General features: G+C 38.6%; 66 protein-coding genes (1 of these 66 running past the window's edge). 30 read left to right on the forward strand and 36 right to left on the reverse strand.

All coding sequences use genetic code 11. From position 1 onward, the window contains the following. Positions 1-260: 260 nt before the first annotated feature. The 8 genes from J8281_RS16230 to J8281_RS16265 form a co-directional block, all read right to left on the reverse strand. On the reverse strand, positions 261-761 hold the full coding sequence (locus J8281_RS16230) for a DUF4138 domain-containing protein (RefSeq protein ID WP_210198790.1): 501 nt from the start codon (positions 759-761) through the stop codon (positions 261-263). After that, positions 653-1,591: a LuxR family transcriptional regulator gene (locus tag J8281_RS16235; RefSeq protein ID WP_210198706.1), complete on the reverse strand. Its 939-nt coding sequence runs from the start codon at positions 1,589-1,591 to the stop codon at positions 653-655. The genes J8281_RS16230 and J8281_RS16235 overlap by 109 nt, the downstream gene beginning before the upstream one ends. Before the next feature lie 11 nt (positions 1,592-1,602). Then, positions 1,603-2,088 (reverse strand): asparaginase domain-containing protein, encoded by a 486-nt coding sequence (locus J8281_RS16240; RefSeq protein WP_210198707.1) that lies wholly within the window; start codon positions 2,086-2,088, stop codon positions 1,603-1,605. 360 nt (positions 2,089-2,448) lie between these two features. Beyond that, positions 2,449-2,946 carry a cupin domain-containing protein gene (locus J8281_RS16245; protein WP_210198708.1) on the reverse strand — a complete coding sequence of 166 codons (498 nt, stop codon included), beginning with the start codon at positions 2,944-2,946 and terminating at the stop codon, positions 2,449-2,451. Positions 2,947-3,098: 152 nt separating this feature from the next. Beyond that, positions 3,099-3,503: a DUF4267 domain-containing protein gene (locus tag J8281_RS16250; RefSeq protein WP_210198709.1), complete on the reverse strand. Its 405-nt coding sequence runs from the start codon at positions 3,501-3,503 to the stop codon at positions 3,099-3,101. Between the two features lie 70 nt (positions 3,504-3,573). Further along, entirely contained in the window at positions 3,574-4,152 is a 579-nt protein-coding gene (locus J8281_RS16255) for a Crp/Fnr family transcriptional regulator (RefSeq protein WP_210198710.1), read from the reverse strand. Between the two features lie 513 nt (positions 4,153-4,665). Beyond that, positions 4,666-4,842, reverse strand: coding sequence for a transposase (locus J8281_RS20000; protein WP_210198711.1), 177 nt, complete (start codon positions 4,840-4,842; stop codon positions 4,666-4,668). After that, entirely contained in the window at positions 4,772-4,924 is a 153-nt protein-coding gene (locus tag J8281_RS16265) for a hypothetical protein (RefSeq protein ID WP_210198794.1), read from the reverse strand. The genes J8281_RS20000 and J8281_RS16265 overlap by 71 nt, the downstream gene beginning before the upstream one ends. 119 nt (positions 4,925-5,043) lie before the next feature. On the opposite strand from J8281_RS16265, the gene J8281_RS16270 reads away from it, so the two are divergent. Together J8281_RS16270 and J8281_RS16275 are read left to right on the forward strand one after the other, a co-directional pair. Next, positions 5,044-5,619, forward strand: coding sequence for a Crp/Fnr family transcriptional regulator (locus J8281_RS16270; protein WP_210198712.1), 576 nt, complete (start codon positions 5,044-5,046; stop codon positions 5,617-5,619). Positions 5,620-5,695: 76 nt separating this feature from the next. Next, positions 5,696-6,394: a hypothetical protein gene (locus tag J8281_RS16275; protein WP_210198713.1), complete on the forward strand. Its 699-nt coding sequence runs from the start codon at positions 5,696-5,698 to the stop codon at positions 6,392-6,394. Between the two features lie 146 nt (positions 6,395-6,540). Here the strand turns inward: J8281_RS16275 and J8281_RS16280 are convergent, their stop codons facing one another. The 28 genes from J8281_RS16280 to J8281_RS16415 all read right to left on the reverse strand — a co-directional run bounded on the left by J8281_RS16280 (position 6,541) and on the right by J8281_RS16415 (position 36,089). Further along, positions 6,541-6,846, reverse strand: a complete 306-nt coding sequence (locus J8281_RS16280) for a hypothetical protein (RefSeq protein WP_210198714.1) — start codon at positions 6,844-6,846, stop codon at positions 6,541-6,543. Positions 6,847-7,679: 833 nt separating this feature from the next. Further along, positions 7,680-8,342 (reverse strand): hypothetical protein, encoded by a 663-nt coding sequence (locus tag J8281_RS16285; protein ID WP_210198715.1) that lies wholly within the window; start codon positions 8,340-8,342, stop codon positions 7,680-7,682. A gap of 103 nt (positions 8,343-8,445) precedes the next feature. Then, entirely contained in the window at positions 8,446-8,724 is a 279-nt protein-coding gene (locus J8281_RS16290) for a hypothetical protein (protein WP_210198716.1), read from the reverse strand. Between the two features lie 223 nt (positions 8,725-8,947). Beyond that, a complete protein-coding gene (locus J8281_RS16295; RefSeq protein ID WP_210198717.1) occupies positions 8,948-10,258 on the reverse strand; it encodes a beta-propeller fold lactonase family protein in 1,311 nt (436 codons plus the stop codon). Between the two features lie 13 nt (positions 10,259-10,271). Further along, on the reverse strand, positions 10,272-10,817 hold the full coding sequence (locus J8281_RS16300) for a hypothetical protein (protein ID WP_210198718.1): 546 nt from the start codon (positions 10,815-10,817) through the stop codon (positions 10,272-10,274). Between the two features lie 94 nt (positions 10,818-10,911). Then, the gene (locus J8281_RS16305) at positions 10,912-11,775 is read right to left on the reverse strand and encodes an AraC family transcriptional regulator (protein WP_210198719.1); all 864 of its coding nucleotides are present in this window, start codon (positions 11,773-11,775) and stop codon (positions 10,912-10,914) included. 105 nt (positions 11,776-11,880) lie between these two features. Then, a complete protein-coding gene (locus J8281_RS16310) occupies positions 11,881-12,387 on the reverse strand; it encodes a hypothetical protein (RefSeq protein ID WP_210198720.1) in 507 nt (168 codons plus the stop codon). 58 nt (positions 12,388-12,445) lie between these two features. After that, on the reverse strand, positions 12,446-12,997 hold the full coding sequence (locus tag J8281_RS16315; protein WP_210198721.1) for a hypothetical protein: 552 nt from the start codon (positions 12,995-12,997) through the stop codon (positions 12,446-12,448). A gap of 270 nt (positions 12,998-13,267) precedes the next feature. Then, on the reverse strand, positions 13,268-14,098 hold the full coding sequence (locus J8281_RS16320) for an aldo/keto reductase (protein WP_210198722.1): 831 nt from the start codon (positions 14,096-14,098) through the stop codon (positions 13,268-13,270). Between the two features lie 658 nt (positions 14,099-14,756). Continuing rightward, entirely contained in the window at positions 14,757-15,245 is a 489-nt protein-coding gene (locus J8281_RS16325) for a VOC family protein (protein WP_210198723.1), read from the reverse strand. Between the two features lie 139 nt (positions 15,246-15,384). Then, a complete protein-coding gene (locus J8281_RS16330; protein ID WP_210198724.1) occupies positions 15,385-16,869 on the reverse strand; it encodes an alginate export family protein in 1,485 nt (494 codons plus the stop codon). Positions 16,870-16,881: 12 nt separating this feature from the next. Beyond that, positions 16,882-17,646, reverse strand: coding sequence for an SDR family NAD(P)-dependent oxidoreductase (locus J8281_RS16335; protein WP_210198725.1), 765 nt, complete (start codon positions 17,644-17,646; stop codon positions 16,882-16,884). Positions 17,647-17,661: 15 nt separating this feature from the next. Beyond that, positions 17,662-19,893 carry a xanthine dehydrogenase family protein molybdopterin-binding subunit gene (locus tag J8281_RS16340; RefSeq protein WP_210198726.1) on the reverse strand — a complete coding sequence of 744 codons (2,232 nt, stop codon included), beginning with the start codon at positions 19,891-19,893 and terminating at the stop codon, positions 17,662-17,664. Continuing rightward, positions 19,877-20,884 carry a xanthine dehydrogenase family protein subunit M gene (locus tag J8281_RS16345; protein ID WP_210198727.1) on the reverse strand — a complete coding sequence of 336 codons (1,008 nt, stop codon included), beginning with the start codon at positions 20,882-20,884 and terminating at the stop codon, positions 19,877-19,879. The genes J8281_RS16340 and J8281_RS16345 overlap by 17 nt, the downstream gene beginning before the upstream one ends. Positions 20,885-20,892: 8 nt before the next feature. Continuing rightward, positions 20,893-21,504, reverse strand: coding sequence for a (2Fe-2S)-binding protein (locus J8281_RS16350; protein WP_210198728.1), 612 nt, complete (start codon positions 21,502-21,504; stop codon positions 20,893-20,895). Positions 21,505-21,731: 227 nt separating this feature from the next. After that, on the reverse strand, positions 21,732-22,358 hold the full coding sequence (locus J8281_RS16355) for an NADPH-dependent F420 reductase (protein WP_210198729.1): 627 nt from the start codon (positions 22,356-22,358) through the stop codon (positions 21,732-21,734). A 12-nt stretch (positions 22,359-22,370) separates the two neighbouring features. Then, complete coding sequence (locus tag J8281_RS16360) at positions 22,371-23,258, reverse strand: nuclear transport factor 2 family protein (RefSeq protein ID WP_210198730.1); 888 nt, start codon at positions 23,256-23,258, stop codon at positions 22,371-22,373. 38 nt (positions 23,259-23,296) lie between these two features. Then, a complete protein-coding gene (locus tag J8281_RS16365; protein ID WP_210198731.1) occupies positions 23,297-24,187 on the reverse strand; it encodes an NmrA family NAD(P)-binding protein in 891 nt (296 codons plus the stop codon). 34 nt (positions 24,188-24,221) lie between these two features. Continuing rightward, positions 24,222-25,013 (reverse strand): SDR family NAD(P)-dependent oxidoreductase, encoded by a 792-nt coding sequence (locus J8281_RS16370; RefSeq protein WP_210198732.1) that lies wholly within the window; start codon positions 25,011-25,013, stop codon positions 24,222-24,224. A 20-nt stretch (positions 25,014-25,033) separates the two neighbouring features. Then, positions 25,034-26,005, reverse strand: coding sequence for an NADPH:quinone oxidoreductase family protein (locus tag J8281_RS16375; RefSeq protein ID WP_210198733.1), 972 nt, complete (start codon positions 26,003-26,005; stop codon positions 25,034-25,036). Positions 26,006-26,426: 421 nt separating this feature from the next. Then, the gene (locus tag J8281_RS16380; protein WP_210198734.1) at positions 26,427-26,948 is read right to left on the reverse strand and encodes a nuclear transport factor 2 family protein; all 522 of its coding nucleotides are present in this window, start codon (positions 26,946-26,948) and stop codon (positions 26,427-26,429) included. Between the two features lie 18 nt (positions 26,949-26,966). Next, positions 26,967-27,815 (reverse strand): SDR family NAD(P)-dependent oxidoreductase, encoded by an 849-nt coding sequence (locus J8281_RS16385; protein WP_210198735.1) that lies wholly within the window; start codon positions 27,813-27,815, stop codon positions 26,967-26,969. Between the two features lie 10 nt (positions 27,816-27,825). Further along, entirely contained in the window at positions 27,826-28,872 is a 1,047-nt protein-coding gene (locus J8281_RS16390; protein ID WP_210198736.1) for an aldo/keto reductase, read from the reverse strand. 148 nt (positions 28,873-29,020) lie between these two features. Beyond that, the gene (locus J8281_RS16395; RefSeq protein ID WP_210198737.1) at positions 29,021-29,674 is read right to left on the reverse strand and encodes an SDR family NAD(P)-dependent oxidoreductase; all 654 of its coding nucleotides are present in this window, start codon (positions 29,672-29,674) and stop codon (positions 29,021-29,023) included. Between the two features lie 17 nt (positions 29,675-29,691). Then, a complete protein-coding gene (locus J8281_RS16400) occupies positions 29,692-30,114 on the reverse strand; it encodes an organic hydroperoxide resistance protein (RefSeq protein ID WP_210198738.1) in 423 nt (140 codons plus the stop codon). A 74-nt stretch (positions 30,115-30,188) separates the two neighbouring features. Beyond that, a complete protein-coding gene (locus J8281_RS16405) occupies positions 30,189-30,791 on the reverse strand; it encodes an NADPH-dependent F420 reductase (RefSeq protein ID WP_210198739.1) in 603 nt (200 codons plus the stop codon). A 4-nt stretch (positions 30,792-30,795) separates the two neighbouring features. After that, positions 30,796-32,175, reverse strand: coding sequence for a mercuric reductase (locus J8281_RS16410; protein WP_210198740.1), 1,380 nt, complete (start codon positions 32,173-32,175; stop codon positions 30,796-30,798). A gap of 170 nt (positions 32,176-32,345) precedes the next feature. After that, positions 32,346-36,089 carry a sigma 54-interacting transcriptional regulator gene (locus J8281_RS16415; protein ID WP_210198741.1) on the reverse strand — a complete coding sequence of 1,248 codons (3,744 nt, stop codon included), beginning with the start codon at positions 36,087-36,089 and terminating at the stop codon, positions 32,346-32,348. A 354-nt stretch (positions 36,090-36,443) separates the two neighbouring features. Between J8281_RS16415 and J8281_RS16420 the strand changes: the two genes are divergently transcribed. The 28 genes from J8281_RS16420 to J8281_RS16555 all read left to right on the forward strand — a co-directional run. After that, entirely contained in the window at positions 36,444-37,400 is a 957-nt protein-coding gene (locus tag J8281_RS16420) for an AraC family transcriptional regulator (protein ID WP_210198742.1), read from the forward strand. Between the two features lie 150 nt (positions 37,401-37,550). Next, on the forward strand, positions 37,551-37,922 hold the full coding sequence (locus J8281_RS16425) for an NAD(P)H-binding protein (RefSeq protein ID WP_210198743.1): 372 nt from the start codon (positions 37,551-37,553) through the stop codon (positions 37,920-37,922). Continuing rightward, on the forward strand, positions 37,891-38,190 hold the full coding sequence (locus J8281_RS16430) for an NAD(P)H-binding protein (RefSeq protein WP_210198744.1): 300 nt from the start codon (positions 37,891-37,893) through the stop codon (positions 38,188-38,190). Before J8281_RS16425 ends, J8281_RS16430 begins: the two co-directional genes overlap by 32 nt. Positions 38,191-38,214: 24 nt before the next feature. Continuing rightward, a complete protein-coding gene (locus tag J8281_RS16435; protein WP_210198745.1) occupies positions 38,215-40,437 on the forward strand; it encodes a xanthine dehydrogenase family protein molybdopterin-binding subunit in 2,223 nt (740 codons plus the stop codon). 1 nt (position 40,438) lies between these two features. Then, on the forward strand, positions 40,439-40,831 hold the full coding sequence (locus tag J8281_RS16440; protein ID WP_210198746.1) for a nuclear transport factor 2 family protein: 393 nt from the start codon (positions 40,439-40,441) through the stop codon (positions 40,829-40,831). A gap of 17 nt (positions 40,832-40,848) precedes the next feature. Then, on the forward strand, positions 40,849-41,520 hold the full coding sequence (locus tag J8281_RS16445) for a (2Fe-2S)-binding protein (RefSeq protein ID WP_210198747.1): 672 nt from the start codon (positions 40,849-40,851) through the stop codon (positions 41,518-41,520). A 10-nt stretch (positions 41,521-41,530) separates the two neighbouring features. After that, positions 41,531-42,523 carry a xanthine dehydrogenase family protein subunit M gene (locus tag J8281_RS16450; protein ID WP_210198748.1) on the forward strand — a complete coding sequence of 331 codons (993 nt, stop codon included), beginning with the start codon at positions 41,531-41,533 and terminating at the stop codon, positions 42,521-42,523. 14 nt (positions 42,524-42,537) lie between these two features. Further along, positions 42,538-43,239: a DUF2490 domain-containing protein gene (locus tag J8281_RS16455; RefSeq protein WP_210198749.1), complete on the forward strand. Its 702-nt coding sequence runs from the start codon at positions 42,538-42,540 to the stop codon at positions 43,237-43,239. Next, positions 43,239-44,264, forward strand: a complete 1,026-nt coding sequence (locus tag J8281_RS16460; RefSeq protein ID WP_210198750.1) for an XdhC family protein — start codon at positions 43,239-43,241, stop codon at positions 44,262-44,264. Before J8281_RS16455 ends, J8281_RS16460 begins: the two co-directional genes overlap by 1 nt. An 11-nt stretch (positions 44,265-44,275) precedes the next feature. Then, on the forward strand, positions 44,276-44,752 hold the full coding sequence (locus J8281_RS16465; protein WP_210198751.1) for a Dps family protein: 477 nt from the start codon (positions 44,276-44,278) through the stop codon (positions 44,750-44,752). Between the two features lie 27 nt (positions 44,753-44,779). Further along, positions 44,780-45,376: an NTP transferase domain-containing protein gene (locus J8281_RS16470; protein WP_210198752.1), complete on the forward strand. Its 597-nt coding sequence runs from the start codon at positions 44,780-44,782 to the stop codon at positions 45,374-45,376. Continuing rightward, on the forward strand, positions 45,373-46,548 hold the full coding sequence (gene glp, locus J8281_RS16475; RefSeq protein ID WP_210198753.1) for a gephyrin-like molybdotransferase Glp: 1,176 nt from the start codon (positions 45,373-45,375) through the stop codon (positions 46,546-46,548). The genes J8281_RS16470 and glp overlap by 4 nt, the downstream gene beginning before the upstream one ends. Beyond that, the gene (locus J8281_RS16480) at positions 46,548-47,294 is read left to right on the forward strand and encodes a sulfite exporter TauE/SafE family protein (RefSeq protein ID WP_210198754.1); all 747 of its coding nucleotides are present in this window, start codon (positions 46,548-46,550) and stop codon (positions 47,292-47,294) included. Before glp ends, J8281_RS16480 begins: the two co-directional genes overlap by 1 nt. 4 nt (positions 47,295-47,298) lie before the next feature. Then, positions 47,299-47,535 carry a MoaD/ThiS family protein gene (locus J8281_RS16485; RefSeq protein ID WP_210198755.1) on the forward strand — a complete coding sequence of 79 codons (237 nt, stop codon included), beginning with the start codon at positions 47,299-47,301 and terminating at the stop codon, positions 47,533-47,535. Positions 47,536-47,538: 3 nt separating this feature from the next. After that, positions 47,539-48,576, forward strand: coding sequence for a HesA/MoeB/ThiF family protein (locus J8281_RS16490; protein ID WP_210198756.1), 1,038 nt, complete (start codon positions 47,539-47,541; stop codon positions 48,574-48,576). Further along, on the forward strand, positions 48,573-49,007 hold the full coding sequence (locus J8281_RS16495) for a molybdenum cofactor biosynthesis protein MoaE (RefSeq protein WP_210198757.1): 435 nt from the start codon (positions 48,573-48,575) through the stop codon (positions 49,005-49,007). The genes J8281_RS16490 and J8281_RS16495 overlap by 4 nt, the downstream gene beginning before the upstream one ends. 4 nt (positions 49,008-49,011) lie before the next feature. Next, positions 49,012-49,920: a bifunctional molybdenum cofactor biosynthesis protein MoaC/MoaB gene (gene moaCB / locus J8281_RS16500; RefSeq protein ID WP_210198758.1), complete on the forward strand. Its 909-nt coding sequence runs from the start codon at positions 49,012-49,014 to the stop codon at positions 49,918-49,920. Beyond that, positions 49,917-50,924 carry a GTP 3',8-cyclase MoaA gene (gene moaA, locus J8281_RS16505; RefSeq protein ID WP_210198759.1) on the forward strand — a complete coding sequence of 336 codons (1,008 nt, stop codon included), beginning with the start codon at positions 49,917-49,919 and terminating at the stop codon, positions 50,922-50,924. The genes moaCB and moaA overlap by 4 nt, the downstream gene beginning before the upstream one ends. A gap of 176 nt (positions 50,925-51,100) precedes the next feature. Further along, positions 51,101-51,358, forward strand: a complete 258-nt coding sequence (locus J8281_RS19850; protein ID WP_210198760.1) for an SDR family oxidoreductase — start codon at positions 51,101-51,103, stop codon at positions 51,356-51,358. Positions 51,359-51,375: 17 nt separating this feature from the next. Continuing rightward, positions 51,376-51,795, forward strand: coding sequence for an SDR family oxidoreductase (locus tag J8281_RS19855; protein ID WP_371812629.1), 420 nt, complete (start codon positions 51,376-51,378; stop codon positions 51,793-51,795). Positions 51,796-52,051: 256 nt separating this feature from the next. Continuing rightward, complete coding sequence (locus J8281_RS16520; RefSeq protein WP_210198761.1) at positions 52,052-52,624, forward strand: Crp/Fnr family transcriptional regulator; 573 nt, start codon at positions 52,052-52,054, stop codon at positions 52,622-52,624. 127 nt (positions 52,625-52,751) lie between these two features. After that, the gene (locus J8281_RS16525; RefSeq protein ID WP_210198762.1) at positions 52,752-53,183 is read left to right on the forward strand and encodes a hypothetical protein; all 432 of its coding nucleotides are present in this window, start codon (positions 52,752-52,754) and stop codon (positions 53,181-53,183) included. Positions 53,184-53,434: 251 nt separating this feature from the next. Further along, positions 53,435-53,878: a DUF2141 domain-containing protein gene (locus J8281_RS16530; protein ID WP_210198763.1), complete on the forward strand. Its 444-nt coding sequence runs from the start codon at positions 53,435-53,437 to the stop codon at positions 53,876-53,878. A 21-nt stretch (positions 53,879-53,899) separates the two neighbouring features. Beyond that, positions 53,900-54,769, forward strand: coding sequence for a hypothetical protein (locus tag J8281_RS16535; RefSeq protein WP_210198764.1), 870 nt, complete (start codon positions 53,900-53,902; stop codon positions 54,767-54,769). Between the two features lies 1 nt (position 54,770). Beyond that, positions 54,771-55,052, forward strand: coding sequence for a 2TM domain-containing protein (locus tag J8281_RS16540; protein WP_210198765.1), 282 nt, complete (start codon positions 54,771-54,773; stop codon positions 55,050-55,052). Next, complete coding sequence (locus tag J8281_RS16545) at positions 55,036-57,015, forward strand: NAD(P)-binding protein (protein ID WP_210198766.1); 1,980 nt, start codon at positions 55,036-55,038, stop codon at positions 57,013-57,015. The genes J8281_RS16540 and J8281_RS16545 overlap by 17 nt, the downstream gene beginning before the upstream one ends. Further along, on the forward strand, positions 57,008-57,619 hold the full coding sequence (locus J8281_RS16550) for an iron-sulfur cluster-binding domain-containing protein (protein WP_210198767.1): 612 nt from the start codon (positions 57,008-57,010) through the stop codon (positions 57,617-57,619). The genes J8281_RS16545 and J8281_RS16550 overlap by 8 nt, the downstream gene beginning before the upstream one ends. Before the next feature lie 23 nt (positions 57,620-57,642). Beyond that, positions 57,643-57,671: the 5' end (the start) of a Na+/H+ antiporter NhaA gene (locus tag J8281_RS16555; protein WP_371812630.1), read on the forward strand. 271 nt of this gene lie beyond the right edge of the window; only the first 29 of its 300 coding nucleotides appear in the window; its start codon is at positions 57,643-57,645; its stop codon lies beyond the right edge, outside the window.

Below are 57,671 nucleotides of genomic sequence, written 5' to 3' on the forward strand. Positions count from 1 at the left end.
AACAACATCGATAAAATGACACCTGTGGAATTCGAAAAAAACTTTCCTTTGATGGCTAGCCATCAAAGGAAAACAATGACTATTTTTAACAACGAAGTATTAACCTAAAAACGGTCAACGCTAATGAGGGAAGTACATTATTTGAAAAAAAGCTTTGTGCTACTACTTTGACAGTTTCAGAAGGTGTGAGGGCTTTCTGTTCCGTACAGGAAACAAATAGTAGGACAAAAGTGCAAATCAGTACATTTTTCATAATCAAATCAATTTGGGTTATTAATCATTCGGTGCGGGATCTTTAACTTGATATCACGTTCACCGTTTTTTTCATTGAGTTCTAAAACTACCCTTCGTCCATCAGATATCGAAAACTTTGGCATTACATAAATCAATCTTTCGGTCGTGCCTTCTTTTACTTTGGAAGGCAATCGATGTTTGTAAAGCGGTTCTTTATAGATACGTTGCAAGGACTTTCGTTTCCCTTTTTGTCGCGTTTCGACAGATAGATTTAAGAAATTCAAATCATAATCCATCGAGCTATTGTTTTTAATTTCGACAACGAAATACAATTCCTCTTTATCAAAAACAATGTTTTCAAGCTTCAAAACCACACCATCATTCCGGTTTCGTTTGATGGGAATATTAGGTTTCCGATTTAAAAGATACGAGCTAAACCGTTCGTAATATTGACGTTTACTAAGCGGTGCTTTTGGAATAACTTCGACCTCAGGATTAGCTTCAGCAACTCTATTTTCATTCCCGATACTGTTCGCTCTGCTATGAAAAAATTCTGTCCTATTTCTTTGTAAGTGTTTATGTTGATGATGGAAATGGCTATTTCAATTTCTCTTCTTGTAAGGCTTTGGTAGATTAATTTTGTCTCTAGTAGCTTTTCCTTGTTCTCTTTGTAGAATGAGAACACCTCAAACATTTTATTCTTGTTCTCAAGAAAATAGAGGTAACGGTCAATTTCAATAATTGTAATGGCATAGAAAGCACTATTCATTACTGTAAAGGTTAGCCATTGATAATCACCAATAATTGTGAGGATGGGCAACAGTGCTATTGCAACAACACATAGCATCGATAAACGATATCTTCTTATGGTAAATGAATTTCGCTTGGGAATGTTTTTTACTCGTTGTTGAAAAGCCCAAAGAAAATAAGACGCCAATACTGCAACTGGTAGTGTAAAAGAAGCTCTTGCTATGGCCATAGAATCAGTAGCATAAAATGGGATTAAGAATAAAAATACAAAGCAGATAGCCAACATTAAAATGATGTTTCTAATGGAAAAATGAACTTTTAAAATAGTAATGTCATACTCTTTGTACAGGTAGTATGCCAGATAAATGCAGAGTGTAATAGCAATGCCATACGTAATAATATATTGTAAAATGAAAGGGCCAACAAAGTTGTCAATAGGAAGAAATCCACCTGTGATATTATAGAGAATGAAAAGGATACCGAGGATAAGATACCTCTTTAGTGTTTTTCGTTTTAGATTGAAGCTCTGGTATGCGGCAAACAATACAATGAACGTATCTACCAAGAGGTAGAAAAACGTTGTCCAATGTATTGATGTGCCGAACATTTAGATTCATATTAATAGTCTTCAAAGCGATCCTGTTCTATGTTTTTTCTAACCTTGTACCAGTTGAAAATTTGATGGTGCATTGCTATATAGACTCCTTTGCTTAAATCAGTAAGATTTAAAATAGCGAACTTCAAATTATCCAGTACATCAGAGTTAGGGAGTGTTCCCAAAATAAACGACCCAGTTAACACAATGGTCTTGTCAATATCTAGCTTCCCCAAATATTTTGCAGTTTCAACCATAGTCAAGGTGCCATGAGTGATTAAAACTTTACTAGACTCAGTTGATGTGACAAGTTCAGCTAGAAACTTTCTGTCTTCCTTGTCTATAAACCTACTATCCTTTAAAAAAGCCTTTTGAATCGTAAACCCTGGAACATCCTTTATTTGATTAAGTAGAGTAGTAAGCAACAAGGGTGATTCTTTTGGTGCATTAATCGAATCTTCATATTCTAGACCTTCTATGGTGCCGCCTGTGGTTATTATTTGTATCATGGTGTCAGTCTGGTCATTTATACAGTGATACTTGCAACTTCAGTTTTTAGACAATTGAAAATTTGCTCTAAAGGTATTGTAGCCTTTCCTAAAAATAGGACAGATTATAACCTGAACCTTTTCAGTCAACATTTAAAATGTCTTTTCTTAGAACTTTCCATTTTGGTTCTTCCATTCTGATTTTAGTGAAATTTATTCTAAGATATCTCTCTCAGGGAGATAGTAAAAAGCGGCACAGTGACTATACCATTATAAAATTTCTAACTCAATAATGCTGAGTTTTACGAAATTAAGTTATCACTAAATGGTATACTTTAATTAATACTTGTTCTCAGTCAATCAAAAGAAAGCGTATATAAGTTATTTGCAATATTTAGAGATTAATTCAGCCATACGACCATTTTTTCTAGCTAAAGTGACTAAAAGTGAAAAAATAGGTTGTCCCAGTTTTTGAAAACCAACCATTTTTGAATTATTGAGATAAACAAATACGGCGAGGTCTATTAATCTTTTCGGTGTCCCAGATCGAGACAACAAACCATCCTTAGCCAAACCTTTAAAAATCTGTAATGCATTCTCAAAATTTTTATTGCCAGGACTCACAGTCACCCTGACCACGCACTCATTTTTACTTTTATTGTGAAAATAATGTTTGCGCAGGCGATCAACCATTACTTGTCCCCCTTCGGTAAATTCAGATATTTTGCCACTCAACCCTATTTCGAGTGAACCCTTAAGTATTTCAAACTTTTCCGAAAATAAGGTGTGATAATGCCATGGCGTTTTTTCACCTGGAAGAATACTGATTATTATGATGGAATCCTCGCTACCTTTAGAATGCTGTTGAATTTGTACCATACTACTTAATTTTAAACACCGCTATAGTCCTCACGGTCTTATTGATTTATAATCGAACCAATAAAGTGTTCGACTCTGATTAAATGCTGTTCTCTTTCTTCAGGTGAGGAGACATTAATACCTTTCCGCTGGTGTCAACCAACAATACAATCTTAAATAGCCTTCTCAATTGATACCTTTTTCTTATTAAGCAATAAAATTAATCCAAAGAAAAAGCATACTAGAATAGCCATAATGTGCGGAACGTATTCTGCTATTCCTGTATAGTTTTTATTTAAAACAATCAACAAGTCAACAACAGGAATAATTGTCCCGACGAGTAAAGCGATAGCCAATGCTCTTGTTTGCTTTGTCAGAACAAAAACACAAAAAAGCAACCCCGCAAATAAATCTCTTATTCCTTTAATGTAATGAAAAGAATAGTCGCCTAACTCATTATAACGTATACCATAACCAAGCTCGGCATTTTCGGGTGTTAAAAGAAATCTAGTTCCCAAGAAAATCAATCCCAGACCAGTAAGGAAAGCTATTGTAACGGAAATTCGCTTTGTCATCATATTTTATCTTTAGTTATTATACAAAGCTCGATTTTTCGATTTTAGGATTTATGCACCTGGAGTTAATAAATCATCTCGAACTTGAAATTCTTTTACGAATGCGGCTGAGCGATTGTGGCTTAACGCCAACATATGAAGCAATGTAATATTGCGGTATTCTTTGCTCGATATCTCTAAAATTGGATAAGAAATTAAGATATCGTTCTTCTGAAGTTTGGGTGTATAGAATTGTTAATTGCGCAATCAATTCAACAAAAACTCTTTCAATGATAATCCTCCCAAATCTATCTCCTTGTGCAAGTGAGTGGTAAATTGACTCCATTTCTTTTTTATTTACAGTCAATACCGATGTCGGCTCTAAAGCTTTGATGAATACTTTGGAGGGCAGTCGTGGAAGATAGCTTTCATAATTACAGACAAAATCATTTTCATTATTGAAATAATAAATATTGTCTTCACCATCGTTATTTATCCCATAACAGACAATACCTTTTTTAATAAAGAAAACCTCATTGCAAACCTTGCCTGTTTCAAGTAATAGTTCATTTTTTTTGAAGGATTTAAAAGTAAAGCAGGACTTAAGATATACTTCTTCTTGATCAGAAATAGTTATGATTTCTTTAATCTTATTCAGAAGGCAAGTATGCATTATTCAATTAAATATTATAAAAATTTAAAGTAACAACTTAACCACAAAATTAATATTTTCATTTTTCAATAATAGTATGAATATGGTTTTATATACATTGTCCTATTGCTTTTAGTTGTTAATTGCTGAAGTATTTGAACGAAATATTCAATACTTCTCCATTAAATGCTAGAGTAATGCTATGGATTGGAAATAATATTGTGCTAGGCTAAATTTTTATTGGCCCAAAAATCTAGGAAATGAGTCATATTTCTTTTTCTGGTTCATAAAATTTTTCAAAACTTCATTCCATAGAAAATACTCATGGCCATCTGAGTTAAAATTGCAGTTATGAATTTCCTCGTTCATTTAGTGAGGTCTGTAACATTAGCATCAACTTGATATAGGAGTACTAAAAGAATTAAATTATGAATTTCGCTAGAAAAAAATATTGATCTATTCTCAATTTGTTTTCACAAAATTTTTCTTTTCTGACAACCATTTTAGGCAATAAACAAAGCATTTATACAAGAATCAATACAGTTTCTCGAATACCTGCTCCGCCCCAGAGAGGAAATCGCGTTTCCATGAACTGATCTGGGTAGGGTGGATCTGGTACTTCTGGGCGAGTTCGGCTAGGCTATGCCGCTCTTTCAAGGCCTCCAAAACGACCTTCGTCTTGAAGTTCGGGGTGAATTTTCTTCGTGTCATATCCAGTAAATTTAATGATTAAACTTACTGTCTTAATTCTTGGGGTATCTACAGCTTTCAGTAAGCTCTTAGTGAAAATCATTCATATTCGTAATTATGCAGAAAATTGTTACTTTGAAAAGAATAGAATTTAGTAATGTCAATTCACTTAAATTTTGTTATATCTTGGGTTTGTAATCTACTATATATACTACTCATTAAATGAAAGACAAAATAAGAAAATCCTTCGATCAAATATTCATGCTATCCGATGAAGAATGGTTTCAAATGCAGCAATGCTTTGAGCTCTTTAAATTTAAGAAAGGAGATATCTTATTAGATACAAACGCGATTTGTAATTTTATAGGTTTTGTAGATATTGGAATAATTCGTTTTTTCGAAATAAAAGATGGTAATGAAAAAGTTACGGCTTTTTGGTTTCCAGACGACTTCCTAAGTAACTACAGAAGTTTCCTGTCTGGTACAAAATCAACTCATTATATAGAAGCTCTGAGCGATGGAAGTTACTGGAGATTAAGTAAAGAAGATTTATGGAGGCTGTTTGATGATTATCCCAAAATTGATAGATTGGGAAGAAAAATGGCAGAGTATCTTTACCTGATTGTCGCAGAGCGACTAGATAACCTTTTAAAACAGTCTCCTGAAGAAAGGTATAAAAGTTTAATAAATAATAATTCTAGGCTACTACAGCAGGTTCCGCAGTATATGATTGCTTCATATTTAGGCGTGAGCGCGGAAACATTAAGCAGAATAAGGAAAAGAATCTACACAAAATAGTTTCTTGACGTTCGTCAAGAATATTGATGCTTACATATTGTTCATTTATAGTTTCTAAATCTTAATAGAACCTTTTATGAACATAATCGCATTGCATCATCACAAATTTACCGGCACCCTACTAGTCATTTATTTTTTATTCTTTCTAAGAATATCAGCTCAAACAGCACATACCGAATTGGTTTATTCAGAATCGAACATACATCTGCTAAATTCTGTAAATACTGATTCTGATAATTCTGTCAAGAAACGCTTTAACAGTCGCGATACTGATCTTTTTGATCGCAAAAATTCAGTAGAAGGCAGTATTCTATTACCTATCGCACCAGGAAATGAAACATCATTTAAATACACGCGTAGAATTTGGAAAAAAGAAAGAACTAGCGGAGAGTTTGTAACAGGAATACATTTTCATATAAATTCAGAAAGAGATGGTGGCACCTATGACGACTATCAAATTATTTTGGGTTACCGACATTTTTTCTGGAAAGGATTAAACTTTGAGGCAGGCATACAACCTAAACTCTATTACCGATTAAAGAATGCTACTTTTAGTGATAGAACGCACGATGGGTATGGTTTATTTGTTTATTCGATGGCAGGATATCAATTCGAAGCTATAAAAAAACAGAACTACAGCTTTATCGTTAATGTTCAACCCGTTGGATTAGCATACAGTGCATATCATAGTGACAATTGGGCAAAAGATGCTGAAGGTAGCGAAACCGATGATCTTCTTTATTTTGGCAACATATCAATAGGAATAAGATTTTAGGGGAGTGTAAATCCAGTTTTGACTCTTACATCAAATGTTTAAATGATGCTCTGGTTTGGAAGTAGACAATACTCTATTCTATAATAGTTTCCATTCGCTTTCGCTCAAGCGAAAATATTGCCCTACGCTTTTGGCCAAATTAAAATTCAAGGCACCTTTGGCATTTTAAATGAAAAAGTAGAAGGTGAAGCAACATGGATAAAGACAGCACATCTTACGATAGCAAACCTGATATCTCTAAATTGGTTCAGAAAGATGGCAAACGGAAGGTGGATCATAATGAGCCAAAAGATAAAAGGCATTTTTGAACAATAACCAACAGCCTTTGAATTCTCAACCTTACGAGACCAAAAAATAATGTAAACTGTACCTATGATAGAAGGAAACATCCAGGCAAAGAGGTTATCGAAGTTTAAACCTGCAACAATAAACGCAGTTATTGATGCAATCATCGCACCGACCATTCTACCAATAAGAATCTTGAGTCAGATGGTTCTCTTTCTCATTGTTTTCTTAAAATTCTGGAAGTCTTTTAAAGTTAATATAATTCCAAAAACGCCAAAGAACACAAAGAGCATATTATTTGCGTTTTCAACAAACATTCTATAAACCCCTTTAAAAAACATTGCCACGGAACCTAATAACCTCGTACCTGAAATGATTTTATCAACACTTTTTGCATTACCTCTAAAACGACCTCTTATGTGAAGCGCCCTATTTCCTGCCAGCACCAGATAAATCGTAAATACTCCTTTTAAAAAAGAAATAGATTCTTGTGTCCGGGCATTATTGCAATAAACAACGACAACGCGGCACTACTTATATATAGTAATTGAGAAAATTTTACCTGAACGGCGGTGGATTTTACTTCCTTTTTTCACTGAAATGCTCAGTGCACCTTAAACAAGTCCCAAACCACCGAGAAAGGCGTGTACGTATATCAAGATTTGTATCGTTTGTTCCATACATCGTTTTTTTAGTATCAACTTGATACAAGAGTACTAAAACAATTAATTTTTGAATTTCGTAAGACAAATGATATAGCTTTAGTCATAATTGGTTTTCACGAAATATTTCTTTTCTGACACCCATTTTAGGCAATAAACTAAGGATTTATACGAGGATCAATACGCTATGATTTGCGGAAAAAAATTCAGAATTAAGCATGGTATTAAAGATATCTAATGAGGCTCTTTACCTGAAGGTAATAAATTTTTGTGATATTGATACGTAAGAGCAATAGGAAAGGTAATGCGCTTACGTATTATCAAATTACTTTCTTAATTTACTGTTTTGTATAAAATTTATCTTGCAAAACCGTAACTCTTACTTCACAGATGTCTTCGGTTCTAACGCCGAATCTTAATCGACCATTAGATACTTGAATGATATCTCTTTCAATACAATCATCTATGCCAGGAAAAATACTGCAGCCTTCATTAATATTGTATACGATTCCTGTTTCTGTGATGCCACAGTTTTCAAAACCAAAAACGTTGAGGATTTCCGGGTCAGAGGTTAAAAGCTCCAGCGTTTGTGATGTATTTCCGAAATCTGCTTCCCATGTTTCCTCGTAGAGATCGCTCTCACGTAAAATGGTAAATGGTCCTACAGATTCATAGACCAGTATAGGTTGTGTAAGAGCCTCATCGGCATATGCGGTGCTACGTATGCGGTTAGTTTCGCCATCAAAGACAAAAAATTCGTCCAGATATGCTTGAGCAAAAGGACTGTCGGGATCTGCGATTGGGAAAACTGTCGTTTCACTGGAAATCCAGGTTCCCTGTAATTGAGCTACGACTTCTGCTTCTGGATTCGCGTTGGAACCATCATCATCAGAATTACAAGATATACATAATAAAACTACAATGGTAATTAAGAATTTATTCATTTTATTTAAATGTTTAATGATTAAATCAAAGATGAGTATACATAAAATGAATTCCATTGACGATCGTCAAGAATCGTTTTTGTCAGCACATGGTAATTAAAAAATAAGATTGATTTGTCTGAATTATACCTAATAACGTGATATCTTGTATTACTAATTTCTAAAATCTCAGATAGGTAATTAAGGCTATATTATGTTGATTTCCACTATCACTTACAAAATACTCCCCCTTTATAAGACCGGAATAAAATAACTCGAAACTCAAAAAAGCATTAGGAGCCCATTCCAATTCTATACTGGGAATGAAGCCTACGTAGCTGTTTTCACTATTATAAGCGTTACCAAAATAAGGTAAGCCTGGTGGAGAATAGATAACATCTGAAGTATTCTGTCGCCAGGCAAAGGCTGTTTCAGCAGTTACTGCGATTCCTTTAGGCAACAACAGACGATACGAAGGATTTACTGTTATTAGGTTACTAAAGTTAAAGAAAGGGTACGGCTTAAAAATCCCAATGCCGGATTAAGCGGATTATAGGTATTTGATTCGCAAAGGGATAGTTAATATTCATTAAACAATGTGCTCCCGGAACTATTGCATTTCTTGGTCCTTTCCAATAAGAGTTATTCGGTAATAGTAAAAAGTAATGAATCGGGATTCTCCATCATTTAACCAACACAAGAGAATGTGCCCCTCTTGCAACGGGAACACTATGGTCCGTTTTCACCAAAAATGGCCTTTCCCCGGCTTCCTTGACCACGCGCCAAAAATCTATACGGCTACCTTTTCTTGTATCCTCAAAATTGTCATAAACGGCTACGGCGAGGTAATTGTCATCGGCATCGAATACCGTTGCCTCGGGCAATATCCCCTGAAAATAAAAATCGCCCAAATGGTCCAGTTTACCTGTTTCTTTATCGATAGATACCAATGTAATAGAGGAGTACCATGTAATTCTTGGCTCAGCACTTTCATTCTCATAGGGAAGATAGCTTCGTTCAAGATTTGCGGTTGCAAGCAATGTCCCATCATGACTTATTGAAAACCCTTCGGGACTTATTCCAGCCTCTGAAGTGGATATATTTGAGTGCAATGTGTTCCCGTCGGATGGGTCACTGTCAAATCGAATGCTGTTGAGCTGTCCTCGTGGTGCCTCTATCCAAGTGCCGGGGACATCTGGTCCCCAATATAGGCAAGTAGTGATATAATGCCTTCCATCAGGCGTGAAGTCTCCTTTCATAGGAAATTTCCCTGTTCCCACGACGTTGCCGTAGGGGGAAACCGTTGGGGCGGAGCCAGCGAGGTCGACCTCCATAAAGGCAATTTGGTCCGCGTTTTGCATAACGGCGGCCAAGTATTTGCCCGAGGGGTGCCAATCGACCTCGTTCGCTGCGGTCTCGGCGTCCACTCCGGGAATCGTAAAATGGGAGACCTTGCCCAACTTACCTTCCTTAAAAGGAACAAGGCCAAAGTTCTTGTCGCCGTTACTGTAGTAGCCTATGGCCACCCATTGCCCATCCGGGCTTACGGTTACGCCTACGGGGCGTTCACCAACGTCCATGGTCTCCAATTGTACAGGGTTTTTGGGATTACTGATGTCATAGACCGATAAAAGTCTCCCTATTCCGAGGTCGTTAAAAGTGGTACCTCCTTCGGAAGGAGGCGTGAAGGTCTCTACCACAAAGGCATGGTTTCCATCAGGCGAAACGGCCACGGAACATGGTGGTCCGGCAACCGAGTTGCTGGCAAAAGTTTCGTATGCCTTCCAGTCTTTATAATTACCATCCAATGGGATCAGGCTTATTGCATCATCACCATCCCTTTCACGAAGTTTGCCGTCAACATAGGCCGAAGAGACCATATCGGCATCCGATACCGATACCAATGTTTTCCCCTTGAAATCCAGCGGAGCCATTCTGTTCTGCGCAAATGCGAACTGGGTCAATAAAATGACACAAACAAATACTTTTTTCATATTTATAAGAGTTTTAATCTCCTTGATATACATTTAGGTTGCAAGGAGTGAATGAATTTTCATTGCAGACTATTCGCTGCAGTTTTTCTTGGTCGATGTATTTTTTAAGTAGCGGCAGGGTAAAGGTCTGATCGGTCTTTTTTGCAACGCTGTGACAACTATTGCACGAAACGGATTCAGAAGTGTCGAAACTTGGGAGTTTGGGACTGAAAGAACCACTTTCCCATTGGTCTTTCCCGACTTTTTTTCTAAGATATACGGTAGATTGGCCCTTGGAGAACCAAGTTTCCATGAGGATCAAAGTACCTAGAGGAAGTTCCGAAGGGTTGTTTGACAATGACGATTTTTCATTTCTGGATATTTCAATGAACATTCGCCTGACATAATCGCCCTTTTTGTCCACCTGTGCATAAAACATCCATTGCTTTCCATACCTGTTGATAACATCAGATATATCTTTTAGCTCTTCATAGGTGGATGTTTCGCGTCTCTCATCAAAAAAAATATACTGGGTAACTGTAAAGGATACAACTAAAAAAGGAAGGATTAACCAACGCATAATCGTTTTTGTTAACAATACCTTTCAAAGGTATCGTATAACAAGGCCAGGAATTGGTCCTAAACGCCCAAAAAAATGTCTGTGTAGTCCGAGTCTATACTGTTCTTATAGTTTTTGATGGAAGATGGCCGAAATGGGCCTTGTAAGCCTTGCTAAAATGGGAGTAATCTTCAAAACCAACCTCCAGATAGATTTCGGTGGGCCTTTTCTCCATGTGCACGATAAGATCCCTCGCGGCGAGCAGTCGTCTTTCTTTTATCCATTTGAAGGGACTGGTTCCAAAAAGCTCCTTGAATTCCCTCTTGAAGCCCGAAAGGCTTCTTCCCGAAAGCTCGGCAAGCTCCCGGAGGCTCAATTTTTTGATGTACATGTTCTCCATAAAGAGTTTCAGGTCGATGCTTGAGGGCTTTGAAATGTCAGAAAGAAAGCTGGGCAGTGCCTTGGCCTGTTGGGAGAGGTTCAAGAGTATTTCGAAGGTCTTGACCTTAAAGAGTTCCTTACTGGTCTGCGATGCATTTTTTACATACGGACGCATGGATTGAAAAGCGGCCCCAAGGAGCTCGTTATTTTGGAAGACCACATAGGGATTGATCAATTTTTGCCATGGATCAAGAAAACGGTGGGTCTGAAGGAACTCCAAAATGAACTCATCATTGAGGAAGAATAGGATGCTTTGGTAGGGATCTCCGGTCTTCTCATAGTCCAAGATGGTCTGCTTTGGCATAAGAATGGACTGCCCATCGGTAAGTGTGATGGCTATTCCATCTATAACAAGCCTGCAGGTTCCAGAGATGACGTGCAATATTTCGTGCTGGGTGGTATATCCGGTTCCCTTAACCTCGTGTTGTCCATCATGGCAGCTTTCCAATATTGTAGCGCCTTCCAATTCGACCAGTTCATGGGTCTCAAGTTGGTTCTTGAACTGTTGTGGCATTATGAATATGTCCAATGCTTCCATAGCTAAAAATAGTATTATAAATTTAATGATGTTATCTTTTGTCGAATAACTTTTATTTCGCTCATACTTTTCGCAATAACTATTCAATAAGATTGATTTCGATTCTCAAAAACTGATACCACCTGCCAAGATAATAGAAGGTACAATAGTCTCGCCATCGGTCACATTACGTCCAAAACGCACAGGCACCAGTACTCCGGCCAGAAAAAATGGGCCCACCTTTCCCTTACTGGGTATGGCGAACACCTTGTTGATTACCATGTTAAAGGCATAAGCCCCGCGGCCGCCTATTTCGATGGCGGATTTCAGCTCGCCGACGATATCGGACCTAAACCGATATAACAGCCCTTGCTGCCAGACCACCATATTCAATGCCCGTGTATCGGTGATGGGTACCAATTCGAAATTGTAGGACCATCTTTCGTTGATGCCGAATATTGCCCCTACCGGAAAAGCCAAGTTCGTGGCGTCGAACGTGTGTTGTACTCCAGCGGCACTGGAGTACCAGATGGCGGGATGTACGACTGCTGCATGGTATTTAATTTTTTTATCCTGTGCCTCCATGGGTATAGACGTCAGCACAATTAATATTGCCAGAATATTGAACATCATGGAGACCCTATTTTTGGCTACTTTGCCAGCTAAGTGGTAGTGGTTTCGGAATGTTACATCAATTAGCGGCATAGGCCTCAAGGTCGCACGGTGTTAACGGGGGCACATCACATTCCATAATTTCCATAGCTCCGTTTTCCAAGGCCATGGCGATACGGGGCAGGGTATATGTATAATCTGTGTTTTCGGCGGTCATATGACAACTGTTACAGCTTACGATTTCAGAAGGTGCTGAAAAATCGGGTGATGAGGGTGCGAAAGATCCATTGAGCCATTCTCCATTCACTTTAGTGCGGTAGAACACGGAAGATTGACTGCCGTTGGACCAGGTCTCCATAACTATCAGTGACCCATCCGGGAGTCCGTTTTCGCTTTCGTAGTTAACATAGGTTATTGAGTCTAAAAATATCCTCCTAAAGTAGTCCCCTGTTTTGTTCACCTTTAAGTAGGGATAAAGTGGGACACCATAGTTCGTTACAAGCCCTAAAGGCTCTTGCTCATCAAGGATATTTTCCTCATCTGATGCTGAGACATAAGTGTCTTCATCGCAGGAGGTAAGAAAAGCCCCCAGGACAATAACAATTGATACTATTACGATATTCCTTTTCATTCAAAGTTTTTTTTATGATTCCTATTTGTTTACGTCTTAATCTCCGGAAGCATCGCACTCCATTGATGTGTCCACCGGTTCTGGAAATCGGTCACCTGATTGAAAATCAACCATCCATTGGGGATATGGCGCCGTTTTTTGGCTGACCGTATCCAGTAAGTCTGTATCGGGTTGATTCAAAATAAATTTTGTTGCACCGATGTTCTCCAATAATTGTTCTTTCCGCTTTGCCCCAATGATTGTGCTATGTACTTGCGGTCTGTCCATTAATCATCTGAGGGCGACTTGGGCTACACTTGCATTTTTCCCTTCAGCAATTTTTTTCATGACATCAATGATGTCATAAGCCTGTGGTCTGTCCACCGGAGGAAAATCAAAGTCGTCACGCCTACTATCTCCACCAGTATTTTCTGTAATGCGATCGTACTTTCCACTTAAGAAGCCTCCTGCCAGAGGGCTCCAGGGCAAAATGGACAGGTTTTCGGAACTTGCATAAGGAATTATCTCATGTTCTATATCCCTTCCGGCCAGGGAATAATAGTATTGCATGGCAACAAATTTTGTCCAACCCATTTTGTCCGCAATACCATTGGCTTTCGCCACCATCCATGCCGGATGGTTGCATACACCAAGATACCTGACTTTTCCGCTTCGCACGACATCTTCCAGACCCCTCATGGTCTCTTCCAATGGTGTAAGGCTGTCAACACCATGTATATATAGTAGGTCAATATGGTTACTTTGCAAACGCCTTAAACTGGCATTTACTGCGTCTGAAATATGTGCTCTACTGAGCCCCACCTGGTTCACACCCTTACCCATACGTATACGGAGCTTAGTAGAAATGACGGTGTCGTTTTTAGAAATGCCCAGTTGTTTGAACGCCTTGCCCATAAGTCTTTCCGATTCCCCTTCACTATACGCGTTGGCATTGTCAAAAAAATTGATGCCATGATCAACAGCGGTAGAAAGAAGTTCTTTTGCCCCCTCTAATGGTAGTTTGCCTATGGACGCCCAAACTCCCTTTCCACCAAAGGTCATCGCCCCTAGACAAAGCTCTGAAACCAAAAGCCCCGTATTTCCTAAGTTATTATATTTCATAATGTTCCACTTATATTCTAAATTGATGGATTGCTTTTCTAACCGGAGTTTTTAAATTATTTAACCAATTTAAATCTCCAAAAGCTACAAATGTATTTATCAAACCACCAAGTAATAGGTCTTATAAGTCAAATAAAAGGGCTGTGGGGTTCATTCATTCAAGAACCAATCGTCTCAATTAAAGGTATGTTGATATTAGAAGATTTATTTAACTATGGGCCTAATTGAATTACCCTTTCTATCTTACAACGTTGAAGAACAGCTGCTTGAATGGTGATTATGACAGGCATTACGTTAGTAATAACAAAATTTGTTTCATCCCGCTTCCGCGAAAACGAAATCTATAATGGGAGGTAGGCCTATATCGTCAGTTTTATTGTCGTAAGTATTACCAAAATAAGGTAATCCCAGTTGGGAATAGAGAGCATCTGAAATATTCTGCCACCAGGCAAAGGCTGTTTCAGCAGTTAATGCGATTCCTTTAGATAGGCACGATTTACTGCTAATTGGTTGCTAAAGCCTGAGAGGATGTACGGCTTGAAAATCCTAATGACGGATTAGGCGGATTTTAGGTATTTGATTCACAGTTATTTACCTCATTCAAAGCAGATGCACTGATTCACGTATTCTTTCAACTTCATCTTCCTTTATCTTAAGATCAGTCCATCCATTCCATGAACTCGATTAAATTTTCGTTAAGGTCTTTAATTATGCACCATTTGAATTTCACACCTGACGCTTTATCGGTAAAAATGACCGGGTCTGTTTCGAAACTTACGCCCCTTGATCTAAGTTTCTTTGAAAATTCATCCATATCCTCAACCCTGAACGCGATACGTTTTACACCTGCCACTGAAAGATCGCTCATGGTTGTTTTTCTGTAGTCGGGCAGATCGTTTAACCGTTTTGAACTTAGAAGCATCATTTCAAATTCTCCCTTGCGAACGAGTCTGCCCTTAATAGATGCCTCTTCTATCGTAAAAGATTTTCCAGGAACAAAATCAAGATTCTCGACATACCACGCAGCAGCGGCATTCACGTCCGGCACGGTGATTACCAACTGTTGGGGATAAAACTCCAAGTTCGATTGAGCTGCAATACATCCGTGGGCCCATAAAAACCAAAAAATTACGTTTATTCTCATCATTTTCACCATATTTTAAATTATTAAAATGTTTGCAGTAACCCCAAGCAAAGCGGTAAGTTCACCGCCAATATTTACAGTGCCTGCCGTCACTAATACTCTATTCTTTTTCGTGATGCTTTGATTGAACTTATTTTTTTGTTTAGAACCTCAAATAAGTGATGAATGCCATGTTATGCTGGTTTTGGCTATCACCTGAAAAATAATTCCCTTTGAACAGTCCTGAATAGAACAACTCGAAGCTTAAAAAAGCGCTGGGTGCCCATTCTAATTCTATACTGGGAATGAAGCCTACGTAGCTATTTTCATTATTGTAAGTATTACCAAAATAAGGTAAGCCCGGTGGAGAATAGATAACATCTGAAGTATTTTGTCGCCAGGCAAAAGCTGTTTCAGAAGTAACTGCTATTCCTTTTGGCAACAACAGACGATACGAAGGATTTACTGTTATTAGGTTACTAAAGTTAAAGAAAGGGGTACGGCTTAAAAATCCCAATGCCGGATTAAGCGGATTATAGGTATTTGATTCGCCGTCGTTGGCCTGCCTGTCACCACTAAAAATGTTGGCCTCCAGACCTAATCGATGTTCTTTTTGATTGATATTCCAAAAGTATTCTATGTCTGTACTTACAGAATAGGCGTTAATGTCTATCCCACCGGCACTCCCAAACTGATAGTTTGCCTCTAGGTCAAAATCAAAACCTCTATCATGATTGTGTCGGTGAACCAATCGTGCACCCACGGTCTGTCTTTCGTCTTCGTCAATAACGTCTTGATTAAAATTCTCCCAATGGTTGATACCTGCATGATACAATTCCAGATTCAATCTGTTTTCTTGGTTATGTAGTGGAGTGGTTGTGTAAATACCAAACAGTTCACGGTCAGACAGCCAATCATTGTCCAAGGCATTAGGTTCTATAGGCACTTCTCTAAAATAGAATAGGTCTGCCTTAAACCGGTTAATAAAGATATTGCTACGCGCACCATCGTATGAACGCCTAACATTCGGGTCTTCACGAATGGCAAACAACCGACCAGACCCTATGAAAGCTTCCTGTCTGCCTATTCGTAAATAAGATTGTTTTCCAGTACTTTCGTGTGGATACTTGAGTATGAAAAAGAGTTGGTGAAGAGCTAGATCATCGGCGTCCACTGGGGAATCAGGCAAATCGTTACCTGCTCGCCATGCAGTAAGAACTTGTGAGAATACACCAAAATATTTGTGTCGAATGGCTACATGAAGCATTAAGCGTTGGTCATATCTGTATTCTTCGGTCGGTGTTGGCAGGGCATCAAAATTGTCTGTTTTGAAATAGTCAAACCGCGTTCGAACATCACCGCCTATCGAAAGGTATGTATTGGTTTTTTTGTGTATGGGAATAAACTTCAACCGCTCCCAAAAGTTGATTTTTTCATTTGTACGTAAATAATCGAATCTGTCCAAGTATCGAATAATATTGAATCTTCTACTTATGAATAACTGACCATGGATGTCATTTACGTCAAACTGTTCTAGTCCGGTACTGTCTTGCGCTTTCATTTCTTGGGCAAACAAACTGGCGTTCATCCAGATTATAGGTAGAAATAAAAGACCAAGAGTCCTTTGAAAATTGATTTTATTTTTCATACTATATTTCTTCTACAAAGACTGCCCACCGGAAATTTCGATGCGCTCACCATTAATCCATTGAGCGGCATCACTACACAAGAAGGCAACCACCTGACCTATATCATCTGGTTGACCTACACGGCCTAAAGGAATCATATTGGCGAGTTTTTGCTGCACTTCTTTATTATCTCTGGCTTGGGCATTGTTAAAATCAGTAGCAATGGCTCCGGGTGCCACCGCAACCGACCTTATACCACGATGACCATATTCTTGCGCCACATGTTTTGTAAGCGTTTCCAAAGCACTTTTCAATGAACTATAAAGCGAATATCCAGGAATGCAATAGCGTGTAGTGGCACTGGTTATGAAGATAACGCAACCACCATCATTGACCGCCGGAATTAATTTTTGGGTCAAAAAGTAGACACTTTTATAATGGATGTACATTAACTGGTCAAACTTTTCTTCTGTACAATCCTCAATGCTGATGTTTGCCCCAATACCACCATTGTGTATCAAAAAATCAAAGGTTTCAACGCCCCATTCCTCTTTAAGTATAGTTTTGAATTTCTGAACAAAATTATCTAACAGATCAAACTGTACGAGGTCTAGTTGTAGTGTTTTTGAAGATTGCCCTTTTTCTACTAATTCCGCTACTACGCTTTGAGCCTCTTCGACTTCATTATAGTAGGTGAAAATGACATCTACACCAGTATCGGCCAGTGCGAGTGCCATGTTCTTTCCCAGGCCCCGGCTACCGCCTGTAACCAGAGCTATCTTATTTTTAGCTTTCATATATTTTTGTTTTAATTATTCTGCTATCTCCAAAAGCTTTTCCGGTTTGTAAGGAAGCGACCGTATCCTTATGCCCGTGGCATGATAAATGGCATTCATGATGGCTGCTTGTAAGCCTACGCCGCCCAATTCGCCTACCGATTTCACCTCTAGTATATTGGCCTCTTTATCAGTATGGTCCAAAAAGGAAAGATCCAGGTCCGGAATGTCTGCCTGTACCGGCATATGATAGCCACCCAAATCGGAGTTGAGGTAGCGGAAATTGCTTAAATCTCGTTCAGCGGCCTCTTGCATGGCCATACCGATAGCAAAAACACATCCACCTATCAATTGAGAATGTGCCGTTTTCGGATTAATGATTTTTCCGCAATCGTAAACACCTACAATTCTTTTGAGCGATGCCCAGCCGGTAATGGGGTCAACTTCAACTTCCACAAAATTGGCTCCGAAGGAAGAAGATGATTTTTTGAACATTTCTGGGCTGTATTGTGTCTGAAGTTGTGTCTCTACATAAGGTCGGCCTGCGCGCTTTAATGTTGTTTGAAGGCTTTCTTCTTTTGTACCATTGGTAATTGTTCCATTGCTGATGTTTAGCGTTTCTGCTTTTAGTCCAAATAGGGGAGAAGCTTCATTTGTTGTCGCACGCCTGATAAGATTCGTTTTTAGTTGCTCACAGACCTTTGCAACGGTAGTACCTACGCTGGCAGCTGTAAATGCAGCTACTGTAGGTGGTGTTTTAGGATAGCGGGTGTTCCCCATAACGACCTTAATCTTTTCAATAGCTACACCCAAGTAATCGGCAGCGATTTGCCGAATAATGGTATTGGTTCCTGTACCGATTTCCTGCGTACCTACAATAAGCTCTACGGTGCCGTCTGCTAAAAATTTCGCTTTCGCGGAAGCGGGATGAAACAAGGTAGGATAACTGCCACTGGCCATGCCGTAACCTACCAGCATACCATCTTTTCTCATGCTGCCTATCTTGGGATTACGTTTGTCCCATCCAAATTTCTTAGCTCCTACATCATAGCATTCGTTCAGGTGTTTTGAAGTCCACGGAAGGTTTGTTTCCAGGTTGATATCGGCATGGTTCTTTTTTCGTAAGGCTATTGGGTCCATGCCTAATTTATAGGAAAGCTCATCGAGAGCAGATTCCAGCAAAAACAGACCACTTGCTTCTCCTGGAGAACGCATCGGTACCGGACCGCTCATGGGTACCGGAGCAACTTCCATTTTAGCTCGCATATTAGGGTTACTGTACATCATCCGTGGTGCAATGACACTGGACTCAAAAGCCGTTTTCTGAAATTCTGGGGTCTCTCCAGTAGTATGAATGATGATAGAATTGATGGTGCCATCTTTTTCGGCACCTATTTTTACTTCGCTGTGCGTGGCAGAACGTAAACCCACGCATCCAAACAGTTGTTTTCTGGTCAATTCTACCCGTAGCGGTCGGTTTACTTCCTTTGCAGCCGCCGCTATGATGCCCGTATGCGGAGCTACCAAACCCTTACCGCCAAATGCCCCACCGACATAAGGCGAAATAACAGTGACATCTTCAACAGGCATTCCTAACATCTCTGCCACCCCTTTTCGATGACCGAAAATCCAGGCAGTTGGTTCGTAAACGGTTAACCGTCCTGCATTCCAGACCGCCGTAGTGCCATGGCGCTCCATAGGCTGGTGATGCATGGTCTGGGTCGTATACGTTTGTTCTAGCTTTACTTCGCTCGCTTCAAAGGCTGCTTCCGGCTTTCCTCTGTGATAATCACCTTCCATGATTCCGAAAAGAAACTCCAACTCCTCAGCATCTTTAGGGTTGGGATGCTCTTCATAGGTTCCTTTCTCTTCTTCGTAGCTAACTTCAATAAGATGCCCAGCTTCTTGCGCTACTTCAAAAGATTCTGCCACTACGAGAGCAACATATTGTAAATCATAGACAATTTTATCGTCCTGCATAGGAACGTGTTTCTGCTGCCCGCTATCACCACTTGGGTCGAATGGAGAAATATAGGTCGGCGGACTATAGAGTTTGGGCATATTTTCATGCGTGAAGACCTGGAGTACGCCTTTTTGGCTTCTGGCTTTATCAGTACGGATAGACGTTACTCGGCCTTTGGCAATGGTGGCTGAAACCAAATAGCCAAAAGCCAACTTATCAATAGCGACATCATTCGCGTAAGTAATTTTACCTGAAACCTTGTCAGGACCGTCTACACGGTTGAGTGGTTTAGTTATTTGTTCCATAAGGTGTTTCTTTTGCCATTAATAGCGTTCGTACTAAGATTTTTTCCAGAAGTTTCACTTTAAAAGCATTATTTTTCTTGGGCTGAGCATCACTAATAGCGATCTTTGCTGCTTGCCTAAAATTGCTTTCGGTAGCCGCTTTTCCTTGCAAGAAATTTTCTGCTTCTTCAAACCGCCAGGGTATCGTACCTACCCAGCCTGAGGCTAAGCCGGCATTAAGTATGGTTCCTGTTTGAATATTGAGTGCCGCCGCACCGGAAATCAATGCAAAGGCATAAGACTTTCGGTCCCTTACTTTTAGATAAGCTGAATGGTTAAAACCATGTTCCAGCGGAATTTCAACGCCAACAATCATTTCATCGTCCTGTAGATGCGTTATTTTAGTGTTTTCCTTTACTGGGATGTGGTAAAATTTATCTAAGGCAAGTTTGCGCGTATCCTTTTTGGACTGCAACACCACTTTAGATCTTAGGGCTAGCATACCTACAGCCATATCCGATGGATGTGGAGTGTTGCAACTTTCGTTCAACCCAAACAGTGCGTTGGTTCTAATCCCATCTTTTGCTGTTACCGTCGGGCATACATCTCCCGCAGTTCTTCTACCGCAAGCGGCAGATACATCGTAGAAAAACGGACAGCGGGATTCTTGCATCAGGTTGCCGCCTATGGTTGCCATGTTTCGTATCTGTTGCGTGGCACCTTTTACAAGGCTTTGCGATACGAGTGGTGCAAAGTTGATAATCTTCTCAGATTCGGCTGCTGCAGTATTGGAAGCTAGCGTACCCAGGTACACTGTATCCCCTGTATTTTTTATGTCACGCAGTCCAGAAATGGTATTGATGTCAACCAGCTGTTGCGGGTGTTGGATACCTTCCTTCATCATATCGACCAGATTAGAACCTCCGGCTATAAAATAAGAGGCCTCTTTTTCCTGTTTTGCCTTGATGGCATCGCGCGCTGTTTTTGCTTCGGTATATTGAAAAAAATTCATGGTCTGCTTTATTTAGATGCTGCTTGAACTGCTTTAATAATATTTGGATAAGCTCCACAACGGCAAATGTTACCGCTCATGTACTCTTTTATCTCTTCGGTACTTTTGGTGTGCCCTTCTTTTATGCACGCCACGGCAGACATTACCTGCCCTGAGGTACAATACCCACATTGAAAAGCGTCATTATCAACAAAAGCCTGTTGCACGGGATGCAATACCCCATTTTCTGCTAAGCCTTCTATGGTTGTGATTTTATCATTTTGATGGCGCATGGCAAGCGTAAGGCAAGACAACTTGCGTTCGCCGTTAATGTGAATGGTGCACGCTCCACAGTGTCCCGCATCGCAACCTTTCTTCGTTCCTGTCATATTCAACTTGTACCTTAAGGTATCTAGCAAGCTGGCACGCGGATCTATTTTTAGCTTTATGGTTTCGTTATTGATGTTTAGTTGTATATCGACCGCATTAGGTACTTCAAAAGGTCGTTCAAGATTTTTCTGTTCTGCAGCCTGTGCACCTAAAAGGGGAGCTACCGCTAGGCCTGCAACACCGGTACCAGAAACTTGTAAAAAATTTCTTCGGCTAAATCCTGTCTTTATCGGTTTGTCTTCTTCTTTCATCTATGTTTTGGTTATAAAGTTTTTAAAATATTTTGATATAAGTGGAACCACAGCATAAATCATGGTGCTACAAATAAGAAAAGAGCTAACGCCAATAGTTACTGGTTCGGACGCATTCGGAATGAGTAAATGCACAATGAAACCGGCTAAGTAAATTAGCCCGTAAACACATGGCCAGGCTAACAAGACCATCCTCCAATGTATTTGTTTGGGCTTCTTTTTATCCATTATACCGTATATGCTTTTACTTTTTCTTCAGCAGGGAATCCCATGTAGAGCTCTTGGTCAGGCTCCATCACTTTCGTTTTGGATAAACCGCCAATAAAGGCCGGCTTAAAACCAATATCTGAAATAAGTTGTTCTATAATTTCTTTTGCTTGCTTGTTACCAGCAGCAAAAGGTATAATCTCTTGCATGCCTTCTTCTTTAAATGCTTCGTCCCTCAGCTGTGCAGCAGGTATGGTATTAAATGCTTTGCTCACTGAGGCACCCTTAAAATAATGAGCTGTCCACTCAGACTCTCTCTGATTTTGGGCACTCATCTGCTTCTTTATTTCTGTACCATCACGTTGTACATAAAAGTTAGTGGTATCTATAAGCGTTTTACCTTGTAGGTTACCAATTCTTTCATGAACTTCAGGAAGCATTCCATAGGGTGTAGCCAGTAAAATGACTTCTCCGAAAGTTGCGGCTTCTTCAACGGTTCCTCGATGTGCCCGTTCGCCAATCTCATTGACTAAGCCTGAAAGTTTCTCTGGGTTTCTGGAACTAAAAAATACCTCATGTCCCGCTTTTGCAAAGTGCTTGCCCAGATTGCCTCCAATATTTCCTGAGCCTATGATTCCTATTTTCATATTATAAAAGATTTATTTTTCTACCTTCATTTTTGTTGGATCCCAATAACCGATGTGACTCGTTATTTGCCCTTTTTCATTATAAGTGGTCACATTTATTCCTTCAAAAGTGACTTGATCACCCTCTTTAGTAATTCCTCTTCCTGTCCATTTTGAAGTTGCTATCAGACCGTCTACAAAAATGTAATCAGGATAGAGACCTGCTTTTTTAAAGGCCGACATAAAATTTTGACCTACCTGTACTATTTCTTCTCTGTTGTTTGGTGCCGGGCTCCCATAAGGGTCATTGATGTAAGCGTTACCTGCAAAAGAGTTTGCCCATGTTTCGGCATCTCCGCTTTGAGTTGCTTTAAAGTAGTCTTCAGTCCATTGTCTCACTTTTTCTTTGGTAATTTTTGGTGCCTTACCAAGATAAATCTCTCCTTCACCGTCGTCAAAAAAACCATTGATAGAAGTGACCGTCAACCAACCTCGGGCTCCCTGATATTTTCCTGTGCCACCAGTAAATTCACCTGATACCTTAATTGTAACTTTGCTTCCTTCAACAGTAAATTCTTGCGCTTTGTAAGATAAAAACAACAGATCACTACCTGATGCTGAGCCTTCAAACTCAAACATGTTTATTTTCATGGTGCCCATGAGTTCGTTCTCTCCGTTGTAGAGCACCCGGTTAGCAGTTGCTCCATTAATGTGGGTGTTACCTTTTTTACCGTTTTCAAATTCCCAATGCCAAGAGCCTGTAAGCTGCCCGGCCTGTGCATAAACGAGTGGTTCATTGTTTTGCATGGCATAACCTTCTGCAAATTGATAACCGCCGATTACCTTAAATTTTAGTGTTTCTTGTGCATTCATGTTCATAGAAAGTATAGTTATTATGATTATTGTTAGTGCTGTTTTCATTTTTAGTTGTTTAAACTGTGAATTTGTGTTAGCTAGTTCTACTGAAAATAATACCGATGATCCCAGGCAAAGCGAGCAAATGAATTGGGCCTTTTTCCCGTCATTTTTTCGAAAGTAGATGTATAGGTGGTAGAGAAAGCACCGTTTTTACCCGCTTCGTAAACTCCTTTTAATTCCAAGGGGGAATTAGTTTTATTTGAATGTTGGATAAATGCTTCTTCTGAAGCTTCATGTGCAAAGGGTTTGTCCTTGCTAAGTTTAGAAAGCTCTTGTTTAATTTCTTCTGCCGTAAGCGTTTCAGGTCCGGTTAGCATAAAGTAGTCCTCATCTAACAAGTCTGATTTTGAAGGATCTGTTAACAAAGCAGCGGTTGCCAAAGCGATATCTCTACAATCTAAAAGAGCCATTTTTCCATCACCGGTAGGTAGATAAAAGGTATCATCTCCTTTTTCGTACACACCGGGTACAATGAGCAAATGCTGCATAAAAATAGTAGGTCGTAGCATGGTCGCTTTTATGTTCGCTCCTCGAATGTTTTCTTCTCCCGCCCAATGTGCAGCACCGGGTCCTTCCTGTGCTTCAGGACTGGCCACATCTACACTAACTTTAACAATGTAGTCGACACCTTGCTTTTTAGCTTCCTGAATGACTGTTTCCTGATATTCCACCATCGTGTCTGATAGCGGAGTGATTAAACAAAGGCTGTCAACACCTTTCACTGCTTCGATTATCGATTGGCTATCTTCCAAATCGAACTTAACCGGTTTTACAATTCCTTTATTAAAATCTTTCAGCAACTTTGATTTGCTTGCTTCTGGATTGCGTGTACCTACTCGGACTTCCTTTACCTGCGGATTTGAAGCTAAAAGCGCAGTCAACTCACTTCCGATGTTTCCTGTTCCTGCGGTAATTAAAATTGTTCTTTTCATTTTATCTTTGGTTTAAGTTTTGTGCTAACATTTTTCATTGAACCTTTCCTGCTAATCCGGCAGTTGGCATCTTAACGGTCATCGCGCCATCAACAGCCAGAATTTGTCCGGATACATAAGACGACCTATCTGAAGCGAAATACAAGATGGCATCTGCAATTTCATTTGATTCACCAGCTCTCTGTAACGGAATATTGGCTTCATAGAAAGACGACATATCTCCATTGTGTGTAAAACGCTCTAACATCGGTGTTAAAATGGGACCTGGAGATACGCAATTGACACGAACTCCCAAAGGTCCTTGTTCAACAGCTAATTGCCGTGTTAAGCCATTGATTCCCGTCTTCGAAGCGGTATAGGCAGAAAGGCCAGCTCCACCCAGAAATGTCCATTCCGTAGATAATAAGATAATGGAAGCTCCAGGTCTACGAAGCAAGGGTAATCCATATTTTACAGTAAGCCAGGTGCCTTTGAGGTTGGTATCTATCATTATATCCATATCATCATCGTCAAGCTGGTCAATAGGAAGAGTATGAGGTTGTTCCCGTCCTGCATTGGCCACAATGACATCCAGTGACCCAAATTCTTCCTTTATTTTAGTATAGCCATTGCTGATAGAATCCCTGTCGGTGACATCCATTTGGAGAAATAAGCTTTTTACACCTTTTTCTTTTAAAGTTTTTGCCACGGCTTCACCTTTTTCTTTACGTCTGCCTGTAACAATCACATGTGCTCCTTCCTTTGCAAACTGATGCGCTGTAACTTCACCAATACCTGAAGTAGCTCCGGTGAGCAATACCACTTTTTCTTTTAATTGTAAATCCATTTTTTTAATTATTTAAATGATTATAAGGTTAAAACTGTTTTTCCTTTGAGGCTTCTTTCACTCATTTTTTGAAATACACTCCTGGCATCTTCAAATGGAAGTATATTATTTGGCTCTGGAAAATTGAGTCTTCCTTTAGCATGCCATTTGAAAAGTTTTTGAAACGCTTTTCGAACTATTTTTGGTTTGTTTACGATATAGGCTGCAAAATCTGTCCCGACCAAAGAAGCATTTCGAACAAGCATATCTAACGAGGTTAATTGAGGTATTTCACCGCTAGCTGCACCTATGGGAAGTATTCTGCCTTCCCAGGCAACACTCTCTAAAGCTTTTTGAAACATGTCTCCACCGACCAGGTCGGCGATAACATCTACACCTTTACCAGCTGTGATTTCTTTGGCGCGCGCTATAATTTCTTCTGTTTTATAATTAATGTATTCATCAGCGCCCAAAGATTTTAAATAATCCATTTCTTCCGCTTTGGAATAGATTGCAATAACATGTGCTCCCTTGGCGGCTCCTATTTCGACCGTTCTTGAACCCACACCACCTGTAGCTCCGAAAATCATAAGACTTTCCCCTGACTTTAAATTACCCCGATGTAACATAGAAATATAAGCAGTGCCATACGCAATGGGTATAGCTGACGCTTGTGTAAACGAAACCGTTTCAGGAATGATTTCCAATAAATTCTCGCTAACGTCTACATATTCCTGATACGCTCCAAAATCCATAGAGGCCATAACCCGGTCGCCCTCTTTGTATATCTCTGAATGGGATTCGGATACTTCTCCTGAAATTTCAAATCCAGGGCTAAAAGGTATTGGTGGTGGATTTTGATGTGTGCCCATCGCTTGCATCAAATCTGCAGGATTAACACCTATTGCACGTACTCTAACCCGCACTTTGCCTTTTGAGAGTTTGTCCTGTTGGATATCCTGAAGCTTGAATTGCTCAAGATTTCCGGATTCTAGAATTTGCCATGATTTCATCTGTTCTTTAGTTGTTTAAATGGTTCTTATTGAGTGAACTGATTTGTATACTCTAAAGCTAAAAACTAGAGACTCATTGGCGTTTTACTATTTATCGGTTCTATGTCATTTTAACACGCTATGTTTTAAAGTACAGTTAGTATTTTATCAAAGCTTCAGTACTATTTAGCCAGAGCTATAACGATTACTAGGCTATCGCACGTAATTCATTAAATTATCTTATTGTAAGACCTTAACAGTTTTTTTAACTTTTTCTTTATCAGTACCTTCTTTCCTAATTTTCATCTTCAATTTTATCAATAGATACCCTTTAGGTTTATCGAATTATCTCAATAGACATAATAATCGGTGATCACTTTTGAATCAAAACTCAAAAGCTTTACTTTCATGGTAATTCTATTAATGATATATTATAAATAAGTCATTCAAGTGATTGATTACCCAATATGTATCTTACATTATAGATGAACTCATCTAGTCTCCAACCTTGTTCGGTTCTTATAAAATGTAGATCGTAGTCTCCAGTTAGCTCCAAAGTTTGTCCTTGAGTAGCTTCTTTGCGATATAATGTGGCTGTAGCATAAGTAACCACATCAGCTTCATTATCTTTTAGGCTAACCACAGTATTACCGTTAAGGTGATTTACAGCATCTATATCCATAGCAGTGTAATTAGCATTCCAGCCAGATGTAATGTTTTCTCTTGAAACTGTATTTGCTGGTCCCGCTCCGATGGAGGACATATCAAATAAAACCTCCTCGGTCATGACTTCTTGATGTAGACCTTCCCAGTTGAACGCATCAGTATAATTGAATAATAGATTTGTTTTTTCCATAATTTCTAACTTATCAATAGTTGCTTTCGAAATGTTTTTATCATTAATACAAGAAAAGGTTAATAGACTTATCAACATCAGTAAAGTTGGGCATTTGATTATTTTCATTTTATTATCTTTTTTTGATTATTTGTTTGGAACTGGAATTTCTGAGGGTGCTGGTCTAAAGCCAGTAATAGAATAGCCACAATCGGTAAGAAATTCTGAACCACTTATGTGATCGGCAATAGGACTGCATAAATAGGCTACAGTACCAGCTATCTCCTCTACTGTAGCCATACGTTCTACTGGAGGGTTATGCATTACGGTATCAACAAAGAATTTTTGAATTCCTTTATCATTCTCACCGTAACCTTTCTCTTTAGCTGACTCTTTAAATAATTCTAATGTAGTTTTGGTTGAGACTGGCGCAGGACATACGGCATTTACTGTAATTCCAGTCCCTCTTAATTCTACAGCTAAACTCCTTGCCATATGCGTTTGCGATGCTTTGGTGCAAGCATACACAGGTGCAAGGTTAGCAGGTGTAGTATGGCCGGAAGCACTTGAAATTTGGATTACTCGACCCCAACCTTTTCTAACCATCATAGGTACAAGTGCTTGTATAAACCGAACATTAGAAACTACGTCTACTTCATACGTTTTGATCCATTCTTCGGGAGTACTGTTCCACCAGTTCCCCCATGGATAAATTCCAGCATTATTTACTAAAATATCAATGTTACCAATTTCTGACTTTATTTTGTTAACAACTTCCTGGACACCGTTATCACTAGATACATCACCCATAGCAACAATAGCTTTACCACCGCTTTTCTCAATTTCAGACTTCAATTTCTTAGCTTTTTCTTCACTCGAACGTCCGTTAATAACTACAGTTACGCCTTCGGCAGCTAAAGTCTTTACGATTCCTTGGCCTATACCGGCTGTGCTCCCTGTCACCAGAGCTTTTTTTCCTTTTAAATTTAGTTCCATTTTTGCTGTATTATTTTAGAATGAAAGGTCTATGGTGGTCAATATTTTCGAGTTGACCACCGTAAGTAACGGGTTGAGTTCCCTTTAAGAAATCATATGGGAACCCTAATTCTATAGTACTAATATCGTTTAGAGTTTTTAAGTCATCACTAGAAAGTGTAAAATCAATACTCTTGAGATTAGACTCAATTTGACTGGGTTTGGTGCCCCCCAAAATTGGTATGATGTTTTGGCATTTTACATAGCTTATAGCTACTGTTGCTGGATGCACATTGTTCTTTTCTGCAATTTCAACCACTTTATCTCCTATACTCAGATTTCTTTCAGATAGAGCGGCAAATTCTGACTTATCCAACCTTCGGTTACCTTTGTCAGAGTCCTCGTTTTTCTTACTATATTTTCCTGTTAATATTCCTGAAGATAAAGGAGACCAACCCAGTGTAGTCATACCTTCGGTTTTCGCCATTGGTAATAAATCTCTTTCACCAGTACGCTGTATTAAACTATACTCTATTTGAGATGCTTCAAAAGGTGTAAGTCCATTTTGTCTTGCATACATATTTGCTTTGGAAATTACCCATGCAGGCGCGTCGGAAATTCCTAAATAAAGTACCTTGCCTTGTTTCACCATGTCATCTAATGCCCGCATTACTTCTTCTACAGGTGAGAAAAAATCCCAAGCATGAACCCAAAATATATCAATGTAATCGGTATCAAGTCTTTTTAGACTTCTTTCTAAGGATTGCATCATATTCTTACGACTGTTACCAGCCATATTCGGATCTTTACCCGGCATTGCATCCGTATATTTTGTTCCTAAAACAACAAAGTCACGATTTGATTTGATAAACTCTCCCGTAAATTTTTCACTTGTTCCTCCGGTATAAATTTCGTTAGCGGTATCAATTAGATTTCCACCGGCTTCGGTAAATAAATCAAACATTTTTTTGCTAGTTTCTTTATCGGCTCCCCAACCCGCTTCGGTTCCAAAAGTCATAGTTCCTAGTGCAACCTCTGACACTCGCAATCCTGTATTTCCTAATAATTTGTACTTCATCTTATTCTTTTTTTATTTGAATTATCTCTCTTTGATTATTAATAAGCATCAATTTTTCTTTATATCGAAGATAATTACACCGTAGGCATTCTTATTTTACTATTCCTCGTTTCTATGTCATTTTAACACGCTTCATTCAAGAAAATAGTTAATATTTTACTAAGGCTTCACTACGATTTTGCCAGAGCTGAAAAAACTGTTCTCCAATGGCTTTGGGATTGTGTCTTTCTGCTGTTTCAGAGACTTCACCAAATATTTCCAAGGCTCCTGCGTACATACCTTCTTCTTTTAATGCTTCAAATAACTGCGGTGCCAAATTTCTAATACCTGCTTTGGCAATAGACGTGGTCGCAAAATCTGCACTGGGATAATCGGCAAAACCACCACCGGTCAATAAAAGACCTCCTTTATTTACCTTGAGTTTTCCAAAAAGCGTATTGATGACCGTAATGATGCCTCCCAGACCTATGTGCAAGTCTTTTATAAAACTTTCGGTATCGTAACTTAACAGATGCTTTGGTGCCATAGGTGCCACATTATAATGTACCACGGTAACGTTGGGTAATTTTTCATTTAGTCCTCGCAATGCTTTGGAAAAAGCTTCGATATTTGTGACATCGGCAGTAGCGTATACTGTTACGATACCCTCATTCTCTAGCTGTTCTTTTAACGTTTCAAGGCTTTTCGCGTTTCTACTGATTAGACCAACGTTATAGCCTTCGGTACCAAATTTTTCCGCTACACCGCGTCCTATTCCAGGTCCTGCGCCCACGATGATGATTGATTTTTTTGTATGTTCCATAATTTGTAGTTTGTAATTTAGAGTGTAGAAGTCATTTTACGAACCAGATTAAGGGTTACAGGGATATTATTTCTGGTCGCTTTTGAATAGGGGCAGTTTTGATGCGCTTTCTCAAGTAAATCATGGGCAGTTTCTTCGTCTATTTCGGGTAATGAAACTTCAAGGACTACAGCAATGCCATAGCTATTTTCATCTTGTTGCAAATCGACCAAGCCATTTACTCCTGTTTCCGTTAATTTAATTTTTTGTTGCTGAGCCAGCATTCTGATGGTACTTTCAAAGCAGGCGGCATAGCCAGCCGCAAACAATTGTTCTGGATTCGTAGCTGAACCATCATTTTTTAGATTCATTTTTAAATCGAGCACACCATCTTCAGAGGAGACACTTCCTTCTCTTCCTCCCGTAGCAAAGGCTTGGGCTGTATATACTTTTGTTTTCATATTTAAGTAAATTGTTGTTTTCTATAGTTTTTAATTGATTTTTCTTGCTTCAATACGACTATTTGTATCTTCCTCTACATCTTAAATTGTTGTTCTGTCTTTTGGTTTTTAGCAATATCGATAGCTTTGTAGTTTGAGATAGGCTGAAATTCTGGGATGAAACCTAAATGTGTAATAAGGTTTTCTACTATCTGTTTTACTTCGGGATGATTTGCTGTAAAAGGAATCCTAAGTTTTTGCTGCAGAAGACTATTAAATGCATGTTTTTTGATAACTTCATAAGAGTTGACATCGAAGGCTTTTGCTAAATAGGCATTCGGAAAAAGATGGCTTATATAATTGTTTTGCGAACCGTTAATAAATCCGTTATCCACTAATATTTTCTTTCCTTTAGGGCAAGGTCTTGTGGTATCGATTAAAACCTTACCGGTTGTAAATCGTTCGCATTGGGCGGCAAGGTTTTGAAGTTCCAGAAAAGGGATAGCTATCACATGAACATCTGCAAACTGTAACACATCTTCTACACTTCCGTAAAAAGCATTTGACCCTACAGCTTTGGTAAATGCATGCAAGCCTTCTGGTCTTTTACAGGTAAACATGACCTTGTGCAAATTTTTGCAAAATAGCTGCCCTAAGATGCTGCCCAAACTTCCGGTTCCTATCATTCCAATGTTCATAGCGCTACTTCAAGGGTTTTGATTTTTCCATTAGTGTTGGTAAATACTCCGCAACGGTAGGATGTATGTGTACGGCATCCCTTAAGTCTTCAAATGTACCTTTACAATACATATTTTGAAGTACCGCATGAATGACTTCATCTGCTCCGATGCCAAAGAGGGTTGCCCCCAAAATTTTCTTTGTTTGCTTATGAACAATAATTTCCATAAAACCTCTGGTATCGCCTTTTTCGATGGCACGAGCCACATGTTTCATAGGCATCTGTGCTATAAGAAAATCAGCTTTTTCGGCATGCGCCAAGGCTTCTTTTTTTGATAAACCTACTTGGGCGAGCGGCGGGTCGATAAACAGTGACCAACAGGATATTCTATCTGAAGCTTTCTGTTTTCCGTTGCCTAACAACTGTTCTTTTGCAATTTGATAATCGTGATAAGCCGTATGGGTAAAACCACCTTTACCGTTACAATCGCCTAATGCCCAAATATTATTGACATTGGTTTCTAGAAAATCATTCACATCTATATAGCCATTATCATTTGATTTTATACCTGCTTTTTCCAGACCTAAATCATCGGTATTGGGCTGCCTGCCCGTTGCAAAAAGAATGTGTGTACCAGTTAATTGGTCTTTTTCCGCTTTTGAACAATGCAGGTGCACTTCAATTTTATTTGTATTGGTGTTGCAGTCGATGCATTCTGCATTCACCCTAAAAATGATACCTTCTGCTTCGAGGACTTGTTTTACAGCACTACCAACATCTTCATGCTCTCTGGGCAATATTCTGCTACTCATTTCAACAATAGTAACTTTGCTGCCAAAACGGGCGAACATTTGCCCAAATTCTAATCCAATAGCACCAGCGCCAATGATGATAAGATGCTCAGGTACCATTTCTAAATCGAGAATAGAAGTGCTGGTTAAAAAATCAACCTTGTGAGCATAAGAAGGAATGCGGGGTCGTGCACCCACGTTGATAAAAAAGAATTTTGCGGTTAAAATAGTACTGTTAACACTTATACTTCGTGTACCGCTAAATCTGGCGTGTTGGTTGTAATAATCAATATTTTTAAGCGCTTTAAATTTATTTTCTCTCTTCGTAATTGGTGCGATAATGGTATTTTTTCTAGCAACGATAGCCTCTAAATCCGCTTTAATTGTACCTTGAATGGTGATGCCAAACTCAACAGCGTTTCTGGCATCATAAATAGCTTTGGCACTGGCATGAAGTGTTTTTGAAGGTACGCAGCCCACATTTGGGCAAGTTCCTCCGAAACGTTTGCGCTCAATCACGGCAACGGTCTTACCGGCTGCGACCAAATCTCTTGCTAATGGTACTCCTGCCTGACCGGTACCTATTATGATGACATCATATTGTTTGTTCATACCTTAATTTTAAATGAAGACCGAAGAATGATTCGATATGAAATTTAAGACAGTAAGGTATGTTACATCTATTGGGCAAGGGTTTCATTTTTCACAGGAAAAATGACAGAAAAACATCTTAGAAAATCAAAAGAAGTATTATAATGCCAGAAAATGGCCGTCCAAATTAATTATTTTGGTTTTGATATCTCTAATTTCTTCATTCGATATTCCAGGGTAGTGGCTTTCAGTCCCAACAGTTTGGCAGCTCCTTTTGTGCCGCTGACCCGCCAGTTGGTCTGCTGAAGCACTTGGGTAATCAATTCTTTTTCTATAAGATTTTTGCGTTGTTCAATATAATCCATAGTCACACCGTCAGTTAGTGTGCCTTTATTTGAGATAATGGAATGTTGCGATAATGCTTCGTCAGAGAACTGTAAGGTAATCAAATCCGTTTTGGCGGTGACCAACGCCTGTTCAACCCGATTCTTCAATTCACGAACATTGCCAGGCCAGGTATATTCTTGAATTTTTAAAAGACTTTGTGTGGAAAAACCGGTAAATGGTTTCCCTATCTTATGGGCAAAGGTTTTGGCAAAATGTCTGGCCAATAACGGGGCATCTTCCAGACGGTCTCGCAAAGGCGGTAAGTAAATTTGAAAACCATTGAGCCGATAAAACAAATCGCTTCTAAACGTACCTTCATCTATAGCTTCTTGTAGATTACGGTTAGTAGCGGCCACTACTCTAAAATCTGAAGTCAGTGTTTTAGTGCCTCCTAAGCGTTCAAATTCCTTTTCCTGTAAAACCCTAAGCAATTTCGCCTGGGCTTCGAGAGATAGTTCTCCTACTTCATCTAAAAAGATGGTACTTTCATGCGCCAGTTCAAATTTACCGATACGTTGCTTGGTAGCACCGGTAAAGGCTCCTTTTTCGTGACCGAAAAGTTCACTTTCTATAAGTTCCGAGGGCATTGCCGCGCAATTCATCTTGATGAGTGTTTTTTCACTACGCACTGAGGTTTCATGAAGTGCTCTGGCAATTAACTCTTTTCCCGTACCGGTTTCTCCTGTTATAAGAACGCTAATATCCATCGCAGCTAATTGACGTACCTGCTCAAAAGCATTTTTCAAGGAAATATGCTGACCGATAATATTCTCAAAATCATGGTCTGATTTGATTTCTTCGCGAAGGTAATTTTTCTCTTGTTTGAGCTGCGCATTCAATTCAGTGATACGTTCTAAGGCGAATACCTTTTCTAAAGCCAGCTCTAATGAAGGCTTCATGATTTCTAACAGCTGTTTGTCCTTTTCAGAATATCCTAAATCACTTTTGCTCAAAAAACTAAGACGGTAGTATCCGGGAAAGGATAATTTTAACGAAGTCGTTAATCTACTATTTACATTAAACTTTTTAGCAACCTTACGTAGCACTGTTGCTTTTTTCTGATATTTTATAAAGACTGTTCCTGTTTGCAGTAGCGTTCCGTTGATTTTTTCTCTATTGCTTCGATACGCTGCTTCATCAAGCCCGATAAAATTGAGAAATTTTTGATAATCAAAGTGTCTGTACTCATTTGCCCCAATCCTTTCAAACGTGTGGCAAAATTCAGTATTTCTTTCTGGCTGAAAAGCAAAAATGACTAAATGGTTATCCAGATGATTAGAAAAGGATTGTGTCAATTGTAATAATTTGTCCTTCCAAAGAATATTAAGATTAAGGGTATTCACCAGGTTGACCTGCAAGGATTTTTCTTGTTCGCGTTTTTGAATATCTTCACGTGCCAATACATTACTTATGGCCAATGCTAGTTGGTCACAAACCGATTTAAAAAGCTCAATTTGACCTATATCAAATTGATTATCCTTGGTATAAGCAAGTATAAAAACACCTACTATCTTCCCTGATACCTTAAGTAACCCAATGATACAAGTATCTAGTTTTTTACGTAATTCATCCAATAACTTTTTATCTGTGTATTGGCTGTAATTTTTGTTATAATCAAACAGTAATGGGATATCGTTATTTTGTTCGATGGATACGACCACTTCTTCTAGCTGCGAACCTTTATAAGGAATTTTAAATTTGGTATAAAAGCCTTTTTCAAATAACTTTAGGTCTAAAGTATTACCCGCTACTTCTTGGTGTATGACGGCCAAGTCCAGATATTCATCTCTTTTTTCATCAATGATAATTAAAGCGTGTTCTTGCGATTTGAATATAGGTACGAGTGTTTTAACAGTTTCTTTTATTAAAACATCAAGTTTTTCAATGGCACCTATTGATTTTGCAATATCAAGTGATACCTTTTTATGTTTATTATCTAATTGAATGGCTTCGTTAGCCAATATATTGCTAAGCGCAACGCTCATTTGGTCGGTGATGGATTTAAAAAGTGATAATTGATTATCAAAGGCGTGAGGCTGTTTGCTCCAAAAACATAAAAGACCGATAGTTTGGTCGCCTTGTTGCAATGGTGCTGCAATAATCTGCTCAAATATGCGGTTTTTGGGGTTTTTAAAATGGGGATGTTCAAATTCTTCATAGATCTCTCTACCTTTTACTAAAATACCTTGTTGCACCACCACCTTGGAAGCTTGACTCATAGGCATCCACCCGTTTAACCCTTCATTGATATGGGTAGTATTGATGCCGCTGACTTCATAACCATAATCCACCGTTAGATCACGCTCCCTATTATTAGAATAATCCAAATGAAATAGCCCAGCATCATCAAAGGGAAAGACTTTTCTTAACTTGTTGAAGATGGCTTTTATCAGTTCTGGTCCTGTGGTGATGTTGGCGATAGATTCTGTTATTGCCAATAAGTTTTCGGTTTTTTGTTTTTCTTCCAACAGTTGCTCATTAGCGAGTACGTTGCTCACAGCCACTGATAATTGGTCAGCAATGGCCTGGAAGAGGGGGAAGTCTTTTTCAGAATACCTTCCAGTAGTTTTAGAGTCGAAAATTAGTGCCCCATAAGCATTTCCGGCCAACCTCAAGGGAGTATGTATATATTCGATTAACCCATCTTCCTCTAAAATTTGTAGAAATTCTTTTGGGAAATGATATTGATGATAGTCTGAAATATTCATTACCTCTGTTGAGGATATGAAATGCTCAATGAGGTGATTCATTTCCTGCCACTGGTCAAAACCACTCGCTTTTAGCTCTTTGCTTATTGCATCAGGATTCAATCCTCGATCAATAGAAATATCCTTCCACTGGGTTTTGTCTTCATTGACAATCACGATGGCCAAATCATCCATTGGTAACAATTGGCCTATTTTTTCGGTAATGATATGAAAGAGTTGGTCGCGCTGGCTTACATTTACGAGTGCCTCACTGATGCCCAGAAGTTTTTCGGTGAGTTGTTTTTCTTCGAGCAGTTGCTCATTGGCCAGCACATTGCTTACCGCAACCGCAAGTTGGTCGGCAATAGCCTGAAAAAGGGGAAAGTCTTCTTGAGAATAAAACCCCTCTTCTTTAGACCAAAAACATAACATACCAATAGTAACACCTCCCGTTTTAAGAGGTCCTGCTATAAATTGAACCAATCCATTTTCTTTAAGAACGGGATAATGTGGGTGATTAGGGTATTTATGCATTAACATACCTAGCATATCAATAGCGGGACCATTTTTCATGTAATTTTCAATCCCCTCGTCCTTTGGTAACCAGCCACTCACATTTGGCGCTAGATATGCAAATTTATCGTCAGCAGAAAGGTCACGCTGGTACTGACCTGTTTCATCAGTGACGAAAATCCCAAGCTCATCGAAAGGGAAGACGGTATTTATTTTTTGGGTAATCACTGTAAATAGATGAGCCTTATTTTGAATGCTGGCCACCGCCTCACTAATGCTCAAAAGCGTTTCTTTGAACTGTATTTCTTCTTGCAGTTGTTGTATAAGCTTTGCTTCCTTTGATACCATTGTATTACGGACTATCGTTATTGTTTGTCAATTTCCCATTTTATTTGGGAATACAATCCTTTGTATGCCTTTTTGTCGAAAAATGTTCGTTTACTTCCATCATTTTAACCAGTATTTTTTTAGTGATGATGTTGTTGTCTCAAAATTATAGGGTACATCGGTTATAGTGGTTTTCTAGATTTCCATTTTCCCAAAAAAAATAGGATTAAATATAATTAAATTTTCAATTTTTTTGGGAATATATTTGAAGCTTTAAACTGTAAAATTCATAAAGTTTTGCAAAACAGATATTTATAAAGCAAGAAATACTTGGCATAATTCTGTATTACTCTGAAATATAAAAACGATTATATTTTGGATTCTAACAACTACACTATTTTAAACTTTCATGATTTTGAGACTTTCTTCTTAAAAGAAAAACGCGAAAAAGGCACATACTTTACCATTAAACCTCACCAAGAAGTCTGCTTGGCCCGGCTTGAAGAGGTATCTCATACCGTTACCGAAGAGTCTAACACATACTATCAGAATTTTTTCATTATCTATTTTGTTACTGACGGTGAGATTGAAAAAACCAATCAGCTTACTTCAATTACACTAGAGCGTAATTGCTTATTTTTTACACAACCAGGACAACTCAATTCTTGGAAGGAAATCAAAAATGTTTCTGGCTATATATTAGCATTTACCAAAAATTTTGTGGTACGCCGACTCACCGACAAAAAGTTTTTGCGCAAACTTGACTTTTTTGACTTACGGGTCGTGCCGAAATTTCGATTAGAGCAAGAGGTGAGCGATTACTACCAAAAGCGATTTGACATCGCATTAGAGGACTATCGCTCAAAAGAAGGTGATGAGTTTATACACCTCTGGATTATGGAATTGCTTTTACGTACCCAAAAAGAGTGTCACCTAGGCAGTCTGTCAAATCTATTGAACAGAAATAGATCTAGAGCTATGAAAATATGTGAAGATTTTAAAGAGAAGATAGAAGATCATTATATAGAAGGACATAAACAAAATTTTATTCCATCAAAAAGAGTTGCCGATTACGCCAAAGATTTAAACATCAATGCTAATTATCTGAATAATATGGTCAAAGAGGCTTATGGCAAAAAGGCCTCTGACCTCATTTTCGAACGAACTTTGCTGGCAGCACAATCAAAACTTATCCATACGAATAAAACGATTTCTGAAATTGCCTTCTTTCTAGACTTTAATTCGCCCTCTTATTTTGTACGCTTTTTTAAAGAACGTGCCCGAATTACTCCAAGTCAATATAGAAACAGGGTAGGAAAATTTTTAAAGTGAACACCTTTCTACGTATATGCTTATCTGGATTCATTCTAAAAAATGAGAAAGGGAATAGTTACCAAAAAAAATGGGAATAATGACATACTGTAATCTACAACGATAAATATCTTAGGGTATTCAAAAAAATAACATTGATATAAACGTATTATGCTAAAAAATAGGAATGTTCTTGTAGTCGGAGCCAATGGAAAAACAGGAAGCCTGATTGTTGAAACACTAATTGATCATGATGTTCAGGTGGTAGGACTTATTCGAAGCGAACATCAGGAAAGCAAATTAAAAGCTATAGGTGCAAAAGCACTTGTTAAAGATATCAATGACTCAAGTATACAAAATGATTTAAAAACCATCGATGCTCTCATTTTTGCAGCGGCTGGAGGTTCGGGCAGCCACCAGGAAGTAGACCATCAAGGTGTTAAGAATTTAATACAGGGATGTCAGGCAAATAATGTTAAGAGATTTGTGCTCATAAGTGCACTTGGGGCACATGACCCAAACTCATGGGGGAGATGCTTATAAAGACTATTTACAGGCTAAAGCAGACGGAGAAAACGAATTGACGAGCAGTTCGCTGGATTGGACCATCATACGTCCTGGCTCCTTACATAATAATCCACCGAAGAATCAAGTCACGCTAAACCAAAATGCCGGAGGTATGGGTAGTATTTCAAGAGAAGATGTAGCAGCTGTAGCAGTGGCATGTCTCGAAAATGAAAATGCCATAGGAAAAACGTTTGAATTGTATGATGGAAATAGCCCAATTAAAGAAGCTGTATCTCAACTATAAAATAAAAACAAAAAGAAAACCAGTATGATAGGACAAGAAAAACTTAGGGTTGACGGCCCATTAAAAGTTTCTGGAAAAGCAAAGTATGCATCAGAACATCCTGTTGATAACCCTTTGTATGCTGTTATTGTAAAAAGTACCATCTCTAATGGAACGATAACCAATATGGCTACAGAAGAAGTAGAGAAGATTCCTGGCGTCGTGAAGGTCATTCATGCTGGTAATGCTTTAAAATTGAAACCTTACCCGACAGGAGGTGATGGTGGATTTAATCTTTTTCCCGGTGAACCTTTTATACCACTTCAAGATAATAAGGTTTACAATATAGGACAGCACATTGCACTCATTTTAGCTGAAACCATTGAGGATGCAAGACTAGGAGCATCTCGACTCAAAGTGAGCTATCAAGAAAAAGCTGCGGCGCTTGACAAAGAAAAGGTTTATGATGATTATGTAAAACCAGAACGATATAATACAGGTGAAGAACTACAGCATCAAAGAGGCAATTTCCAACAAGCTAAAAATAACGCTTCCGTAGTAGTGGAAGAAAATTATACCGTTCCCGCAGAGCACCACAATCCAATGGAGACGAGTGCGACCATTGCTATTTGGAAAGGTGAAAAATTAACTGTTTATGATTCGACTCAAGGAGTAGACAATTCACGTAATTGCGTGGCGCATTGTTTTGAAATGGATCCAAAAAATGTTCGTCTAATTGCCTATTATATCGGTGGTGGTTTTGGTTGTAAAGGCTTTTTTTGGCCTCATACGCTTTTAGCCCCAATGGCTGCTAAAATTATGGACAGACCTGTAAAACTGGTTTTAAGTAGAAAAGATATGTACACTTCGGCCGGTCATAGACCTGAAGTTAGCCAACGTGTTACATTAGCTGCAGAGGCCGACGGAAATATTACAGCTGGAGAACATATTACCTATTCGTACGGTTCCATATTAGGTGGACATTATGAACCTTGCGGATTAACATCAGCCAAATTATATGACATTCCTAATTTTTCTATGGTTCACCAATATACCAAACTTAATTACCCGACCCCAACACCTATGAGAGGACCTGGTGAAGCTAATGGTAGTTTTGCTCTAGAGTCAGCCTTAGATGAACTTGCAGAAAAATTAAAAATGGATGCCGTTGAATTAAGAATCAAGAATTATGCAGCAGCAAATCCGATAGATAAACTTCCTTATTCATCTAATAATGTTCGTGAATGTTATGAAAGAGGTGCAAAACTGTTTGGTTGGAATAATAGAAACCGCCAACCTGGTAAGATGCGGAAGAATGGTCAATTGATTGGGCATGGTATGGCAACAGCAACCTATCCTGCCTATCGTGCTGGCGGCAGTTGCAAGCTGATTCTTGATGAAAATGGAGTTTTAATAGTACAAACGGCCATTCAGGATATTGGTACAGGTACATATACGGTTATGGGGCAGATTGCCGCAGAGGCATCCGGATTAGCACTCGAAAATATAAAAATAGAAATAGGTGATTCAGATTTTCCCGCAGGACCCTTATCTGGAGGATCCATGGTTACCGCAAGTGCTGGTAGCTATATTCAGAAAGGAGCAGAAAAGTTGAAGAAACAACTACTCGATTTAGCAGTAACACAAGAAGACAGTTCATTATTTCAATTAAAGTCAGATAAAATCTCTTTTGTCAATGGAATTATGCAGGATTCTAATGGAAAAAAGGATACTGTAAAAGAGGTAATGAAACGAGCAAACAAAAAGGAATTGATCATTGAAGAAAGTTCTTCTGTGGTAAAGGGCTTTGCATTCGGACAAGAGGCTGAATACGCGTATCAATCCTTTGGTGCTATTTTTGTCGAGGCGAATATTGATCCTGACCTAGGAGTCATTACCATCCCAAGAATTGTAGGCGTTTTTGATGCCGGTACCATTATTAATCCTAAACTAGCCAACAGTCAAATGTATGGAGGGATCATATTTGGTTACAGTATGGCATTGTTGGAAGCTACGGAGTTTGACCACGATACAGGCAGAATTATCAATGCAGACCTGGCCGAATATCACGTTCCGGTTAATGCAGATATTAATGATTTAACTATAGAGTTCCTAAATAAACCTGATTATAAATTTAGCTCGCACGGTGGACGAGGTATTGGAGAACTTAGTGCTATTGGAGTTTCCGCAGCAATCGCTAATGCCATCTATAATGCTACTGGAAAGCGCATAAGAAATTTACCAATAACTCTAGATAAACTATTGTAACATGAAAAATTTGGAAAAAGAAGCCAATCGGTTTTTAGACATTTTGGTAGCGGGTGATATCGATGGTGTTAGAGATATATGGCATAAGGACGGAACCTTAGAATTTCCATTTTCACCCAAAGGTGCCTGGACTGTAGAAGGTAGGGATAAGATAGTCGATTATTTTAAAGATGCCTTTAAAAGGAAAAGACCGGAAAAATTTGTGTCTCAACCAGCATTACTGATGGCAGACGGCGAACATTTGTTTATGGAGTTCAAAGGATACCTGAAAAACAGTAAAAATGAAAAATACACCAACGATTACTGTGTACTCTTTCAATTTAAAGATGATAAACTTTTCAAATTCAGAGAGTTTTACAACACCTTAATTAGAGAAAAATACGAAGGGCAATAATCACAAAATTAGTATGTATGAAAAATAACAAATCAGATAAAGAGGTATGGCCAGAGGAGATTTCTTCTAAAAAAGCTGGCTTAAGCAGGCGTAATTTTATCGCTCGGTCAACACTTGCTGCAGCTGGCTTGGCATTGGCTCCTTATGTTACTTTGGGGGCTAATCCAGAACAAAAGCCTTTAAATTTTGAAGAGTACCTCGAGATTGAACCCATTATAAATGAGCAGGCCATGCGCATGAAAATTGACCCGAGAACTAGTTTGGCAGACTTACTTCGTGAACAATTGGGGCTTACAGGTACCAAAATAGGCTGTAACCAAGGGGCTTGTGGCGCATGTACCGTGCATTTAGATGGTATGCGCATCAATTCTTGCCTTACACTTGCTATTCAGACAGATGGACTAGAAGTTACCACTATAGAAGGATTGGGTACAAAAGATGAATTTCATCCGGTACAAGGTGCATTTATGATGCATGACGGTTTTCAATGTGGGTACTGTACTTCTGGTCAGATTATGTCTGCTGTTATGGTGTTGAAAGAAAACCATGCTGCGACCACAGAAGAAATTCAGGAATGGATGAGTGGTAATATATGTCGATGTGGCGCTTACAAAGGTATTGTAGCTGCCGTTGAAGCTGCCAGAGACGGTAATGTACCGAAAGAATTATTACAAAGACAGAAATCTTAAAAAAGAAATCATGCATCCATTTAAATACATACGTACAGAAGACGCAGCTAGTGCAATAGCAAAACATACCGAAACGGGAAATACACAGTTTATTGCAGGAGGCACTAATTTAGTAGATAGGATACGAAGAGATGTTTTTCATCCTGATATTTTAATCGATATCAATAAACTGCCCTACCATAAAATAGAAGAACACCAAGGTGGATTACGCTTAGGTGCGCTAGTAAGCAATAGCGATACGGCAGATAACAAAGTGGTAAAAAAGAACTACCCAATCGTTTCTGAAGCTATTTTACTAGGAGCAACCGACCAATTACGTAACAAAGCGACCAATGGCGGAAACTTAATGCAAAGAACCAGATGCCCGTACTATATGTCGCCAGAGTTTCCCTGCAATAAGAGAGAACCTGGTAGTGGATGTTCAGCTATTAAGGGACATAATAGAATTTTATCCATCCTTGGAACTTCCGAAAACTGTATCGCATCTTTTCCATCGGATATGTGCGCATCATTGACGGCATTAGAGGCAAAAGTTAATATAATGGATATAGACGGCAGTGATGTAGTTATTCCTATTGAGGAGTTCCACGCTTTACCAGGAGATACCCCTGAGATTGACAATGTATTAAAACCTGGGCAACTTATTACTTCGATTGATTTGCCAGCATCTACTAAAAAATTTGCAAAACGCTCTACTTATCTAAAGGTCAGAGATAGGCATTCGTATGCGTTTGCATTGGTTTCCGTTGCGGCTGCCGTTACAATGGAGGCTGGTGTAATTACCGATACGCGTATGGCATTTGGTAGTATTGCACCTAAACCATGGCGAGACAAGGAGGCCGAAAAAATGTTTGTAGGTCAAGTACCCTCTAAAGCTCTTTTTGAAAAGATTGGTGAAAAAGTCGTTAAAAATGCCAAAGGATACGGAGGCAATTCTTTTAAGATAACTTTAGTACCTCGTGCCGTAGTAAGAGCATTTAGTGAAATTACAGGGTTAATTTAAAATATTGAATAATCTTGTATTGGAGACTTATAATATCTATTTGGTTTATCTGTGTTGTTTTTTTAGGAACTAGGCAAGTATCAGGACAGGTCGATATTGTTCCGGATAATGATGATGTGTCGCTTTTTCTTCATACAGAAGGGCAATTTGCATTAGGCACCTCAAAATGGTTTGCTAAACCTAGCCTTATGCTCATCTTAGATGATAATTCATCGAGTTACGGCGGTTTTATACCTGCTCTGGAAATTGGATATACATTTGATAAGCTAGGTATATTTTCGCTTCATGAAAATTATATCAGTTTACCCGATGGTCTTTCCGGGAACGCACTGCAACTCAAATGGCAAAAAGTATTTTCTAAGTACAAACTTAATCCTTTGGTGCGATTAACGGCAGAGCAGATTTACCTGGAAGATTTGACCATACAACAAAAAGTTCTATTGAATTATAGAACCAGAATACGTGTAGGAATCGCACCTCAGATACATGACAATTGGCAGGTATTCGTAATGAACGAGTGGTTCCCTACACAACAAGCAGGGTTTTCTACTGAAAACAGAATTATCACCGGTATGAAATATAAGTTAAATACCACTATGAGTCTATCCGCTATTTATTTAAACCGTTATCGGGATAGCAGCGTTTCCAGTTTGCGCTGGCAACATATTTTGTTTTTTAGCATCACCTATGCTGGCCGTATTATAAATAAAGAATAATGAAAGTATTTGAACTACAAAGAATGATAGCCTTCTACGACCGTTGCCAACATGTTGGTATACCTACGGTGATGGCATCCTTGGTGGGATTGCGCGGTTCTTCCTATAGAAAACCGGGAGTACGAATGCTTTTGGGCGAGAATGGCGCTATGCAAGGTGCTTTAAGTGGCGGCTGTGTAGAAAAGGATATTTTTAATGCCGCTAAAACAGTTTTTAAAACAGGTGTTGCTCGGGTGATTTCTTATGATGGGAGATATCGTTTGGGCTGCGAAGGGTTTCTGTATATTCTTATAGAACCTTTTGAACTAAAAGATGAACATCGAATAATTATTGAGAATACCTTGGACTCTAGACAGTCCTTTGAAATCCATTCCATCTATAAACCAGCACAGGATATCGACGGAGATTTTGGTTCTGTGTTCGCTTTCGCGAAAGCGAAGTTCTCTACAAATCCTAACCTAACAACTGTTGTTTCCAAAGCGGAACAGGTATTTACGCAGCGTATTCATCCCGATACACAATTGGTCATTGTAGGGGCTGAACACGATGCCCAAAAACTTTGTGAGGTAGCTTCATTTTTAGGTTGGCAAGTGACTATTGTGGCTTCCTTAAAAAATCCAAAGGATAAAAATGATTTTCCAAAGGCGAAGACTATTCTCAATGAAACCCCAGAAACCATCGATTTTAGTTGTATAGATGATAGGACGGTCACAGTTTTGATGACGCACAACTTCGCGCTGGATTTTCAATATCTCTTAAAACTAATGCCTTTTGAGAAAAACTACATTGGGGTTTTAGGGTCTTCTAAACGAAAGGCGCAGTTAGAAAATCAAATTTTTGACGCCTGCCCAGAAGTTGAACCTGAATTTTTAGAGCTCATCCATAGCCCTGCAGGGTTGAACCTAGGTGCCGAAACCCCTGAAGAGATAGCGTTATCCATCATTGCAGAGATTCTATCGAATATGAAAAAGCAAACACAAGATAAAAACCACAATACTACAGAACTACAACTTAACGAAAAATAATTTTGAAACGTATGAAAAAAATAGCAACGGGATTAGATAAGAACCAACGCCAATCTTCTACAGATGTCCTCAATCAGGTATTGGCAGATGAATTTGTACTATATACTAAAACCCGAAAATTCCACTGGAACGTAACCGGAATGCAGTTTAAATCCTTGCACGAAATGTTTGAAGAGCATTATGGCGATTTGGAGATAAAGATAGATGATGTGGCAGAACGCATACGAAGCCTTGGGTTTTTGGCATTGGGCAGTCTGGAAGAGTTCGCTAAACTTACCCGCTTAAAGGAACATACGCAAGGCAATCCCAAAGCCGATGAAATGATTGAACAATTGGTGAATGACCATGAAACCCTGATACGGGAACTTCGTGAAGATATCGTCAAATGTGAAGAAGAGTATAACGACGTAGGTACTGGGGATTTTCTGACTTCGCTGTTAGTAGACCACGAGAAAATGGCATGGATGCTTCGGTCTTATTTAAGTTAACTATAGAAAGTATTTAGAGTAAAGGATATGGACATTGCCATTTTAATTTTAGCAGCAGGTAGTGCTACTCGTATGGGAAGCATTAAACAACTCTTGCCATATGGTAAGTCTACGCTGTTAGCCCATGCAATTGCCAATGCCATACATTCAGAGGGAAATCAGGTGTTCTGTGTGATTGGAGCAAAAGCAGATGTGGTAAAAAACGCAATACTGTCTGCTGAAGTGACCACCTTCTATAACCCAAACTACAAGGAAGGCTTAAGTTCGAGTATCGTTGCAGGAGTCTTATATCTTGAAAAAAACACGATTCCAGCAGATGCCCTCATAGTGATGCTTGCAGACCAACCATTGGTAGACGCAGCATATATAAATAGATTGATAGCTACTTCAAAAAAGCATCCCAATCAAATCATCGCATCTTCTTATGGCTCAAAAAATGGAGTACCCGCGCTGTTTCCGAAAACTTATTTCAAGGCATTGCTTCAGCTTCAAGGGGATAAAGGTGCTAGGTCATTCTTGAACGATAAACACCAGCCCATCATTGCGATAAATGGACTGGACAAGCTTACAGATGTAGATACTCCAGATGATTATGAAAAACTACTTAAATCTTCGGCAATATGATTTCGGTAAATGAGGCATTAGCCCATATAGAGCATAACATCCAAGAGAGTGCCGCAATAGCTGCGAAATTGCAAGATGCCTATGGTTGTGTGTTGGCTAGCGATATTCATTCACCGATACATATGCCACCTTTCAGGCAATCGGCTATGGATGGTTATGCCATGAAACTTACAGATACCAATACGTACAGAGTTGTAGGAGAAGTGTCTGCTGGTGCATCGGAAAATATAGTTCTGAACAATACTGAAGCAGTACGCATCTTTACAGGAGGTCGAGTTCCTGATGATGCAACTACAGTGGTGATGCAAGAAGACACTATAAAAAATGCAAATCAAATTGAAATCACAAAAACACCTAGCGTAGGTGCCAACGTAAGACCGCTGGGCGAACAACTGAAAATGGGCAGTGTGGCATTAAAAAAAGGAACTGTACTAAATGAAGCCAGATTAGGATTTTTAGCGGGATTAGGGATTGAAGAAGTAAACGTATTTCACAGACCTACAGTGCATATTTTGATTACTGGAAACGAACTAAAACAAGCAGGACAAACTTTAAAAGAGGGCGAAGTCTATGATAGTAATTCGGTCACTTTACGGTTTGCAGTTCAAAAAGAAGGAATAACGGATATAACGGTGCACCACATACCCGATACCTTAGAAGATACCATACAAACAATTAGCAATAGTATAAAACAAGCAGATATCGTATTGATTTCTGGTGGTATCTCTGTGGGAGACTATGATTTTGTTGAATCGGCTCTGGAAGCCGATAATGTCAACCCACATTTTTACAAGGTTAATCAAAAACCGGGCAAACCGCTTTGGTTCGGCACAAACAAGAGTACTGTTGTTTTTGCCCTACCAGGAAATCCGGCATCAAGTCTCACTTGTTTTTATGTTTATGTACTACCGGCCATACGACTAATGATGGGAAAACATCCTGTGCATTTAAAACGAAAGTATGCCAGAGCTGATACAGATATTGTAAATGTTTTTTCAAAAACCCTATTTCTAAAGGCCATCGTAAAAGATGACATAGCGACGCCCTTAACAGGGCAAGCCTCTTCAATGCTGAAATCCTTTGCGTTAGCGAACGCACTATTGATAGTTCCTGAAAGTACTTCCAGGATAAGAGCCGGAGAAGAATTAGAATATATAACACTGAGGGAATAATGGATTTCTCACAATTGCATATCGCACTACCATTTGTTATAGTCCTTGCAAGCATTGCCTTTATGTACGCCAGTGTAGGGCATGGTGGTGCCAGTGGCTATTTGGCATTGATGTCTTTGTTTTCATTTCCGATAATCATCATGAAACCCACAGCCTTATTGCTCAATATTTTTGTGGCTGGTATTTCCTTTTGGTTTTTCAAGAAAAATGAACATTTCAGTTGGAAGATCTTCTATCCATTTGCAATCACTTCTATTCCCGCGGCTTTTATTGGTGGCACTTTATCTATAAACCCAACACTGTACAAGCAGATTTTAGCCGTTTTTCTCATTATTGCCATTTTAAGGATGCTGAATGTATTCGGCAAAATGAAGACCACCATAGTCCAACCTAAGCATTGGCTTGCATTACTCATAGGTTGTTTAATCGGTTTGTTTTCTGGGATGATTGGTATCGGCGGCGGAATTATTTTAAGTCCTGTAATTATCTTGTTAGGTTGGGGAACCATGAAACAAGCTGCGGCAGTGTCTGCACTTTTTATTTTTGTGAATTCTATTGCAGGAATTATAGGATTTTCAATGACTGGTGGCGCGGTGCCAAATGAAGCTTTTTATCTTATTCCTATAGCACTTATCGGTGGCGCAGCAGGTTCGCTTTTTGGTAGTGGCCGTTTTAACCCTAAAACGTTGACGTATATGCTATCTGTGGTATTGGTAATAGCTAGTGTAAAATTATTTTTAATCTAAGAGGATGACAGAAATAACCTTAACATATTACGGCGAAGTAGCCGAGAAAACGGGAAAAGAACAAGAAACCGTTCAGCTGGAAAACATTGAAATTCCAGAAATCATGAAATACTTGGAAAGTACTTATGCTCTAAATACAAAAGGCATAAAAATCGCAGTGAACCACGAATTGGCAACCCAGGATACCCAACTAAAGGCAAATGATGAGATTGCCATACTATCCCCTTTTGCAGGAGGCTAAACTATGAAGGAAGATAACAGGTATATCAGACAAGAAGCATTACCACAAGTAGGTAAAAGCGGTCAACAAAAACTTCAAGAAGCAAGCGTTTTGGTTGTTGGTTGCGGTGGTTTAGGATGTGCTATGTTGCCTTATTTAGTCGGTAGCGGCATCTGTAAAATAGGTATTGTAGATGGTGATGTGGTGTCAAAAAGCAATCTACACCGCCAAGTACTATTTACACAAAGCGATGTTGGGCAGCTTAAAGTAGAAATCGCGGCCTTAGAATTACAGGCGCAGAATGATGATGTGACCATCCATACATATCCTTATTATTTAGATGGTGATAATGCCTTATCGCTTTTTAAAAACTACAATATTATTGTAGACGCTACTGATAGAATCCCTATAAGATATCTTATTAACGATGCTTGCATACTGACCGGAAAACCTTTTGTACACGCCGCATTATATCGATTTCAAATACAGGTTTCCGTCTTTAATTACAAAAACGGTCCTACGTACCGATGTCTTTATCCTGAACCTGCTTCGGTAACCCAGAGTTGTGATACCGCCGGTGTTTTAGGTTCTACCGTCGCCATTGCAGGCGCTTTGCAGGTTAATGAGGTGATGAAGATTATTTTAGATGTAGGAACTGTGCTATCTGGTCAGGTATTGCTAAAAGATGTTCTAAAAAACGCGCAACAGACATTCTTGTTCAAAAAGGACGAGACGATTGCAATGGATATGGCATTCTTTCAAAAGGAGCATCGTAATCTTAAAGTGGATTTCGCTTTCGCGAAAGCGGAAAATCATATGCTGTTAGATGTGCGCACAGCTACAGAATATCCGAGAATCAAGGACGATAAGGTGTACAACATTCCTTTAGGTCAGTTAGAAAATTCAATTCACAAAATACCTAAGGATACCCCAATATCCATTTTCTGTAAAAGTGGAAAAAGAAGTGAGCAAGCCCTGCACATTTTAAAAAAATACAACTATCAAAAGCTGTATTGTCTAAATGAGAATGCAGTACAGATTTATAAAGAATTACACCTATGAAAAGGAAAACCGTATTTATCGAAGGCGCCATTACGCCAGAATTCATTGCAACATCGATTGCAAAACATCAAGGTAAAACATCTATTGGGGCGCATAATATTTTTTTAGGACAAGTGCGAGAAGATAGCATAGATAGTCGTAAAGTGACCGCAATAGATTTTTCGTGTTATCAGGAAATGGCAGAAAAGAAATTAGCTGAAATACGAGAAACCACATTTCAGAAATATGAACTTACCTGTATGCACATCTATCACAGTTTGGGCGAAGTTTCTGTGGGTGGTATTTGCATATTTGTGTTTGTCTCTGCGCCACACAGACCTATCGTTTATGAAGCTACCGAGTATATTGTCAACGAAGTAAAAACAAAGGTACCCATCTTTGGAAAGGAACTGATAGAAGGTGAAACGCATCAATGGAAAAAGAACAATTAGTAGTATGGTAGACATCACACATAAATCAAACACGCTACGTATCGCAACAGCACAAGCTATTGTAAAAACAAGTAATCAAGCTACAATTGATGCAATTAAGAACGATAAAGTGCCTAAAGGAAATGTTTTTGCTATGAGCAAGGCAGCCGGACTTTTGGGCGTAAAGAAAACACCTGAGCTTTTGCCCGATTGCCATCCACTACCTATCGAATATGCAGGTGTAGATTTTAATATTGAAGGTTTTGATATCAAAGTAACAGTTACCATTAAAACCATTTACAAGACCGGTGTAGAAGTCGAGGCAATGCACGGTGCAAGTGTTGTGGCCTTGAATATGTACGATATGCTGAAACCTATCGACAAGGGTATTGAAATACATAGTATCAGATTGATAGAAAAGAAAGGTGGAAAAAGCGACTTTAAAAAGATCGACGTCAATGACATAAGGGCAGGTATTATTGTATGCTCAGATTCTGTTTCAGCTGGAATAAATACAGATGCTTCCGGAAAAGCGATTGCGCACTTTCTTGAAGATTACAACATTGAAGTTGCTAGTGAAACTGTTGTGCCGGATGATATTCAAGCCATACAGAAAGCAGTTCAAAAGGTATTACCCCACCAGAACTTAATCATACTCACAGGTGGTACAGGTCTTTCGCCCAGGGACGTTACACCAGAAGCTATCTTGCCTATGTTGGATAAGCGTATTCCTGGAGCAGAAGAAACTATAAGGCGTTATGGTCAGGACAGGATGCCATTTGCATTCTTGTCGCGCAGTGTGGTGGGCATAAAGGATAATGCGCTCATTCTGACACTTCCAGGCTCGCCAAAGGGCGTCAAAGAATCGTTGGATGCCGTAATGCCGCATTTGCTTCATGTTTTTTCAATTTTAAAAGGTGAAGCACACGGATGAAAATTAAAACCAACATATTGAACGACAGTTTTGGTAGGCATCATAACTACCTGCGTATTTCATTAATCGAAAAGTGCAATTTAAGATGTGCTTATTGTATGCCAGAAGAAGGGGTACTTTTAAGTCCTAAAAAGTCGTTGATGACAGCTGAAGAGGTACTGAGCATTGCTAAGGTTTTTGTGAAGCACGGCGTAGACAAAATTCGGTTAACCGGTGGGGAGCCATTGCTACGAAAAGACTTTTCAACCATTCTGGAAGGGTTATCGCAATTAAATGTTGCATTATCCATCACCACAAATGCGGTACTGGTAGATAGACACATTGAAGATTTTAAAAAATATCGGCTGCACCACATTAACGTTAGCCTTGACACACTCATAGAAGAAAAATTTACCACCATTACCAAGCGCAATCAGTTTCAAAAAGTGAAGGACAATCTTCAGTTATTATTGGGCCAGGGATTTAAAACAAAAATCAATGTGGTTTTGATGAAGGGTTTCAATGATACCGAAGTCATCGATTTTATAAAACTTACCAAAGATGAAAACCTCGAAGTTCGCTTTATAGAGTTTATGCCCTTTGATGGTAATAAATGGAGTAAGGATAAGTTGGTGTCCCATCAAGAGATTTTAGACCAAGTAAACCGGTATTTTGGGGAGGAAGCCAATCAGGTCCTAGTCAATGAGCAAAACTTTACAGCCAGAAACTATAAAATTAGAGGTTTTAAGGGACGATATGGGATTATCAGTACCGTTACAAATCCGTTTTGTGATGGATGTAATCGTATCAGGCTCACGGCAAACGGCAAATTGAAAAACTGTCTTTTTTCAAACAATGAGACCGATTTGTTAAGCTATTTACGTAAAGGAGAATCTATCGAACCGCTTATAGCAAAATCTATCTACGCTAAAAAAGCGATTCGCGCAGGAATGACAGATACTGAGGATTTTGAAAATCCAGAAAAACATAACGATAATCGAAGTATGATTACGATTGGAGGATAGTGTTAGTTTAGAAAAAGAATAAAAGAAGATCATATTTTTTTGGTTAATTTGTGAATGAAAAATGGTTTAGAAATTTAGCGATGGAGTAAAACATAATAATTTTACCAGTTTATTTCCTCTCTTTTCTATATATTAATTATAAACTAAAAGTTGCAATAAAATTAAAAAATCAAAATGTGCTTACCATTGGAGGAGCCACCGGAATGGGATTTGCGACGGCCAAATTAGCCGAAAATCTCGGGGCTCGAGTTTATATCGATGGTCATAATAAGGACAAAAACAAAAGGGCCTTAGCCCAACTTTCAAATACAGCACATGGCTATTATTTAGATGTCATAAATCCTAAATCAATAAAAGAACTCTTCGATTCATTAGAACGTATTGATCATATTTTCATAACGGCGGCACCGGAGATTTTAAGGATGCACCTTTAGAAATTAAGGATACTTACATCTTTGGTGAATTTTGGAGTTTATTTATGATAACTAAAGAAGCGGTAGAAAAAAATTCATCTAAAGGCTCAATTACATTCATCACCGGAGGATTTACCGAGAATCCAACAAAAGGTACCGTTTTAGTTTCATCTGCATTTCACGCGGTGGAAGGATTTGCTAAAGCTATGACCGTTGAAATGGCACCAATTCGATTCAATGTGATTCGACCAGGATTTATCGATAGTGGTTTTTGGGATTTTATGGAAAAAGATGAACGTGAAAAACTATTTAACAAGACAAAAACAACCATAGCGGTCAATCGATTAGGTATATCAGAAGATATTGCCCAAATGGTTACTTCAATTATGATGAACTCGTTTATAAATGGTCAAATTACTGAAGTGAACGGAGCAAAATTACCAGAAAAAACTGTTTAAAATTGTGTACAACCATTAGCGGGTTTAGTATTGTTTTAGAACATAAAACTATACTTTACGAATTAAATTCAGTAAAATATCTCAGAAATACTTAAAGAATACTGAGCAGGCATAGGAGTTCTGGCACATAGATGAGACGATTTTGACCCAAGCAGTTTTGAAGAGAATATGAAAAATGATAAATATCAACAATCGAAAAATTTAAAAATAAGATATTTGTTATAATAGTATTTAGCTATATATATAAACAAATAGTATGCTTAGAGAATTCTTATTACAAATATCTTCTTTTACAGAGGATGAAGTTCAAACTTTATTGGATAGTGGAACATTAAAAAAAGCAAAAGTCAACGAAACTATTTTCTTGGCGGGTAATTACTTTTCAAAGCTTTGGTTTTTGAATAATGGGATTGTTAGAGCATTCCGAATTATTAATGGCGAAGACTATACTTTCTTTTTCTTTACAAAACAAAATTTTGCAGTAGATTATCAAAGTTATCTTACGGGAGAGAAAAGCCCTTTATTCTTTGAATCCTTAACTGATGTTGAATATGTTGAATTTACCAAAGAATCCATAGAAAAAATCTACCAGACAATTCCTTCTTTTGAAAAAGTGGGTCGCATTATGTCAGAAAATGCCTATTTAAGTGCTACTGAAAGATTAAAGCAATTTCAGGCAGAACTGCTCGAAGTACGTTATGAAAAACTAATGGAGAGGGATCCTGAACTGTTTCAACAAATTCCACAGTACCACATCGCTTCTTATCTGGGTGTAAAACCACAAAGCTTAAGCCGTATTCGAGCAAGACTCGCTGGTAAGAAATATTGAAAATCAATCCTTTTTTATCTTTACCGTTCTTCTTCACCTATGTGAATGTTTTGACTTAATCCTTTGTTAAAATTTGTAATATCAAATCCAAAAACGATAATAGCATTTTTAAAATCATAAAAGGACTATGAATAAAAGAAGTAAAACAGCTGGTATTCTATACATTGTAGTTGCTGCTGTAAGCCTAATCTTAGGTGTTATCTATTTAATGAGTACTTCTTTTATGCCTTATCATGCTGATGCTATAGACAAGTCCTGGGAATCTCTTGAAGGGTCCACACAATATTTATTCTTAGCTCTTATGGATGTAGCCGGCGCAGGTTGGCTAACTTTGAGTTTTACTATTTTACTACTTTATTATTTCCCGTTTAGAAAAGAAGCTGTTTGGGTTAGGTATGCTATTCCGTCTATCATTCTTATATTTTATATCCCAACTTTGTTAGCAACTTTAAGTGTGCTATTCAACACAGCTGCAACACCTCCGTGGTCTGGCAACGCTATATGCTGCCTATTAGCACTGTTCGGTTTAATTCTTGACGCTCCCTGGAAAAAGGGATAGAAATTGAATCAATCGATTTTCTGTTTTCACAGCAATACCAATTTCAACATAAACCCTGAACAAGAGTGCTTTTTTGAAGTGCCTCTATTTCTCTTTATACAGTTGTGAATATATATGCCTTTGCACCCGCCTTTATTAACAGCAGGAAGACAAGGATTTTCATAAAATAATCCTGAAGATACTCTTCTTCACCTATGTGAATGTATAGGTTTTACCCTTTGCTGAAATTTGTTACATCAAATAGATAAACAATGAAAGCATTAAAACATTCAATACATTTTTCTTTACTACTTCTAATCCTTACATCTTACGATATAAGTGGTCAGAATTCTCAAAACGTACAGTTACTTGTCGAGATTGAAGGTATTCAAACTATAAAAGGCACCCTCTATATAGCGCTTTTTAGTGAGCCATATGATTTCCCGAATGTAGAAAAGACTAAGATCAAAGATTTCAAAACTGTTGAGCATCAAAAAGAGACATTTACCTTTTCTGTACCCGAAGGAACCTATGCTATCACCGTATTTCAGGATTTAGATGAGGATAAAGAATTTGATAAAAATTTTTTCGGTGTACCCAAGGAGCCCTATTGTCTTTCTAACAATGTAAAACCAAAATTATCGACACCGGATTTTGAGGACTGTGCCTTTACAGTCTCTACAAATACAACTATCAATCTAAAATTAATCAATTAAAACAATTTAAATTTTTTACTTATGAAAACAAGAAACACACTTAGATGGCTGCACATCATCGCAGCTGCTGCTATTGGCACGTTTATTTATTCGCCCTGGGCGAGCATAGAGTGGTTTGCTCTTACCATACAGGTTTTAGTAATTCCTGTATTGACCATTACTGGCCTATGGATGTGGAAGCCTAAATGGTTTAAGGGAAAAAATAAAGGTGCTATGAGAAGTCTCACTATTCTTTTGGCACTAGGTTTTACGCTAAATAGTGTAAACGCACAGGAAAAATTGAGAGGTGGATCCGGAGGTTTTATGCTGGGGGCAAAAATTCTGAAAACAGATGAATACCAGTATTTTGTAAGAGAAGGAGGGCCTGATATAGAAAATAATGTTAGACAGATAGGTGGTGAAGGATACTGGGTCTTAAATAAATGGGTTTTAGGAGGAAGTGGTTACTACAATTTTGGTGACAAAGCCGGTGATGGTAATCAGGAATACAAAATACAAGGTGGTGGTGGTTTTCTTAATGTAGGGTATATCGTTTACCATACTGAGAAACTATACGCTTTTCCTTTATTGGGAATAGGAGTTGATGCTCTGGGTATTCATAGAGAAATTGATACAGACGTTGCCTTCGAACCAGACAGATTTCTTTCGGCCAGCTACTTCATCGTAAGGCCTGTACTTGATATTGGTTATGGTTTAGACTGGTTTCCGAAAAAACAAGGATTTAAAGTTGGTATCAGAGCAGGTTTCAACTATACATTGGATCGTGGTAACGACTGGAACCATTACGGAGGTGAAATAACCAATCCCGATTTGCCTGATAATGATCTGGATGGCTGGTATTTTAGAATCACTATAGGTGGTGGTGCTATAAAAAAAGTACAGAAAAATTAGAATGATGAACAGTTTTATAGCACAGCAGATTTACGAAAAGGCCCGCCGAAGGGTGGGCTTTCGTATACACTTCATAGCTTTTATTATTGGCGTATTGATCAATTGGGTGGTTTGGGCTGTATATCCCACCGTACATATCTGGCCGATATGGCCTACGCTGGGTTGGAGCATTGGAATTACTGCACATTATCTCGGTGTATTTTACCCAGGAAAGGTCTTTTCTATAGAAAAAGAAATCAATCGTATACAATTAAAAGAAACGCAAGATGAAGAAACAAGATAAATATGATGTGGTGGTTATAGGCTCTGGAATTGGCGGTGCGACCCCCGCAGTACTTTTGTCAAAATATTTTGGGAAACGTGTATTGATCATAGAAAAGCATTGGCAATTTGGTGGGCTTACCCATAGTTTTGAGATGGATGGCAAATCATTTAATGCTGGTGTTCACTATGTAGGTGGGGTCACTAATGGGTCTATACCCGATAAACTATTTGATATCATTACAGGTAATAGACTCAGATGGTTTCCATTACCTTTTAGATATGACCATTTTCATTTTCCAAATTTTGACTATGCGTTTCCTGCTTCAGAAAAACTATTGATAGAGGAATTATCACGGCTATTTCCTGAAGATGCAAAAGGTATTGCCCAATATGTAAAAGATTCACGTAAAGCATTTCGCTTTATGGCCATTTTTATTTCTATTAGATCCTTCGCGCCCAGATTTTTACATTTTCTTATACCGATTATTCGTAGCACTTTAGGTTTTGACCCTAATATATTGGCACAAGCTTATTTAGATAAAAATATTAAAAATGCTAAACTAAAAAGTTTGCTGGGTGCTCAATGGGTTGATCATGGGGTAATACCCTCTGAGGCATCCTTTATGGTACACTCTATGATTTTTCATCATTATATCAATGGTGCTTATTATCCGCAGGGTGGCCCGAAATCCATTGCAAGGGGAATGGAAGAAACACTTAAATCTAATAATGTAGATATAAGGTTAAAAACAGAAGCTACACAAATTTTGATAAAAAATGGTAAGGCTTATGGTGTTGAAGTAATTAACAATACTGGTCAAAAAGAGATAATTCTTGCGGATACTGTCATTTCAAACACAGGTGCTGTTCATACCTACACCAAATTATTAAATCAGCATAGATTTGATTTTATAGAAAACAATAAAGACCATCTGCTACCACGCTATAACTTTTTTAGCATCTATATTTCATTATATCAAAACCCGGAAAATTTAGATTTTGATGGTACCAATCACTGGGTTTACAGAAATTTGAATCACGATAAGGATATACTTTCCCCAATGCATCCTGATTATCCTGGATTTTACTGTATGCTGTTTCCTTCACTCAAGGCAAAGGATATGAAAAACCACAAAATGGAGATACTGACGATGGTAGAGTATTCAACCTTTAAAAAATGGAAGGAACAAGAATGGAAACACCGGGATAACGCCTATTATGAGGAAAAAGAAAAGATCATTCAGAAAATTTTTGATGACATAGAAAGTAGGCATCCTGGGTTCAGATCTATGATATCTAAATATGATGCTTCTACACCTTTAACGCTCGAAAAGTTTACATCACGGGAACAAGGAGCCAGTTATGGAGTTCCCTACACTACACATAGGATGAAGCTCAAATGGTTATCAAACAAAACCCCTTTCAGGAATCTATATCTTTCTGGACAGGATACGTTTGCTCCAGGAATAACCGCTGCAATGATGGGAGGTGTAGGGGCTGCGGCTAAAGTTTTGGGTACGATGGGTTATCTAAAAATAATGAGAAAAGTACTCAAGCACGAAAAGGTAGTAGACAACATTTATCACCTAACCCAAATAAGAAAAATAAAAGAAGAAACCCCTGATTCCTATACTGTATATTTTGAGCCTATAGCACATTTAAGCTCCTATGAAGCAGGGCAGTTTATAATGGTCAGTAGTATGCACAAAGGTGTTGAACATAAGCGCTCCTATTCCCTATCCAGTACTCTGGATGAACAATACCCTTCGATTACCATTAAACGTTTAAAAGGAGGCTTTATGTCCAACTACATTAAAGACAATCTACGGGTCGGCTCTTTTCTAAACACCAGTAGCCCAAAAGGAAAATTTATTATTCCTGTTGCTAACTACGGTAAAAACATTCTGATGATAGCAGCAGGTAGCGGTATTACCCCAATATTTTCGATGCTAAAGGACACCATGCTAAACCCAGGTGGATAATAAAGTTCATTTAATGTATGCAGCGAGAACACCAGAGGAAACAATTTTTAAAGGAGCTATTGACCGCTTACAGAAAAACCACGCTGATTATCTAACGGTAGATTACTACTTTTCAGAAATAAAAAATAGTAGCCGCATAGACAAAAAAGATATTGAGGATGTGCTACGGGGTAAAGACTTACAGAATACATTGGTTTATGTTTGCGCGCCAGAAGGTATCGTAACAATGGTATGGAGTGTATTGCAAAGTGTCAATCTTAATCCAGAACATTTTAAATATGAGAGTTTTACCACCAGTGCTTTAAATATTCATAAGGTAAATATTCCCAGTAAAGATGCAACAGTATATTTTCAGGATGAATCAAAAAATTACGAAATCCAGGTTAAAAAAGACAACACATTATTAGATGAGCTTATTGACAAAAATGTACCTATAGATTACTCCTGTAAAAGTGGCGATTGTGAGATGTGCAGCTGTAAAATCAAACAAGGAGAGATAGTCTCCTTAGATGGAAAAAACCTCAAAAAATATAAAACAGGAGACGTCATCCTGCCTTGTGTAAGTTATGCTGCTTCTGAAAAAATTGAATTAGCCAAGGCATAATTAAATTAAAATTCGTAGATGGTATTGGTGTTTTTGCCGGAATTGTACTTAG

Source organism: Aquimarina sp. U1-2, assembly GCF_017897595.1.
Classification (GTDB): Bacteria; Bacteroidota; Bacteroidia; order Flavobacteriales; family Flavobacteriaceae; genus Aquimarina.

What these genes read in the sequence shown, in the direction of transcription:
- J8281_RS16235 (WP_210198706.1), bottom strand. Translation starts at nt 1,591, where the DNA reads ATGTTCGGCACATCAATACATTGGACAACGTTTTTCTACCTCTTGGTA.
- J8281_RS16240 (WP_210198707.1), bottom strand. Translation starts at nt 2,088, where the DNA reads ATGATACAAATAATAACCACAGGCGGCACCATAGAAGGTCTAGAATAT.
- J8281_RS16245 (WP_210198708.1), bottom strand. Translation starts at nt 2,946, where the DNA reads ATGGTACAAATTCAACAGCATTCTAAAGGTAGCGAGGATTCCATCATA.
- J8281_RS16250 (WP_210198709.1), bottom strand. Translation starts at nt 3,503, where the DNA reads ATGATGACAAAGCGAATTTCCGTTACAATAGCTTTCCTTACTGGTCTG.
- J8281_RS16255 (WP_210198710.1), bottom strand. Translation starts at nt 4,152, where the DNA reads ATGCATACTTGCCTTCTGAATAAGATTAAAGAAATCATAACTATTTCT.
- J8281_RS20000 (WP_210198711.1), bottom strand. Translation starts at nt 4,842, where the DNA reads ATGACACGAAGAAAATTCACCCCGAACTTCAAGACGAAGGTCGTTTTG.
- J8281_RS16265 (WP_210198794.1), bottom strand. Translation starts at nt 4,924, where the DNA reads ATGATTTTCACTAAGAGCTTACTGAAAGCTGTAGATACCCCAAGAATT.
- J8281_RS16270 (WP_210198712.1), top strand. Translation starts at nt 5,044, where the DNA reads ATGAAAGACAAAATAAGAAAATCCTTCGATCAAATATTCATGCTATCC.
- J8281_RS16275 (WP_210198713.1), top strand. Translation starts at nt 5,696, where the DNA reads ATGAACATAATCGCATTGCATCATCACAAATTTACCGGCACCCTACTA.
- J8281_RS16280 (WP_210198714.1), bottom strand. Translation starts at nt 6,846, where the DNA reads ATGATTGCATCAATAACTGCGTTTATTGTTGCAGGTTTAAACTTCGAT.
- J8281_RS16285 (WP_210198715.1), bottom strand. Translation starts at nt 8,342, where the DNA reads ATGGAATTCATTTTATGTATACTCATCTTTGATTTAATCATTAAACAT.
- J8281_RS16295 (WP_210198717.1), bottom strand. Translation starts at nt 10,258, where the DNA reads ATGAAAAAAGTATTTGTTTGTGTCATTTTATTGACCCAGTTCGCATTT.
- J8281_RS16300 (WP_210198718.1), bottom strand. Translation starts at nt 10,817, where the DNA reads ATGCGTTGGTTAATCCTTCCTTTTTTAGTTGTATCCTTTACAGTTACC.
- J8281_RS16305 (WP_210198719.1), bottom strand. Translation starts at nt 11,775, where the DNA reads ATGGAAGCATTGGACATATTCATAATGCCACAACAGTTCAAGAACCAA.
- J8281_RS16310 (WP_210198720.1), bottom strand. Translation starts at nt 12,387, where the DNA reads ATGATGTTCAATATTCTGGCAATATTAATTGTGCTGACGTCTATACCC.
- J8281_RS16315 (WP_210198721.1), bottom strand. Translation starts at nt 12,997, where the DNA reads ATGAAAAGGAATATCGTAATAGTATCAATTGTTATTGTCCTGGGGGCT.
- J8281_RS16320 (WP_210198722.1), bottom strand. Translation starts at nt 14,098, where the DNA reads ATGAAATATAATAACTTAGGAAATACGGGGCTTTTGGTTTCAGAGCTT.
- J8281_RS16325 (WP_210198723.1), bottom strand. Translation starts at nt 15,245, where the DNA reads ATGATGAGAATAAACGTAATTTTTTGGTTTTTATGGGCCCACGGATGT.
- J8281_RS16330 (WP_210198724.1), bottom strand. Translation starts at nt 16,869, where the DNA reads ATGAAAAATAAAATCAATTTTCAAAGGACTCTTGGTCTTTTATTTCTA.
- J8281_RS16335 (WP_210198725.1), bottom strand. Translation starts at nt 17,646, where the DNA reads ATGAAAGCTAAAAATAAGATAGCTCTGGTTACAGGCGGTAGCCGGGGC.
- J8281_RS16340 (WP_210198726.1), bottom strand. Translation starts at nt 19,893, where the DNA reads ATGGAACAAATAACTAAACCACTCAACCGTGTAGACGGTCCTGACAAG.
- J8281_RS16345 (WP_210198727.1), bottom strand. Translation starts at nt 20,884, where the DNA reads ATGAATTTTTTTCAATATACCGAAGCAAAAACAGCGCGCGATGCCATC.
- J8281_RS16350 (WP_210198728.1), bottom strand. Translation starts at nt 21,504, where the DNA reads ATGAAAGAAGAAGACAAACCGATAAAGACAGGATTTAGCCGAAGAAAT.
- J8281_RS16355 (WP_210198729.1), bottom strand. Translation starts at nt 22,358, where the DNA reads ATGAAAATAGGAATCATAGGCTCAGGAAATATTGGAGGCAATCTGGGC.
- J8281_RS16360 (WP_210198730.1), bottom strand. Translation starts at nt 23,258, where the DNA reads ATGAAAACAGCACTAACAATAATCATAATAACTATACTTTCTATGAAC.
- J8281_RS16365 (WP_210198731.1), bottom strand. Translation starts at nt 24,187, where the DNA reads ATGAAAAGAACAATTTTAATTACCGCAGGAACAGGAAACATCGGAAGT.
- J8281_RS16370 (WP_210198732.1), bottom strand. Translation starts at nt 25,013, where the DNA reads ATGGATTTACAATTAAAAGAAAAAGTGGTATTGCTCACCGGAGCTACT.
- J8281_RS16375 (WP_210198733.1), bottom strand. Translation starts at nt 26,005, where the DNA reads ATGAAATCATGGCAAATTCTAGAATCCGGAAATCTTGAGCAATTCAAG.
- J8281_RS16380 (WP_210198734.1), bottom strand. Translation starts at nt 26,948, where the DNA reads ATGAAAATAATCAAATGCCCAACTTTACTGATGTTGATAAGTCTATTA.
- J8281_RS16385 (WP_210198735.1), bottom strand. Translation starts at nt 27,815, where the DNA reads ATGGAACTAAATTTAAAAGGAAAAAAAGCTCTGGTGACAGGGAGCACA.
- J8281_RS16390 (WP_210198736.1), bottom strand. Translation starts at nt 28,872, where the DNA reads ATGAAGTACAAATTATTAGGAAATACAGGATTGCGAGTGTCAGAGGTT.
- J8281_RS16395 (WP_210198737.1), bottom strand. Translation starts at nt 29,674, where the DNA reads ATGGAACATACAAAAAAATCAATCATCATCGTGGGCGCAGGACCTGGA.
- J8281_RS16400 (WP_210198738.1), bottom strand. Translation starts at nt 30,114, where the DNA reads ATGAAAACAAAAGTATATACAGCCCAAGCCTTTGCTACGGGAGGAAGA.
- J8281_RS16405 (WP_210198739.1), bottom strand. Translation starts at nt 30,791, where the DNA reads ATGAACATTGGAATGATAGGAACCGGAAGTTTGGGCAGCATCTTAGGG.
- J8281_RS16410 (WP_210198740.1), bottom strand. Translation starts at nt 32,175, where the DNA reads ATGAACAAACAATATGATGTCATCATAATAGGTACCGGTCAGGCAGGA.
- J8281_RS16415 (WP_210198741.1), bottom strand. Translation starts at nt 36,089, where the DNA reads ATGGTATCAAAGGAAGCAAAGCTTATACAACAACTGCAAGAAGAAATA.
- J8281_RS16425 (WP_210198743.1), top strand. Translation starts at nt 37,551, where the DNA reads ATGCTAAAAAATAGGAATGTTCTTGTAGTCGGAGCCAATGGAAAAACA.
- J8281_RS16430 (WP_210198744.1), top strand. Translation starts at nt 37,891, where the DNA reads ATGACCCAAACTCATGGGGGAGATGCTTATAAAGACTATTTACAGGCT.
- J8281_RS16435 (WP_210198745.1), top strand. Translation starts at nt 38,215, where the DNA reads ATGATAGGACAAGAAAAACTTAGGGTTGACGGCCCATTAAAAGTTTCT.
- J8281_RS16440 (WP_210198746.1), top strand. Translation starts at nt 40,439, where the DNA reads ATGAAAAATTTGGAAAAAGAAGCCAATCGGTTTTTAGACATTTTGGTA.
- J8281_RS16445 (WP_210198747.1), top strand. Translation starts at nt 40,849, where the DNA reads ATGAAAAATAACAAATCAGATAAAGAGGTATGGCCAGAGGAGATTTCT.
- J8281_RS16450 (WP_210198748.1), top strand. Translation starts at nt 41,531, where the DNA reads ATGCATCCATTTAAATACATACGTACAGAAGACGCAGCTAGTGCAATA.
- J8281_RS16460 (WP_210198750.1), top strand. Translation starts at nt 43,239, where the DNA reads ATGAAAGTATTTGAACTACAAAGAATGATAGCCTTCTACGACCGTTGC.
- J8281_RS16465 (WP_210198751.1), top strand. Translation starts at nt 44,276, where the DNA reads ATGAAAAAAATAGCAACGGGATTAGATAAGAACCAACGCCAATCTTCT.
- J8281_RS16470 (WP_210198752.1), top strand. Translation starts at nt 44,780, where the DNA reads ATGGACATTGCCATTTTAATTTTAGCAGCAGGTAGTGCTACTCGTATG.
- glp (WP_210198753.1), top strand. Translation starts at nt 45,373, where the DNA reads ATGATTTCGGTAAATGAGGCATTAGCCCATATAGAGCATAACATCCAA.
- J8281_RS16480 (WP_210198754.1), top strand. Translation starts at nt 46,548, where the DNA reads ATGGATTTCTCACAATTGCATATCGCACTACCATTTGTTATAGTCCTT.
- J8281_RS16485 (WP_210198755.1), top strand. Translation starts at nt 47,299, where the DNA reads ATGACAGAAATAACCTTAACATATTACGGCGAAGTAGCCGAGAAAACG.
- J8281_RS16490 (WP_210198756.1), top strand. Translation starts at nt 47,539, where the DNA reads ATGAAGGAAGATAACAGGTATATCAGACAAGAAGCATTACCACAAGTA.
- J8281_RS16495 (WP_210198757.1), top strand. Translation starts at nt 48,573, where the DNA reads ATGAAAAGGAAAACCGTATTTATCGAAGGCGCCATTACGCCAGAATTC.
- moaCB (WP_210198758.1), top strand. Translation starts at nt 49,012, where the DNA reads ATGGTAGACATCACACATAAATCAAACACGCTACGTATCGCAACAGCA.
- moaA (WP_210198759.1), top strand. Translation starts at nt 49,917, where the DNA reads ATGAAAATTAAAACCAACATATTGAACGACAGTTTTGGTAGGCATCAT.
- J8281_RS16520 (WP_210198761.1), top strand. Translation starts at nt 52,052, where the DNA reads ATGCTTAGAGAATTCTTATTACAAATATCTTCTTTTACAGAGGATGAA.
- J8281_RS16525 (WP_210198762.1), top strand. Translation starts at nt 52,752, where the DNA reads ATGAATAAAAGAAGTAAAACAGCTGGTATTCTATACATTGTAGTTGCT.
- J8281_RS16530 (WP_210198763.1), top strand. Translation starts at nt 53,435, where the DNA reads ATGAAAGCATTAAAACATTCAATACATTTTTCTTTACTACTTCTAATC.
- J8281_RS16535 (WP_210198764.1), top strand. Translation starts at nt 53,900, where the DNA reads ATGAAAACAAGAAACACACTTAGATGGCTGCACATCATCGCAGCTGCT.
- J8281_RS16540 (WP_210198765.1), top strand. Translation starts at nt 54,771, where the DNA reads ATGATGAACAGTTTTATAGCACAGCAGATTTACGAAAAGGCCCGCCGA.
- J8281_RS16545 (WP_210198766.1), top strand. Translation starts at nt 55,036, where the DNA reads ATGAAGAAACAAGATAAATATGATGTGGTGGTTATAGGCTCTGGAATT.